Annotated in this window: 56 protein-coding genes and 1 riboswitch (2 of these 57 cut by a window edge); of the genes, 25 read left to right on the top strand and 31 right to left on the bottom strand. The window is 41.0% G+C overall.

Annotated elements, in window-relative coordinates; all coding sequences use genetic code 11:
- Positions 1 to 1775, top strand: the 3' portion of a protein-coding gene (locus tag C0V77_RS18665) for a zinc-dependent metalloprotease (RefSeq protein WP_101727875.1). It extends 790 nt beyond the left edge of the window; the window shows 1775 of its 2565 coding nt (coding positions 791–2565); the start codon falls outside the window, past its left edge; the stop codon is at positions 1773 to 1775.
- A gap of 268 nt (positions 1776 to 2043) precedes the next feature.
- On the opposite strand, the gene C0V77_RS18660 is transcribed toward C0V77_RS18665, so the two are convergent.
- From C0V77_RS18660 to C0V77_RS18650, 3 genes are read right to left on the bottom strand one after another with little or no spacing between them, the layout of a single operon-like run.
- The gene (locus tag C0V77_RS18660) at positions 2044 to 2496 is read right to left on the bottom strand and encodes a GNAT family N-acetyltransferase (RefSeq protein WP_101727874.1); all 453 of its coding nucleotides are present in this window, start codon (positions 2494 to 2496) and stop codon (positions 2044 to 2046) included.
- Positions 2496 to 2960, bottom strand: coding sequence for a GNAT family N-acetyltransferase (locus C0V77_RS18655; protein ID WP_101727873.1), 465 nt, complete (start codon positions 2958 to 2960; stop codon positions 2496 to 2498). Before C0V77_RS18655 ends, C0V77_RS18660 begins: the two co-directional genes overlap by 1 nt.
- A 3-nt stretch (positions 2961 to 2963) precedes the next feature.
- Positions 2964 to 3389, bottom strand: a complete 426-nt coding sequence (locus C0V77_RS18650) for a DUF1801 domain-containing protein (protein ID WP_101727872.1) — start codon at positions 3387 to 3389, stop codon at positions 2964 to 2966.
- A gap of 80 nt (positions 3390 to 3469) precedes the next feature.
- Between C0V77_RS18650 and C0V77_RS18645 the strand changes: the two genes are divergently transcribed.
- On the top strand, positions 3470 to 4258 hold the full coding sequence (locus tag C0V77_RS18645; protein WP_101727871.1) for an HAD family hydrolase: 789 nt from the start codon (positions 3470 to 3472) through the stop codon (positions 4256 to 4258).
- Between the two features lie 68 nt (positions 4259 to 4326).
- On the opposite strand, the gene C0V77_RS18640 is transcribed toward C0V77_RS18645, so the two are convergent.
- From C0V77_RS18640 to C0V77_RS18605, 8 genes are all read right to left on the bottom strand, one after another.
- Positions 4327 to 5247, bottom strand: coding sequence for a hydroxypyruvate isomerase family protein (locus tag C0V77_RS18640; RefSeq protein WP_101727870.1), 921 nt, complete (start codon positions 5245 to 5247; stop codon positions 4327 to 4329).
- A 71-nt stretch (positions 5248 to 5318) separates the two neighbouring features.
- The gene (locus C0V77_RS18635; RefSeq protein ID WP_101727869.1) at positions 5319 to 6587 is read right to left on the bottom strand and encodes a hypothetical protein; all 1269 of its coding nucleotides are present in this window, start codon (positions 6585 to 6587) and stop codon (positions 5319 to 5321) included.
- Positions 6588 to 6645: 58 nt separating this feature from the next.
- The gene (locus C0V77_RS18630; protein WP_101727868.1) at positions 6646 to 6963 is read right to left on the bottom strand and encodes a Dabb family protein; all 318 of its coding nucleotides are present in this window, start codon (positions 6961 to 6963) and stop codon (positions 6646 to 6648) included.
- Between the two features lie 27 nt (positions 6964 to 6990).
- Complete coding sequence (locus C0V77_RS18625) at positions 6991 to 8181, bottom strand: S9 family peptidase (protein ID WP_101727867.1); 1191 nt, start codon at positions 8179 to 8181, stop codon at positions 6991 to 6993.
- A 223-nt stretch (positions 8182 to 8404) separates the two neighbouring features.
- The gene (locus tag C0V77_RS18620) at positions 8405 to 9310 is read right to left on the bottom strand and encodes an SDR family oxidoreductase (protein ID WP_101727866.1); all 906 of its coding nucleotides are present in this window, start codon (positions 9308 to 9310) and stop codon (positions 8405 to 8407) included.
- A 146-nt stretch (positions 9311 to 9456) separates the two neighbouring features.
- Complete coding sequence (locus C0V77_RS18615; RefSeq protein ID WP_101727865.1) at positions 9457 to 10068, bottom strand: YceI family protein; 612 nt, start codon at positions 10066 to 10068, stop codon at positions 9457 to 9459.
- Positions 10069 to 10178: 110 nt separating this feature from the next.
- Positions 10179 to 10637 (bottom strand): MarR family winged helix-turn-helix transcriptional regulator, encoded by a 459-nt coding sequence (locus C0V77_RS18610; RefSeq protein ID WP_101727864.1) that lies wholly within the window; start codon positions 10635 to 10637, stop codon positions 10179 to 10181.
- A 98-nt stretch (positions 10638 to 10735) separates the two neighbouring features.
- Positions 10736 to 12619: a hypothetical protein gene (locus tag C0V77_RS18605; protein WP_229236321.1), complete on the bottom strand. Its 1884-nt coding sequence runs from the start codon at positions 12617 to 12619 to the stop codon at positions 10736 to 10738.
- 283 nt (positions 12620 to 12902) lie between these two features.
- Between C0V77_RS18605 and C0V77_RS18600 the strand changes: the two genes are divergently transcribed.
- Genes C0V77_RS18600 through C0V77_RS18590 form a run of 3 tightly spaced genes read left to right on the top strand, consistent with a single transcriptional unit; the run spans position 12903 to position 15477 of the window.
- Entirely contained in the window at positions 12903 to 13478 is a 576-nt protein-coding gene (locus C0V77_RS18600) for a Maf family nucleotide pyrophosphatase (RefSeq protein ID WP_101727863.1), read from the top strand.
- Between the two features lie 26 nt (positions 13479 to 13504).
- Positions 13505 to 15232: an alpha-amylase family glycosyl hydrolase gene (locus C0V77_RS18595; RefSeq protein ID WP_101727862.1), complete on the top strand. Its 1728-nt coding sequence runs from the start codon at positions 13505 to 13507 to the stop codon at positions 15230 to 15232.
- A 2-nt stretch (positions 15233 to 15234) separates the two neighbouring features.
- The gene (locus tag C0V77_RS18590; RefSeq protein ID WP_101727861.1) at positions 15235 to 15477 is read left to right on the top strand and encodes a T9SS type A sorting domain-containing protein; all 243 of its coding nucleotides are present in this window, start codon (positions 15235 to 15237) and stop codon (positions 15475 to 15477) included.
- A 3-nt stretch (positions 15478 to 15480) separates the two neighbouring features.
- On the opposite strand, the gene rho is transcribed toward C0V77_RS18590, so the two are convergent.
- Positions 15481 to 17208: a transcription termination factor Rho gene (gene rho, locus C0V77_RS18585; RefSeq protein WP_101727860.1), complete on the bottom strand. Its 1728-nt coding sequence runs from the start codon at positions 17206 to 17208 to the stop codon at positions 15481 to 15483.
- Between the two features lie 476 nt (positions 17209 to 17684).
- On the bottom strand, positions 17685 to 18614 hold the full coding sequence (locus C0V77_RS18580; RefSeq protein ID WP_101727965.1) for a homoserine kinase: 930 nt from the start codon (positions 18612 to 18614) through the stop codon (positions 17685 to 17687).
- Between the two features lie 365 nt (positions 18615 to 18979).
- Between C0V77_RS18580 and C0V77_RS18575 the strand changes: the two genes are divergently transcribed.
- From C0V77_RS18575 to metX, 7 genes are all read left to right on the top strand, one after another.
- Entirely contained in the window at positions 18980 to 19510 is a 531-nt protein-coding gene (locus C0V77_RS18575; protein ID WP_101727859.1) for a hypothetical protein, read from the top strand.
- Between the two features lie 285 nt (positions 19511 to 19795).
- On the top strand, positions 19796 to 20362 hold the full coding sequence (gene purN, locus C0V77_RS18570) for a phosphoribosylglycinamide formyltransferase (protein ID WP_101727858.1): 567 nt from the start codon (positions 19796 to 19798) through the stop codon (positions 20360 to 20362).
- A gap of 14 nt (positions 20363 to 20376) precedes the next feature.
- Positions 20377 to 21321, top strand: a complete 945-nt coding sequence (gene corA / locus C0V77_RS18565; protein ID WP_101727857.1) for a magnesium/cobalt transporter CorA — start codon at positions 20377 to 20379, stop codon at positions 21319 to 21321.
- Between the two features lie 69 nt (positions 21322 to 21390).
- Complete coding sequence (locus C0V77_RS18560) at positions 21391 to 22383, top strand: YheT family hydrolase (protein WP_101727856.1); 993 nt, start codon at positions 21391 to 21393, stop codon at positions 22381 to 22383.
- 29 nt (positions 22384 to 22412) lie between these two features.
- Positions 22413 to 23531, top strand: coding sequence for a mechanosensitive ion channel family protein (locus C0V77_RS18555; RefSeq protein WP_101727855.1), 1119 nt, complete (start codon positions 22413 to 22415; stop codon positions 23529 to 23531).
- An 18-nt stretch (positions 23532 to 23549) separates the two neighbouring features.
- Positions 23550 to 24302, top strand: coding sequence for an SDR family NAD(P)-dependent oxidoreductase (locus tag C0V77_RS18550; RefSeq protein ID WP_101727854.1), 753 nt, complete (start codon positions 23550 to 23552; stop codon positions 24300 to 24302).
- A 219-nt stretch (positions 24303 to 24521) separates the two neighbouring features.
- A riboswitch (SAM riboswitch) is annotated at positions 24522 to 24641 on the top strand.
- Between the two features lie 120 nt (positions 24642 to 24761).
- The gene (gene metX, locus C0V77_RS18545; protein WP_101727964.1) at positions 24762 to 25796 is read left to right on the top strand and encodes a homoserine O-acetyltransferase; all 1035 of its coding nucleotides are present in this window, start codon (positions 24762 to 24764) and stop codon (positions 25794 to 25796) included.
- A gap of 80 nt (positions 25797 to 25876) precedes the next feature.
- On the opposite strand, the gene C0V77_RS18540 is transcribed toward metX, so the two are convergent.
- Positions 25877 to 26464, bottom strand: a complete 588-nt coding sequence (locus C0V77_RS18540; RefSeq protein WP_101727853.1) for a hypothetical protein — start codon at positions 26462 to 26464, stop codon at positions 25877 to 25879.
- 77 nt (positions 26465 to 26541) lie between these two features.
- Positions 26542 to 27144, bottom strand: a complete 603-nt coding sequence (locus tag C0V77_RS18535) for a DUF502 domain-containing protein (protein WP_101727852.1) — start codon at positions 27142 to 27144, stop codon at positions 26542 to 26544.
- A gap of 342 nt (positions 27145 to 27486) precedes the next feature.
- Here C0V77_RS18535 and C0V77_RS18530 point away from each other — a divergent pair, with 342 nt between their 5' ends.
- Positions 27487 to 30288, top strand: coding sequence for a pitrilysin family protein (locus C0V77_RS18530; RefSeq protein WP_101727851.1), 2802 nt, complete (start codon positions 27487 to 27489; stop codon positions 30286 to 30288).
- A gap of 175 nt (positions 30289 to 30463) precedes the next feature.
- Here C0V77_RS18530 and C0V77_RS18525 read toward each other — a convergent pair whose 3' ends face one another.
- The 5 genes from C0V77_RS18525 to C0V77_RS18505 form a co-directional block, all read right to left on the bottom strand.
- Entirely contained in the window at positions 30464 to 31639 is a 1176-nt protein-coding gene (locus tag C0V77_RS18525) for a DUF4105 domain-containing protein (protein ID WP_101727850.1), read from the bottom strand.
- 85 nt (positions 31640 to 31724) lie between these two features.
- Positions 31725 to 32729, bottom strand: a complete 1005-nt coding sequence (locus tag C0V77_RS18520; protein WP_101727849.1) for a LiaI-LiaF-like domain-containing protein — start codon at positions 32727 to 32729, stop codon at positions 31725 to 31727.
- 106 nt (positions 32730 to 32835) lie between these two features.
- Positions 32836 to 33309: a PspC domain-containing protein gene (locus C0V77_RS18515; RefSeq protein ID WP_101727848.1), complete on the bottom strand. Its 474-nt coding sequence runs from the start codon at positions 33307 to 33309 to the stop codon at positions 32836 to 32838.
- A gap of 60 nt (positions 33310 to 33369) precedes the next feature.
- Positions 33370 to 33591, bottom strand: coding sequence for a PspC domain-containing protein (locus C0V77_RS18510; RefSeq protein WP_101727847.1), 222 nt, complete (start codon positions 33589 to 33591; stop codon positions 33370 to 33372).
- Between the two features lie 291 nt (positions 33592 to 33882).
- Positions 33883 to 34485 (bottom strand): N-(5'-phosphoribosyl)anthranilate isomerase, encoded by a 603-nt coding sequence (locus C0V77_RS18505; RefSeq protein WP_101727846.1) that lies wholly within the window; start codon positions 34483 to 34485, stop codon positions 33883 to 33885.
- Between the two features lie 125 nt (positions 34486 to 34610).
- Between C0V77_RS18505 and mnmA the strand changes: the two genes are divergently transcribed.
- Together mnmA and C0V77_RS18495 are read left to right on the top strand one after the other, a co-directional pair.
- A complete protein-coding gene (gene mnmA, locus C0V77_RS18500) occupies positions 34611 to 35714 on the top strand; it encodes a tRNA 2-thiouridine(34) synthase MnmA (RefSeq protein ID WP_101727845.1) in 1104 nt (367 codons plus the stop codon).
- Between the two features lie 168 nt (positions 35715 to 35882).
- Positions 35883 to 37517, top strand: a complete 1635-nt coding sequence (locus tag C0V77_RS18495) for a S8 family serine peptidase (protein WP_101727844.1) — start codon at positions 35883 to 35885, stop codon at positions 37515 to 37517.
- 65 nt (positions 37518 to 37582) lie between these two features.
- On the opposite strand, the gene C0V77_RS18490 is transcribed toward C0V77_RS18495, so the two are convergent.
- Together C0V77_RS18490 and C0V77_RS18485 are read right to left on the bottom strand one after the other, a co-directional pair.
- A complete protein-coding gene (locus C0V77_RS18490) occupies positions 37583 to 38455 on the bottom strand; it encodes a glycosyl transferase (RefSeq protein WP_101727843.1) in 873 nt (290 codons plus the stop codon).
- Entirely contained in the window at positions 38452 to 38994 is a 543-nt protein-coding gene (locus C0V77_RS18485) for an NUDIX hydrolase (RefSeq protein WP_101727842.1), read from the bottom strand. The genes C0V77_RS18490 and C0V77_RS18485 overlap by 4 nt, the downstream gene beginning before the upstream one ends.
- A gap of 65 nt (positions 38995 to 39059) precedes the next feature.
- Between C0V77_RS18485 and C0V77_RS18480 the strand changes: the two genes are divergently transcribed.
- Positions 39060 to 39941, top strand: a complete 882-nt coding sequence (locus C0V77_RS18480) for a DUF2911 domain-containing protein (protein ID WP_101727841.1) — start codon at positions 39060 to 39062, stop codon at positions 39939 to 39941.
- Positions 39942 to 40174: 233 nt separating this feature from the next.
- The gene (locus C0V77_RS18475; RefSeq protein ID WP_101727840.1) at positions 40175 to 40960 is read left to right on the top strand and encodes a queuosine precursor transporter; all 786 of its coding nucleotides are present in this window, start codon (positions 40175 to 40177) and stop codon (positions 40958 to 40960) included.
- Between the two features lie 67 nt (positions 40961 to 41027).
- Here the strand turns inward: C0V77_RS18475 and C0V77_RS23490 are convergent, their stop codons facing one another.
- The 3 genes from C0V77_RS23490 to C0V77_RS18460 are packed head-to-tail and all read right to left on the bottom strand — an operon-like array spanning position 41028 to position 42542.
- Complete coding sequence (locus C0V77_RS23490) at positions 41028 to 41189, bottom strand: FeoB-associated Cys-rich membrane protein (protein ID WP_255408978.1); 162 nt, start codon at positions 41187 to 41189, stop codon at positions 41028 to 41030.
- Entirely contained in the window at positions 41186 to 41713 is a 528-nt protein-coding gene (locus C0V77_RS18465) for a YfiT family bacillithiol transferase (RefSeq protein ID WP_101727962.1), read from the bottom strand. Before C0V77_RS18465 ends, C0V77_RS23490 begins: the two co-directional genes overlap by 4 nt.
- Positions 41714 to 41735: 22 nt before the next feature.
- Complete coding sequence (locus C0V77_RS18460; RefSeq protein ID WP_101727839.1) at positions 41736 to 42542, bottom strand: inositol monophosphatase family protein; 807 nt, start codon at positions 42540 to 42542, stop codon at positions 41736 to 41738.
- Between the two features lie 261 nt (positions 42543 to 42803).
- Between C0V77_RS18460 and C0V77_RS18455 the strand changes: the two genes are divergently transcribed.
- The 3 genes from C0V77_RS18455 (at position 42804) to C0V77_RS18445 (ending at position 46828) form a co-directional block, all read left to right on the top strand.
- The gene (locus C0V77_RS18455) at positions 42804 to 43877 is read left to right on the top strand and encodes an Ldh family oxidoreductase (RefSeq protein ID WP_101727838.1); all 1074 of its coding nucleotides are present in this window, start codon (positions 42804 to 42806) and stop codon (positions 43875 to 43877) included.
- A gap of 130 nt (positions 43878 to 44007) precedes the next feature.
- A complete protein-coding gene (locus tag C0V77_RS18450; protein WP_101727837.1) occupies positions 44008 to 44874 on the top strand; it encodes a carbon-nitrogen hydrolase in 867 nt (288 codons plus the stop codon).
- Between the two features lie 49 nt (positions 44875 to 44923).
- Positions 44924 to 46828, top strand: a complete 1905-nt coding sequence (locus C0V77_RS18445; RefSeq protein ID WP_101727836.1) for an ABC-F family ATP-binding cassette domain-containing protein — start codon at positions 44924 to 44926, stop codon at positions 46826 to 46828.
- A gap of 142 nt (positions 46829 to 46970) precedes the next feature.
- On the opposite strand, the gene lepB is transcribed toward C0V77_RS18445, so the two are convergent.
- The 5 genes from lepB to C0V77_RS18420 all read right to left on the bottom strand — a co-directional run bounded on the left by lepB (position 46971) and on the right by C0V77_RS18420 (position 51498).
- A complete protein-coding gene (lepB, locus tag C0V77_RS18440) occupies positions 46971 to 48116 on the bottom strand; it encodes a signal peptidase I (RefSeq protein WP_101727835.1) in 1146 nt (381 codons plus the stop codon).
- A 60-nt stretch (positions 48117 to 48176) separates the two neighbouring features.
- The gene (gene dapB / locus C0V77_RS18435; protein ID WP_101727834.1) at positions 48177 to 48896 is read right to left on the bottom strand and encodes a 4-hydroxy-tetrahydrodipicolinate reductase; all 720 of its coding nucleotides are present in this window, start codon (positions 48894 to 48896) and stop codon (positions 48177 to 48179) included.
- 18 nt (positions 48897 to 48914) lie between these two features.
- Positions 48915 to 49622, bottom strand: coding sequence for a DUF5683 domain-containing protein (locus C0V77_RS18430; protein WP_143706128.1), 708 nt, complete (start codon positions 49620 to 49622; stop codon positions 48915 to 48917).
- 97 nt (positions 49623 to 49719) lie between these two features.
- Positions 49720 to 50643, bottom strand: coding sequence for a ParB/RepB/Spo0J family partition protein (locus tag C0V77_RS18425; protein WP_101727832.1), 924 nt, complete (start codon positions 50641 to 50643; stop codon positions 49720 to 49722).
- A gap of 72 nt (positions 50644 to 50715) precedes the next feature.
- Complete coding sequence (locus C0V77_RS18420) at positions 50716 to 51498, bottom strand: ParA family protein (protein WP_101727831.1); 783 nt, start codon at positions 51496 to 51498, stop codon at positions 50716 to 50718.
- 212 nt (positions 51499 to 51710) lie between these two features.
- Here C0V77_RS18420 and truA point away from each other — a divergent pair, with 212 nt between their 5' ends.
- Genes truA through C0V77_RS18405 form a run of 3 tightly spaced genes read left to right on the top strand, consistent with a single transcriptional unit; the run spans position 51711 to position 53890 of the window.
- Positions 51711 to 52457 (top strand): tRNA pseudouridine(38-40) synthase TruA, encoded by a 747-nt coding sequence (gene truA / locus C0V77_RS18415; RefSeq protein WP_101727830.1) that lies wholly within the window; start codon positions 51711 to 51713, stop codon positions 52455 to 52457.
- A 6-nt stretch (positions 52458 to 52463) separates the two neighbouring features.
- The gene (locus C0V77_RS18410; RefSeq protein ID WP_101727829.1) at positions 52464 to 52934 is read left to right on the top strand and encodes a GNAT family N-acetyltransferase; all 471 of its coding nucleotides are present in this window, start codon (positions 52464 to 52466) and stop codon (positions 52932 to 52934) included.
- On the top strand, positions 52934 to 53890 hold the full coding sequence (locus C0V77_RS18405) for an L-threonylcarbamoyladenylate synthase (RefSeq protein ID WP_101727828.1): 957 nt from the start codon (positions 52934 to 52936) through the stop codon (positions 53888 to 53890). Before C0V77_RS18410 ends, C0V77_RS18405 begins: the two co-directional genes overlap by 1 nt.
- 3 nt (positions 53891 to 53893) lie before the next feature.
- On the opposite strand, the gene C0V77_RS18400 is transcribed toward C0V77_RS18405, so the two are convergent.
- The gene (locus C0V77_RS18400; protein ID WP_101727827.1) at positions 53894 to 56164 is read right to left on the bottom strand and encodes an OmpA family protein; all 2271 of its coding nucleotides are present in this window, start codon (positions 56162 to 56164) and stop codon (positions 53894 to 53896) included.
- 105 nt (positions 56165 to 56269) lie between these two features.
- On the opposite strand from C0V77_RS18400, the gene C0V77_RS18395 reads away from it, so the two are divergent.
- Together C0V77_RS18395 and C0V77_RS18390 are read left to right on the top strand one after the other, a co-directional pair.
- Positions 56270 to 56911, top strand: coding sequence for a WbqC family protein (locus tag C0V77_RS18395; RefSeq protein ID WP_101727826.1), 642 nt, complete (start codon positions 56270 to 56272; stop codon positions 56909 to 56911).
- Between the two features lie 153 nt (positions 56912 to 57064).
- On the top strand, positions 57065 to 57671 hold the start of the coding sequence (locus C0V77_RS18390; protein WP_101727825.1) for an ATP-dependent Clp protease ATP-binding subunit. The gene runs 1931 nt beyond the window's last position; the window shows 607 of its 2538 coding nt (coding positions 1–607); it begins with the start codon at positions 57065 to 57067; its stop codon lies off the right edge, out of view.

The raw sequence follows: 57671 nt of genomic DNA, 5'->3' as shown, positions 1-57671 counted from the left end.
AGTTTAATACCTCTATGATATTGCTGCCTAAAGTGCCAATGCGTAAACGATTTTTCGACCAACGTGTAGGGTACTTTGCCAACCAGTACTCTGTATTTGGTGAAGAGTCTCAGAAATCAGACAACGAAGTGTTTGCTGTTAGATGGAGACTAGAGCCAAAAAGCAAAGAAGATGCCGAACGCCAGAAACGTGGTGAGGCAATTGAGCCTAAAAAGCCAATTATTTATTATATAGACCCTGCTACACCTAAAAAGTGGCAAAAATACCTGAAAGCCGGTGTTGATGACTGGCAAAAAGCTTTTGAGAAAGCAGGTTGGAAAAACGCTATCCGTGGCGAATACCTTGACCCAAAAGACAGCCTGAGCCTGGAAGATGCCCGTTATTCGGTTATCCGTTATTTTGCGGCTGATATTCAAAATGCTTACGGACCAAACGTGCATGACCCACGCAGCGGCGAAATTCTTGAAAGCCACATAGGCTGGTATCATAACGTAATGCGTTTATTGCGCAACTGGTATATGATTCAGACAGCCGCCGTTGACCCACGTGCCAGAACCAAAAACTTCAGCGATGAGCTGATGGGAGAGTTGGTACGTTTTGTGTCGTCGCACGAAGTAGGCCACACCTTGGGTCTTCGTCATAACATGGGTGCCAGCTCGGCTACGCCGGTTGAAAAGCTACGTGACAAAAACTGGGTGGCTAAAAACGGACATACGTCTTCTATTATGGACTACGCCCGTTTTAACTACGTTGCACAGCCGGAAGATGGCGTAACTGATTTGTTTCCGCGTATCGGTGATTATGACGACTGGGCTATCAAATGGGGTTACGGATACTTTGCTGATGCCAAAGACGCCAAAGAAGAGAAAAAAATGCTTAACGAGTTAACAAAAGAGGCAACCAAAGACCCTCGCAAGAGATTCGGTACTGAAATAAGCCCTTATGACCCTCGTTACCAGACTGAAGACCTGAGCGACAATGCCATGAAAGCTTCTGATTATGGTATCAAGAATCTTCAGAGAATATTGCCCAATCTTACAGAATGGAGTAAGGAAGACGGAGAGTTCTATAAAGAATTATCGGAGTTATATGGCAACGTGGTTGGTCAGTACCGCCGTTATATTGGCCATGTTACCAAAAATGTAGGGGGTGTTTATGATACACCAAAAACCTATGACATGGAGGGTAACGTTTATGAAGTAGTGCCAAAAGCAACTCAGAAAGAAGCTGTAGCATTCCTGAACCGTCAGGTTTTTGCCACGCCAACGTGGTTAATTAACCCTGCCATTCTAAATAAAATCAATATTGAAACAGGTGTTGAAGCCATCAAGTCAATTCAGGAGAGTACCTTGAACAACCTTTTGGCCGGTGACCGTGCCGCAAGGTTGATGGAAACAGGCTCAACAAACTCTGCTAATTATAATCTTGATGAATTGATGACCGACCTGCGCGGTGGCATCTGGGCTGAGTTAAAAACCCGCAAAGCGATTGATGTGTATCGTCGTAACCTTCAAAAAGTTTATGTTGAGAAGGTAATTTCATTGCTGAACCCAACTTCAACAATGTTGATGACGGTACCTCCGGGGGTAACTTACGGTTATGAAACCCGCATCGTGGATTTGAAAAAGACCGACTTGCCGTCAATTGCGCGAGCAAATCTTGAATCATTGAAAGCAGAAATAAAAGCAGCTTTGCCTTTAACAACCGACAAAATGAGTAAATACCATTTACAGGATGTGCTAAGCCGAATTGAGAAAGCTTTAGACCCTAAATAATGCGTTATTTAGTTATAAAACATAAAAGCGAAGGGGCAAACCTTCGCTTTTATGTTTTATAAGTATAAACTGAACTGTGTCTATTTTGAGTAATCATTTCTATTTATAACGCAAAATTAACTTTTTAAATGGTTGTAGATTGAAAATTACAATTGTTTTGCATAAAAGAGTAATGTTTTCAATTTAGCAGCTATAAGAAAAGATACTTTATTTCTAAAGCGCACACCAAAAAACAAAAAATAAGAATTTGACTCAGCAGGCGTTGACATCAACTCAATTCCAAATGCAAAATCGGAAAAGGCTTGCCCGTTCCGTCAAGTTCAGACCGGCTAATCACCTTAAATCCATGATGCAAATAAAACTGAAGGGCTTGGTTGTTTTGCTCGTTTACATCTACTTTACTTATTTTTTGTGTATTTACTGCATGGTTTAAGAGTGCTTTACCGATTCCCTTTCCAATGGCATCGGGGTGAAGAAAAAGCATTTCGAGGCTATCGTCTATGGCGCCTGAAAAACCAAGAATTTTTCCTCCTTCGTTTCTGATACAATTAAGCTCAACCATTTCGAAATAGTTATGTTCATAAATGGTTTGTTTGAAAAACAAGATGTTCTCTTCTTTCAGAAAATGATGGGTGGCTCTTACAGATGCTTCCCATAAGTCAAGTAGTTCGTCGTATTCTTCGGGTAAAACTCTTGTAATGGTATAACTTAGGTCAGTCATTATTTTAGTGTGGTGCTTAGCATAATCATGTGTTTACACTGAACGCCGTTTTCAATGATGGGTTCGGTATAATTGTCAATAAAGAAATTGAATTTTATATCAGAGAGTTCAAAACCCATCTTTTGATACAAGTATAATTGCCCGACACTGGCATTGCTTGTGCCAATCAACAATTTTTTAAAGCCCTGTTCTGTGGCAAGTCTGATAGCGTGTTTCAAAAGTAAAGTACCTATGCCTTGTCTTTGGTGTGCTTCATCAACGGCTATATTTTTAATTTCAGCCTCTTGGGCGTTGATACTAAAAAGCACATATACACCAATAACGTTGCCTGTGGTTTCAGCTATATATACTTTTGAATTGGGCAGATAGACCTGAATTGCATCTACTGATGGATCAGCAGATAATAACAATTCTAACGGCAGGCTTTCTTCTGCCCTCAAAAGCCTGATATGGAAATCGGCCATAAGTTAGCTATTAGAAATGTCTTTTAATCGGCTTATTCTTACGGATTCATCAATCATTTCTCTTAACACGTCCATACTAATATCTGCCATGTTTTTTATATAAATACAGCCTTTGCCTGTTTTATGCTTGCCTAATTTTTGCAGAAGTGCCTCTCTTTTGTCGGGGGCCAGATACGTATAAAGACTGATGGCATCTTTTCGCGGCGAAAATGCAACCAATGGCGCGTCACCTTCATGGCCGCTATCATATTTGTAATGATAACTGCCAAAGCCTATAATTGATGGCCCCCACATTCTGGCTTCCAGGCCGGTTTGCTGAGACATGATTTGAAGTAGCTGAAAACCGTCCGTTTTTCTTTTCTCTTCAGTAATCTGGTTCAGAAAGTCTTCTACTTTTATTGCTGTTTCGCTGGTTTTATTCTTTGCCATAAGTTTAAGAGCATTGGTTGAATTGAAACAAATATAACATATTTGTACTTACCTTTGTATGTTAAACTTATAACCGAAGAATGATAAAATTAATAGTGAGCGATATGGATGGCACATTGCTCGACGACCACAAACAGCTGAATGAAGAATTTTGGGAAATTGAACAGAAGCTCACCGACAAGGGAATAATATTTGCTATTGCCAGTGGTAGACAATATTATAACCTGGCCGAAAAATTTGCAAAAATAAAAGATAAGTTGATTTTTCTGGCTGATAACGGGTCGTATGTTGTGTATCAGGATGAGCAGATACATATTGACTCGCTTGACAAGGACGCAGCCAACAGGTTTATTGAAATAGGCAGAAAGGTAGAGCAGGGCTATGTAATTGTAAGTGGCAAAAACTCTGCTTATGTTGAAAGTACCGATGAGCGTTTTCTGAGCGAAGCCGGAAATTATTTTAAGCGGATAAAAGTGGTGGAAGACCTGACTAATTTAGAAGACACGATTCTGAAAGTAACTATCTGCGATTTTAATAACTCTGAAACCAACAGTTATCTGCATTTTAAGGCCTTTGAAAACGAATATAAAGTGGCCATTGCCGGGAAAATCTGGTTGGATATAAGCGATTGGGGAGCGAACAAAGGCACAGCGATAAGGAAGATTCAGGAGAAGTTAGGTATTTCTTTTGAAGAAACGATGGTGTTTGGCGATTACCTGAATGATATGGAAATGATGACAGCAGGTAAATACAGCTATGCCATGAAAAACGCCCACCCGAAAATTCTGGAAGCGGCTGGTTTTGTAACCCGCTACACTAATAATGAAAATGGCGTTTTGCAAACCATAAAAGAAATGGGTTTGGTATAACACCCAAGCTGAATATCAATAAAGAGCAGATGAATAATTGTTTCAATCTGCCCTTTATTGTTAATGAATCAGATTTCAAAACTGTCAGATTCCAGATACGCTTTTATGAGCGCCTGTTCTCCTTCTTTTCCGGGTTTTGAATTGCCATGCTCCATACCAAAAATAAAGGTTTTGTTTTCGGCCTTGCTTTTGTTATATACATGCTTGAAAATGTTTTTGTAGTTAATCTCGCCTGTTGTGGGTTCTTTTCTTCCCGGGTTATCGCCAATCTGGAAATAGGCAATTTCACTCCAGGTCCAGTCAATATGCGGAATAATGTGGCCTTCATTTTTTTGCATGTGGTAGATATCAAACAATATCTTACATGACGGACTGTTGACACCCCTGCATATTTCATAGGTTTGGTCTGAGGTACGCAGAAATAAATTCGGCGAGTCGCTCAACGGTTCAAGAACCATTACAATGCCGTGTGGTTCAAGAATCTCAGCTCCACGGCGCAGGGCATCAATAACGTTTCCTGTTTGCACACCAATGGGCAGGTTACGCTCAAAGTCGCCCGGAACAACCGTAACAAATTTGGCATTGCAACGTTTGGCTACATCAACTGCACGTTTGCAGCCGTTCAGAAAAATATCAATATATTCCTTTTTACCAGCGGCCAAAGTATTGGCGCCATTGCCACCTTTATCTACTACAAAAACGCCCATTTGCATACCCAGTTTGGCCATTGTTTCGCCAATTTTGGTTTGCATTTCCGGGGTGCGCCCCATCATTCCGTTATCTTCAAGTGCCGTGAAGCCTACATCGGCCATAAATTTAAGCTGGTCTATCAAGTCTTCTCCTGCCGAATGCCTGAACATACCAAAGTGTGGTGCATACTTTATCTTGAAATTATGTTGCCCAGCCAAGAAGTTAATTTTGTCAGTAAATGGAACGGCCGAAACCCCTGCTACTGAAAATGTGTTTTTAATAAAATTTCTACGTTTCATTGTTATAGTGTTGAATTAAGATGCTTTTAAAAGAGTTCAATAGAAATTACAATTTGCCAGGCGCCATGTACTTACCATATGGCTTGTATATCATGGCAGCCTCTGGGCATAAAAAGTTTGAAATCCTGTTTTTGTAATGTGGGCTTGTCTCCGTTTTTTACCCGCCAGAATTCAACAGCGCCAAAATGTTTTGCATATACAAAATAATCAAATACGGTAACAGCCAGATTTTTTCCGCTTTTATCAAAACAGATACTTTTGGGCAGTATTCCGTCAAATTCATAGTTGCTGATGTGGGTTAACCGGCCATCTGAAGTCAACTTCAAAAGGCTTAAAGAGGCCTTTTTGGTTAGTTCAGCACTTTGCCAAGGGTAATGGGTTTGTCTGGCATTGGCAACCACAACCAGGCTGCCATCTGGGCTTAGTGCCAGGCCTTCGGGGTTCTGGCCTACTTTTATCCGTGCTAAAGGCGTATGGTCTGCCTGACCCTCCAAACTAAAACGGATAATAAAAACTTCTCCGTCTGCGCCATGCTCGTCTTTTTTGGTGTCAACAAGCAAAAAAAACTTTCCATCAGTAGTAAACTGCCCAACACCGGGAAAAGAACCAACCTTGAGCGATTTACCTTGTAATTCCAAACGGATAATTTTATTACTGGGTCCATCGCGCGTGGTTTTTACCAGAGCAATTTCGCTCTTGCCGGCCAGAGTAATAGCAATGTAATTACCCCCGGGATGCCAATTAACATCTGTCATTTTACCTGAAGGCAAGCCCTGCGGTTTATGGATTATCCTGACGGGCTTCCCGTTCTGGTCTAGCTCCAGAACCTGAAGCTCTTTTCCTTCTTCTTCTGAACAGATGGCAAGGTAGTCGCCCTGAGGGCTCATTGAAATTCCGGATGGGTTTCTGCCCGTAGGGAATTTATATAATACTTTCGGATTACCGATATCTGCAATATCTATTACTGAGATAAATCCACCGGGTGGCAGGTCTTCCTGTATATTTTTTATTTCATTAACATTATCGGCAAGCATGCCCCGGCTTTCCAAAATATAAGCAAGACGATGCCTCTGCGACACCACCATACTTTTTGAACGGTTGACTACCGAAGTAGAAACCATAAAGTTGCGGGCGTCATCATAAGACATACCTAACGGAAGCCGAATGGACACAAAAGCGTCTTTTGCTCCTTTTTCCTTATATAATTTGCCATCAAAAATTGCAGAGGCTGCCTGGTCTGCATCTGAAACAGCAATTAACCCTTTGGCCTCAAACTCTAAACTCTGCGAAAAAGAAGTAATACTAACAAACAGAAATACATAGGGTAGGAGGTTCTTCATAATTAGTATAACTTTGGTTTAATGCAATAACAAAGGTTATGGTTAGCAAAAGACCCTGTTAACTTTCTGCATCATAAACCACTACTTTCTCCCACAGGTGCGAGCATTTTTCAACAAAAGCAAGGTGGTCGGGGTCGGTCTGATACGCCGCCTGTTGCTCCGGGGTATCGAACACAAATGTGATTGAAAACTGATAAGAAGAGTCAATAACAGCGCGGTTGGTATCTGCTGGCAAACCTACGTAGGCAGTCTGAATTAAATCAATTTTTGATAGTTCAAGCAAACCTGCGTGCAATGCTTTGTGGTCTGCCTCATTAGTCTTGTCTTTTAACCAGAAAAATACAGTGTGTACGAATCCTTTTTTCAGATTAGCCATGTCAAAAAAGTGTTTTTTATTGTTTAATTATTGATAGGATGCAAAAAATGAAATGGTGCTGGTAAGAAAAGACTCAACAGATGAACTGTGCGTACCATTATTTATGCCTATGAGCTTAACGTTGGTGGCTCCTTTTTTCAACATGGCGTCATAAGCGGTTTGCGAATTGAAAAAAGGTACATAAGTATCAGCGGTGCCGTGTACCAGTTGTGTTGGGGTTTTGGGTTTCCAGTCAAAAATATCATTATCTTTTACCGCATTCATTAATGCGGTGTCAGAACCGTTTGCAAGACTTTGTTTCAGGGCATCAGTCAGAATGGTATTAAAACTTACCGATATGTTTGCGTTTTGCTTGTCTTTCTGAATCTGGCTGGCGTAAGGTTCAATAAAATAGCTTGTTAAAGGCCGGTTAAGTTTATAGATGCGGTCGTAGGTAAGTAATACCCAGATGTACGAAGCATTATAGCCCGGGTTACCGTCTGTAGTAGTTGAGGCAATGGTTTTAAAACTAAGTGTTTTGTTGTATGCGCCTGCTCCACAGCTTGACGCCTTCAGATTAAATTCGTTTGTGGTTTCTTCTTCTATTTTTTTCTGTAATGCCAAAGTAGCAAAACCACCCTCTGAGTATCCGCCTAAGAAAAGATTGTTGTTCCAGTTTATTTTTTCTTTGGCTATAAACTCTTTGGCAGCGCGTAGCATGTCCAGGCTGGCAGTGGCCAGCCCTTCGCGGTGTTCGTATGGATGAGGCAAATTATTGCTTGCGCCATAGCCTATGTAATCCGGGGCGGCTACAATATAACCCAGAGTAGCTACCAGAGAAACCAGAGAGCCTTCGCCATCGCTTGTAAAGTAAGAGGGGGCGTCTTTGTCGTTAAATATAGTGCCATGCTGGTAGCTTACCAACGGATACGCCGCCGTACGATTGGATATTACCGGCACAACCAGTGCACCGGAGGCCTGGATCTCGGTACCATCGGTATTTTTGGTTTTATATACCAGCTTGTATTGCTTTACGCCACCTTGTATAAATAAGGCAAACGCCTGGCCCTGAGCGCCAAGCGAGGCAATAAGCTGGTCTTTTGAATATTCTTTAACTAAGGCAGAACTAACAAGTGTAACAGCCTGCGGTGTGGGTTCTGAGGTTGTTTTTTCGCATGACCACGTAAAAACAGCAAGTGTGATGGATACAAAGAAATACTTTAAGAATCTGTTTTTCATGTTGTTAGAGATTGTCAAGACAAAGTTATTAAATTAATTGGATAAGGCTCAGCCGTACACCCGCTTTTTTGAGCCTTGATTGGTATTTTAGGTTTGCGTTTTTCTTTTGCCGGCTGGCCTGTCAATGTTGTATCATTATTGTGTTAATGTGGTTTAGAACAAAAAAAGCTGAAATGCAATGGCATTTCAGCTTGTAAGCTCAGGGCAAAAGGTTTGGTTGCCTTTACTCGTCTTTTTTGCTTTTGGTGTTCGACTTGATTGCCGCCTGAATGATATCCCACATTTCGTTAGGTATAGCTCCCAGATGGTTAAACTGTCCGGCGCCGTTCAGCCATTCGCCACCGTCTATGGTTACCACTTCTCCGTTTATGTAGGAAGAAAAATCTGATAGCAGATAAGCAGCCAGATTGGCCAGTTCCTGATGTTCGCCAACGCGCTTAAGAGGCACATTGCCAAAGTCTGAAAATCTTTCTCTGAGATGCTCAGGGAATGCATCTACTGGAAACAGCCTGTCCCATGCACCTTTGGTCGGAAATGGCCCCGGTGCAATGGCATTAAACCTGATTCCATATTTTGCCCATTCAACCGCCAGGCTTCTTGTCATTGATAACACGCCAGCCTTTGCCATGGCTGATGGCACAACAAATGCAGAGCCTGTCCAGCTATAGGTGGTTATAATGCTTAATACATTAGCCTTTTGTTGGGTTTCAATCCAGTGCTTGCCAAAGGCAAGTGTACAGTAATAAGTTCCTTTTAACACAATGTCTACCACGGTGTCAATGGCGCGGTGCGATAGCCGCTCGGTAGGTGATATAAAGTTGCCCGCCGCATTGTTCAGTAAACCGTCTACTTTGCCAAATTCGGCAATGGCTTTGTCTTTCATGGCTTCAATGGCGCCGTAGTCGCGCACATCGCAGGCTATAGGCAATATTTTGCCACCAGTTTCGCTGGCCAGCTCATGCGCGGTTTCTTCCAGTACATTCAGCTTCCGGCTGGTTATTACTACATTTGCACCCAACTGCAGAAAGTATTTTGTCATTGATTTGCCCAGACCTGTGCCACCACCTGTTACCACAAAGGTTTTACCTTCTAGTGCGCCGTCTCTCAGCATTGGTTCGTTATAAGCCATTTTAGGTATCGTTTTTAATTGTTGATTTGTATTATTTCAAGAAAAACTTAGGCGAAATAATTTTTGTAAAGCTAAAATAAAAAAGCCACAGATGAAACATTCATCTGCGGCTTTTTCGAAACGAATACTCTAAAATCTGCTAACAATTATTTAGCAGCTACCAACTTCACATCAACTAGGAAATTATCGTGGATAGCTTTGTCGCCAATGGCATCAAAGAATGATTTTGAAGCATATTTGCTGCCGAATTTGGTGCGGTCAACCTCAAATTTGGCTGTAGCAGAAGCAGAACCTTTTTTATCTACACTTACAGTAGCAGGAAAGGTGATAGCCTGGGTAACACCATTGATAGTAAGGTTACCTGCAATATCATAGTTAGTGCCGCCTTTAGGTGTAGCTTTAGTAATCTTAAAGCTGGCAGTTGGGTATTTGGCTGCATCAAAGAAATCAGGGGCTTTCAGGTGGCCTGTTAGTTTAGCGTTGTACTCTGCATCTTTCAGGTCTAATACTTTAATGCTGTTGATGTCAATTACGAAATCTCCGCCTACCAGTTTGTCGCCATCAACGGCAAGGTTACCACTTTGAATGTTGATTGTACCGTTGTGTTCACCGGTAATTTTTTTGCCAATCCAGTTAAAAGAGCTGGCTTTGGTGTCTACTTTTAATGTTTGTGGGCCTTTTTTACCATTATCGGCCAGCGCTGAAAAACTTACTAAACCTGCAACTGCAACTGTAAATAAACTTCTGATAATTTTCATTGGTTTTGAAATTTAATTTTAAAAAGTAATTAATTAATTTAAATTCTTTGTAATCAATAGATTAAGTAGATTATAAAATCCCTGTTATAATACCCTATTCCTGATTAGGCTTATTGGCTGTTTCTGAGTTTATCAAGTAAATTGCTCAGGGCTTCTGCTTCTTCAGGTGTCAGGTTTGAAAATGTCGACTCCCAGCTTTCCTGAAGTACATCTATTTCTTCTAATACTTCCAGGCCTTTGTCTGTAATACGAACATCACACGCACGTCTGTCATCCTTGTTGTCGCATCGGGTAGCCAAACCCTTCAGCAGAAGTTTATCAACCAGCCTTGACGCATTAGACATCTTATCCAGCATCCGATCTATAATTCCGTTTACTGTAATCGGATTCGGATATTGCCCTCTCAAAATTCTGAGTACGTTGTATTGCTGAGCCGTCAGGTCAAACGGTTTCAGAATATTCATGTGGTCGCTGTTCATCCAGTTATTGGTAAACAGTATATTCACAACCAGTTTCTGATACGGGCTCTTAAAAGGTTTTTGTTGTTTTATGTCTTTTTCTATCGACATCTCTGTTCTCTAACCGAGTGTTATAAAGTATTTCAATTATATGTTAGTACATATATTACAAGTGTCAATGAATTTTAGTTCCTGTATCTGAAAAAAAATTATCGGAGAGGTATGATTGTGGGAGCAGAAATGTCAAAATCGCGGAGTCGAAGTGGCTGGGTGCCGTCAAAAGCCAAGCGAAGATTTGAGCTAATGGCAGGTATATTAGGATAATAGCCAAGGCGAATCTGAAATGTTTTTATAGTGAGGTTTTCATTCCTGAACCTGAGGCCTATACCGTATCCTCTATACAAAGTGCTTGAAAATAGTTTTGAATCGCTCAAGCTTACCAGGCCGAAATTGGCAAAAGTAAAATAGGCTATTCTGAAACCCAACAGACTTTTTTTAGAGAATAAGACAGATTCCAGCCCGAGCGTCAGTCTTTTGTCACCTATTAGGGCGTTACTGTTGACACCGATAATGCCGTCTTGCCCGCTTATGTTCAGATAATCAACCGGGTCGCGGTTAATGCCATAAGTAAAGCCAAGATTAATAAAATTACGCGACTGCACCTGCCCCAACCGCATCAACGGGCTGAAATAATAGCTTTGAAAGCTAAGAATCCCCTGTTGGGTGGTTTTTTTCTTGAAATAAGTACCTGCACTGGCCAGAAAATAAAGGTATCCGTGATTACGGCTCAGATACGTACCGTTAGCATACTGAAGTGCAGCGTACTGGCGTCCGCCAAATTCAGTTTCTTCACGGCCAACTGTCAGCGAGTGCAGGCTGCCGGTTGGAACGTCTTCGGTTCGTCCGAAACCATAAATAAGTACGTCTCTTTTATAATTTCTGGTTGAATAACCAATGCTGATAAGGGTTGTGTTGCGGTCCCAGTAAATTTTGTTGGTGTCTGCTCTTACCTCCGGTCTTGTTTTGTAATCGTAGCTTAAATTACGGGCCGCTATAATAAGTCTCTGATTATTATCAAAGCTTTTGAGCTTAAAGGCACGGCCATACCAAAGGTCAGAGTAATAATAGCCTGTCTGGTAAACCATTTCTTTATCTGTTGGTGAGTTTCCAAGTTTTTTATATTCTCTTAATTTGTAATAACCCAGCTCAACAGCCCCTGCGTTTTTGGTTTCTACTGTTAGAAATGGACGTGATACCCTGATTGAATACTGGCTTAAGTCTCGCTCATAAATAGCGCTCATTTGCCCCGTAACAAATGATTTGCCAATGTAAGGTATCGTATAAATGCTTCTGTAACCCAGAGGCTGGTAGGGGTCGTCTTTCCGCCAGGTGGCTCTGTTAAGAAATGAATGGCCCGTACCCAGGAAATTCCGGTCTTCAATGCCAAATCTGAGATTGTTTATGCCGCTGGCAGAGGCATCTACATTTATAGACCACACATCTTGCACCAATACCACAACTTCGACCATTTCTTCACTGCTCTCACTAAGGTTTACCAATATGCGTGCGTCATGAATACTAGGGTTAGCCCGCAAAAGGCGTTCGGTATCTTTTAAATATTGCGGCACAAGTTTATCGCCTTCGCCAAACAATAAAAAAGATCTTCTGATAATGCCTTCTCTAGTATTTCTGTGCAGATTTTTGCTAAGAAAACGTTCAACTCTGTCGCCCCGTCGGGTGGTGTCATTCACTGTAGGCCCAAAAACGTCTAACTGCCTTATGGTAATTTTCTCAATTATTTTGCCATTATAGATTTCAAACGGATTCGCTTCCAGTTTGTTAATTTCGTTTTTCAGGGCATTGGTATTATACACATCTCTAAACAAAAAGCCATAGAATTGCCTCCCTAACCGGCTTTGCTCCATTCTGGTTTTTAGCTTGGTATACATGACACTATCCTTTGCAGACTTGTCGCTGTCAAATTTTCTGTAGTCAGGGGTTTGTCCGAAAATGTAATGAGAAACCAGTAAAAATATAAAGGTCCAATTCTTCATGCTGAAAAGATTCCATTTTTTCAGTACCGATGTTAGCATCTGTTTTGGATTAGCCGGCCATATAGCAACGCAAAGGCGGCTTATTCATTGTAAGTAAATACGAATTGTAATTAAATTGTTTGAATTAATTAAAGAATTGAAATATACGGTTTAATTGCCGGGTTTCCATATTAATTTGTTTTAACGTATCCAGAGCCTAAGCTATCTGTGTAAGAGATGAGTATTGCAGAAAATAGGTTGTATAAGTGCCGAAACTTTTACAAATGCTCGTTTTTGTAGCAGGTATTTATTTATTTCGCATTTTATTACTTAGTGAAGCATTATGCAATTATCAAAACCGCTTATACTGGCTTCCAATTCTCCGCGCCGGAAAGAAATCATGCACAATGCGGGTTTCGGATTCTCAATAAAAGTAATACCAACCGATGAGGTTTTTCCTGCTGAAATGCCAGTAGCAGAAGTGCCGGTTTATCTGGCCAAAAACAAGGCCGAGTGTTTTAGAGGAACCCTGTCTGATGAGATTGTTTTATGTGCAGACACCGTTGTGATTGTTGACAACGAAATTATTAACAAACCTGCTGGCATTGATGATGCCCGAAGGATGCTCAGGCTTTTGAGTAATAAGGTACATAGGGTAATTACGGGGGTTTGTATGATGACAGCCGAAGAAACAATTACTTTCAGCGACACGACCTTTGTAACTTTTAAGCCATTGAGCGATTGGGAAATTGAGTACTACATACAAAAATGCCAGCCATTTGATAAGGCAGGAAGCTATGGCGTGCAGGATTTTATAGGTATGATAGGTATTACAAAAATAGAGGGGTCGTTCTATACCGTTATGGGTTTACCAATTCATAAGGTTTATGAGCAGCTTCAGCGTTTTATGGTTTTATAGTTTCTGCTGTTTAAAATTTAATCGGAATGATTGAGTACCTGACTGATACCAGTCTGACTTTAAGCCTGACAGCACCGTTAAAACAGACGGTTCATGTGGTGGGCGAGTTTAACGCATGGCAGGTAATGGATGAATATGAAATGCAAAAACAGCCAGATGGTGAAACTTTTGTAATCACTATCAATAATCTGAAGCCTGGCCGCGAATATGCCTATCAATTTCTGATTGACCGCAAAACTGCTATCGCAGACCCTTACACCGAGAAAATTCTGGACCCACAGTTCGACAAGCTGATTCCTGCCAATACGTATCCTAATCTGAGAAGCTACGCATTCGATAATCCATTTCGCGGCACGGTATCCGTATTACAAACCAATCCTGAAAAGTTTGATTGGCAGGTTGAGTCATTTTTGCCACCTGCCAAAGAAGAACTGGTTATCTATGAATTATTGATTAGAGATTTTGTTGAGTCGCGCAAATACCGAGATGTGGCCAACTATATTCCTTACTTTAAACAACTGGGTATTAATGCCATTGAGCTGCTACCGGTGCAGGAATTTACCGGAAATGATTCGTGGGGATACAACCCCACTTTTTATTTTGCCTCTGACAAAGCCTACGGTACCAAAAACGACCTGAAGTATCTGATAGACAAATGCCATGAAAATGGCATAGCAGTAATACTTGATGTAGTTTTTAACCATGCCGATAAGCATTTTTCTTACTACAAGGCTTATGAGAAGCCCGGCAAAGCTGATGAGGAGAATCCTTTCTTTAATGAGCAGGCTACGCATCCTTTCTCGGTGTTCTTTGATTTTAACCATGAAAGCAGGTACACGCAGGCCTTTTTTGATGAGGTATGCCATTTCTGGCTTACTGAATACAAAGTTGATGGGTTTAGGTTTGACCTCACCAAAGGTTTTACGCAGGTGCTATCATATCCTGATGTGCAGAGGTGGTCAGGCTACGATGCCAGCCGGATAAAATTGCTGAAACGATTTTATGATAAAATAAGAACTTACCATAAAAATTGTTATCTGATTCTCGAGCATCTGGCTGCTAATGACGAAGAAACTGAACTGGCCGATTATGGTTTTTTACTCTGGGGGCATCTGAATCATCAGTTCAGGAATCTGCTTAAAGGTAAAAAAGATAGTGTGTACTGGTTGAACCATCAGAACAGAGGGTGGAAATACCCACACCTGGTAGGCTATATAGAAAGCCACGACGAAGAACGCCTGGTATTTGACGGCCTCAGAAAATTAAAGGACCTACCTACAGTGCTGGCTCGCGCAAAAGCTGCTGCAGTTTTGTTTTTTATTTACCCCGGGCCAAAGTTGTTCTGGCAATTTGGCGAATTCGGGTACGACATCCCCATTGATTTTAACGGCCGCACCGGTGTAAAACCCATCAGGTGGGAATACCTTAAAAACCCTGACAGGCAAGCCTTGATGGAAGTTTACAGACAAATGATTCATTTCAGAAAAAATATTGTTGCATGGAAAGATGGAGAATTCATTGAGGATTCAGACAGTTTAGTGAAGCAAATCAGTATTAATCACCCTGAAATGAAAATCAGATTACTGGTGAATTTTAGTTTGAAAGACGCCTCGGTAAAAAGTAACCTGGAAGCCGGAATCTGGTATGATTTTTTTGGCGAGACAACCCGGGAAATTGTAGTGGGGAAACAGAAAATATTATTAAAGGCAGGCGAATACTACCTGTTTACTACAAAGAAGATAAACAAATTTTAAAAATGAGAAAAGACGACCTGGTGATATTTTATAACGAGCCCGATGAAAAAGTATATGTAAAAGTGCCACCGGGTTATGAAACGCATTACCAGCTATCTAATCTGGCCGGGAAAATCCTGCAGGAAGAAGTACATACAAAAGCCCTGCATGATTTTGATCTGGCAGGGCTTCCGGAGGGTATATATTTTGTTATCGTTAATCAGGATGATGTAATCCGTTCAAAGAAAATCATCAAAAATACCTGATTCCTAACGGTTCATGGTCATTAAAAACTCTTCGTTGGTACGTGTTCCTTTCATTTTGTCAAGCAAGAACTCCATAGTTTCCATAGGATTCATGTCTGCCATATATTTACGCAGCAACCATACTTTCTGAAGGGTTTCTTTGTCCATCAAGAGGTCTTCACGACGGGTACCTGAAGCAAGAATATCAATAGCCGGATACACACGTTTATTAGACAACTTACGGTCAAGCTGCAACTCCATATTACCCGTACCTTTAAATTCTTCAAAAATTACCTCATCCATTTTAGAGCCGGTGTCAATCAGGGCAGTAGCAATAATGGTAAGCGAGCCACCATTTTCTACATTACGGGCTGCACCAAAGAAACGTTTTGGCTTATGAAGTGCGTTGGCGTCAACACCACCGGAAAGTATTTTGCCCGACGATGGAATAACTGTGTTATAAGCGCGTGCCAGACGCGTAATAGAGTCAAGCAGGATAACCACATCGTGTCCGCATTCTACCAAACGCTTTGCTTTCTCTAATACCAGGCCGGACACTTTTACGTGGCGGTCGGCGGTTTCGTCAAACGTAGAAGATATTACTTCTGCGCGCACACTGCGCTGCATGTCGGTTACCTCTTCCGGGCGTTCGTCAATCAGTAGTATAATCAGGTATATTTCCGGATGATTACGGGTAATAGCATTTGCAATTTCTTTCAGCAATACAGTTTTACCTGTTTTAGGCTGTGCCACAATCATACCACGCTGGCCTTTACCAATAGGCGCAAACAAATCAAGCACACGCGTAGAATAAACATCTGGTTTGCTGCTTAGTTTGATATGTTCGTTAGGAAACAAAGGCGTGAGGTATTCAAACGGTATACGGTCGCGTATTTCTTCGGTAGTTTTACCGTTTACAGATAGCACCTTAAGTAAGGCAAAGTATTTTTCACCTTCTTTAGGGGGGCGAATGGCACCCTTAACGGTATCTCCGGTTTTAAGGCCAAAAAGCTTTATCTGTGACGGCGAAACGTAGATGTCGTCAGGGCTTGCCAGATAATTGTAGTCGGCAGAACGGAGGAAACCATATCCGCCTTCCTGCATTATTTCCAGCACACCTTCGTTTTCAATCAAACCGTCAAACTCTTTAATAAGATTATTGAACTGTTTCTTGATAACCTTGGTGTAGTCGTCAACAAAGCGTTTGTCTTCTTTGTGTTCAACAATATCCGGAACGATGTCGTCGGTCAGGCCTTCAAATTCGCTCATTTCTGCGTCAATTTCCGACAAGTCAAAGTCTTCTGCTTCTTCCAGATTCATAATCGGCTCAAGGTCTGGCACCAGAAGCATATCCGGCTGTGGCTGGGCATCTTCATTCACTGGCTCAGGGGCAAATGATGGGGAGAATTCAGGTGCAGGGGCTTTATCAAACAGCTTTTTGCTGCCAACTTTTTTCTGTGGCTCTTTTGGCATGGCATTCATATCAGCTGCTTTGTTGTCGGCTGTTTTATTTATTCTTGTTCGGCCTTTCTGAACTTTATTATCGTTAAAGAGGGGCTCTTCAAAGTTACTTCCGGTTGCTTCGGCAACTTCCTTGGGTAAATTAAAAGTTAATTTATGGGACTGGTGTTCCAAAATCTTTTCAATTAATTCCGGCTTCGAGGCATTGCGGACATCCTTAATGCCCACTTCAATACAAATTTTTCTTAACTCTGATAGAAGTTTCAGATTCAGTTCTTCTGATGTATACATACGTGAGAATCAACTATACTATTTTGCGATGGTTAGAGACTAAAATCGATGCTGAAAAAAGAAAAGGACATTATAAGTTTGTGAACAGTTGAAAGCAAATTACAAGCAGTATTTGAACACTAACGGTTAAAAAGTATTTTACTTTAACTGGAGATTAACTTTAATTTTACTTAGTATCAAAATTTAACTATAATCAGGGATTAACCCAAATTAAGAAATTAGCAAGCAATATTTGGATTGTAATTTCAGAAATTGATTGATTCAAAGAGGGTGTTTTCTTAATTCAGAAAGCCTATTGAAGTTAAACTGGGATTTGAATGCAATTATATGGCAAATATTTTAGAAAATCAAAATTTTCTTAAAATATTTTTTTATCGGTACGCTTTTTTTGTTTTAACCGTATCGGTATGTCCTAATTTTCAGCCTAATGATTTTGTAACACTAAAATGCAGGCTGAGAGTTCAATCTTTTTTAAATTAATTTAAAACTTTAGGGCCTTGTGTGTTTACACCAGAAACATAAGCATTGCAGTGTATGCTCGCTTTTTCGAAGGCTGTTTTCATAGCCATAGATACTTTCTCGGCGGTTTCCTGCCCACGGCTGAAAGCAAAAACAGATGGCCCGGCACCAGAAATACTGCACCCTAATGCACCAGCGTCAAGGGCTGCATTTTTTACCTCCCAAAATTCCGGAATCAAAATAGAACGAACAGGCTCAATTATAAAATCTACCATCGAGCGGGCAATCAAATCATAGTCAGACTGCATAAGCCCGGCAATCATACCGGCTACGTTACCCATCTGAGCAATGGTGTTTTTCATTGATACCTCATTACGTAGTATATAACGGGCATCTTTGGTGTTTACTTCAATATCGGGGTGTACTATTGTTACAAAAAGCTCTTGCGGGGTAGGCACATTAAAAAAATCAAGCGGGTTGTAACTACGTATTACCACAAATCCTCCCATTAAAGCCGGTGCTACGTTGTCGGCATGGGCTGCCCCACAGGCTATACGTTCGCCTTCCATCGCATAAGGCAGCAGGTCTTTAACAGGTACAGGCCTGCCTAGTAATTCGTTTACGGCAAATACCCCGGCCACCGAGCTTGCCGAGCTACTACCCAAACCGCTGCCCAGAGGCATTTTTTTATGCAGCTCAACATTAAAGCCTTGCGCCAGCCCCAATTTTTTAAGGTAGGTAATAACCGGAACCGTAACCGCATTTTTTTGAGGGTCAAGCGTTAGTTTGCCATCCTCACCGCTTATTTTTGTAATTACTATCTTCGAATCGTCCCTTTTAGAAATGATAACTTCGTCGCCGGGTGCGTCAACAGCAAAGCCAAAAATATCAAAACCGCAGGCAACATTGGCAACAGTGGCAGGTGCAAAAACTTTAATTGAATCCATCAGGACAAAATGAGATTTAGGTTCGCTCAAAATTAATCTTTTTGAAGCATTTACAGAAATATTTTTAAGTACGCCGTTAATTTGAGTAAGCAGGATGAACGATACCTGGTTTTTTTCTGCAAATTTTATAAAGAAATGCCACCTAAATGATTGCACTTAGGTTACTTTTTACTACTTTTCGCGCTTTAAATTGATTTGACCCGCAATGTAATTTTATACCTTTTCATTTTGTTGTTTAGAAAGTGTTTAGGTTTCCGCGGTACAAAGGCCCAAATCAATAAAATAAGGGTTTATAAACGGCATGAATATTAATTTCTAACCTAACCAAACATTAATGTTTACAACAATTAAAAGAAATTGAGACCATGGAAAATCTACGCACAATTTTTACTGATTTCCCACTGGAAGTTTTATTAATATGGTTTTTGCTAACAGGGTTTTTGTGGTGGTTTATGAACAGGGAGATTGGGAAGTGGAAGTCGAAATCTACAGAGTTATTGAATAGAATAAAATTTCTGGAAGGAGAGCTAGACGCCTGCCGTAAAACCAGAATCTCGGTATCGGTTGATTCGGCTACTTCTGCCGGGCAAACGGCGGGCATTGCAGGCAGCAGTGCAGCAAATGCTACATTGCCCCCGCCAGTAAAAGACGACCTGAAAATTGTTGAAGGCATTGGGCCTAAAATTGAAGAACTTTTCAATAAGGCAGGTATTTATACATTTGCTCAATTGGCTGATACGCCGGTTAGCAAAATGAAAGAGATTCTTGACAAAGCAGGTAGCCGGTTTCATATACATGACCCTACCACCTGGGCCGACCAGTCTTCGCTGGCACGAGACGGGAAATGGGACGAACTAAAAAAATGGCAGGACGAACTCTACAAGGGGCGGCTATGATTCTGGCTCTTTGTGTGGTGATTTAAATACTAGTTTTACGGTCTCCTGCATTATAAATGTCGGAGATTTTTATTTTTAAGGCTTAAAGGTTTATGCCTTTATATTTATAAGAAAACCTAAGCGCAATAATAATCGGCGGGTCGCTTTTTTCTGGTTGAAAATGCAAATCTTTAAAAAAAAATACCGTGATTCGCATTTTGTTTGGAAGCAGACCCAGTCTTTTTTTTTAATTCCTGAAAGCTGGTAGATGGGTGCTTCAAAGCGTTGAAAACTATTTTTTGAAAAATGAAACGACTTGCCATTTTAGCCTCGGGTTCTGGAAGTAATGCTGAAAAAATCATAAACTACTTTGCCAATAATGAGGCCGTTAGCATAGACTTATTACTTACCAATAATCCGCAGGCAGGTGTTATTGAAAGAGGCCGCAGGCTTGGGGTGCCGGTAGTGGTTTTTGATAAAAAATCATTTTCGCAAACAGACAGAGTAGTAGAGATATTAAAAAAACAAGAGATTGACTGGGTTATTCTGGCTGGCTTTTTATGGTTGGTACCTGCCAGTTTAATCAGTGCTTTCCCTGATAAAATTATCAACATTCATCCGGCACTTTTGCCGAAATACGGTGGTAAAGGTATGTGGGGGCATTATGTGCATGAAGCCGTATATGCCAACCAAGATACCGAGTCGGGCATTACTATTCATTTTGTAAATGAAAAGTATGATGAGGGCAAAATTATTTTTCAGGCAAAATGTGAACTGGCAGCGAGCGATTCGCCGGACGATATAGCTGCGAAAGTTCAGGTGCTTGAACACAAGCATTTTCCTGAAGTGATACAGGAATTGATTTCAGGCTAAAAAATCTTTGGCTTATGGTACGCATTTATTATAAAGAGGGTAAGCAGGTAAAGAAAGAAACAGATGTGCGTGAGATGGCGCATCTTAAAAACGTAATGTGGGTTGACTTGCAGTCTGCGTCTCAGGACGAAGAAGAGTGGATTGAGGCCAAAAGTGACATCAGTTTTCAGACACCGCAGGAAATAGTAGAAATTGAAAGCAGCGCCCGCTACTTTGAACAGAATAATACAATTAATGCCAACTCTAACTTTTTAAAAGCAGACCACGACGGCTATCATTTTTATCCGGTATCGTTTCTTATCCGCGACAACGTTTTGTTTACTTATCGCCATGGCGATTCCAGAACATTTGCCGATACCGTTAAAAAAATTAAGCTGGGCGAAGAGGTTTTTAAAGACGGCGTAGATATTCTTTTGCTGCTGCTTGAAACCCGTATTGAATCTGACGCTGACCTGTTGGAGAACATGACCAAAGAGGTTAAGAATATCAGTAAGGCCCTAAGCAGAGAAAAGAAGCCGAAACAGGCATCATTGCTTAAAATCAATAACCTGCAGGAGAACACGATGCTCATACGTGAAAGTATCATAGATAAGCAGAGGGTGCTCTCTCAGATACTCCGTAGTGCGTATTTTCCAGAAGACCGCAAAGAGCGGCTTCGTATTGTGTTGAAAGATATTACCTCACTACTTGAATACACCACTTTCAATTTCGAGCGTTTAGAGTATTTGCAGGATACATTTATGGGTTTGATTAACCTTGAGCAGAACGAAATTATCAAGATTTTTACGGTAGTTACCATAGCCTTTTTACCACCTACGCTTATTGCAGGCATATTTGGTATGAATTATCAGGTTATACCTTCTTCTGAGTATAAGTATGGTTTCTGGATAGCGGTGTTTCTGATGATTTGTTCATCACTGCTGTTTCTTTTCTTTTTCAAAAAGAAAAAATGGATTTAATTCCTTACGTGTAAGGCACATTGCTTTATAGTTTATTTAGTACGCTTAACAAATTAATTGTGACGGGTTATGCCAGTTTTACCAGTTAATACCGAGTATCGTCCTCCCAGATGGCAGTTCAATGCCCATATTCAGACCATTTATCCAAGTGTTTTCAGAAAAGTTGCAGTGCAATACCAGAGAGAAAGGGTAGAATTGGATGATACAGATTTTCTTGATCTGGACTGGTCTTTTGCCGGACCTAAGCCCGGCAAAAAACTGATTATTGTTACGCATGGCCTTGAGGGAGACTCCACACGCCATTATGTAACCGGAATGATAAAGAAATTTAATAGTGCCGGGTATGACGGCCTGGGTTGGAATTGCCGCAGTTGTAGTGGAGAAATGAATCGCCTGCCAAGGTTTTATCATCATGGCGATGTTGACGATATACGTTTTGTGGTAGAGTATGCCATTAAAAAGCACCAGTATGAAGAGGTAGTGCTGGTGGGTTTCAGCATGGGCGGCAGCATGACACTCCGTTTAATGGGCGATAAACCAGAAGCGCTGCCTGAGCAGATAAAATGCGGCATAGCGGTGTCGGTACCATTAGATTTGTTTACCTCTGTTTACGAGTTATACAAACCCGGCCGCCAGTTTTATATGAAGCGGTTTATAAACAAACTGGGTAAAAAAATAAAACTGAAAGCAACGCAGCACCCGGGTAATGATTTGCTTAATCATGAAGGATACGAGAAAATAAAAAACTTTGAAGACTTCGATAACCGTTACACTGCCAGGCTTTACGGCTTTAAAGATGCGCATGATTTTTATAATCAGGCAGGAGCCAAGCCTTACCTCAAAAACATTACCAGACCCACTTTGATTATTCAGGCGCAGAACGACCCATTTTTGTCGCCGGAGTGTCTTGACCTGGGCGATGCCGCCGAAAACCCGCACGTATATTTACAGATACTGCATTTTGGTGGGCACGTTGGATTTATGTTACCCAATTCCAATGAAACCTGGGTGGAAAGAAGAGTACTTGACTTTGTAAATACAGACATCAGCAAACTAAAATAGAACCTTGCGGTTGATAAAAAGTAACAGAGATGGAAAAAATGCTAAAAACCACATTCTTTTATAATACATTCGAAAACTGGCTATGGTTTTTAGGTATATTAATTATCGGGTTTCTTTTTAAGAAAATTCTATCGGTTAATTTAACCAGACTCTTTTACAGGGTTATGAAAAAAGAAACCAGGAGTATTCCGGCAACGCAATTTGTTGACCTGCTCAGAAGCCCCACAGAGTTTCTTTTATCATTGCTGATAATTTACGCTGCTTTTAATGAGATTATCTTCCCGCGTAAGTGGCGGATAATTCCGTTGGGTAAAATGCGGGTTTCTGATTTCTTTGACCGTGTGCTTGATACCCTTTTTGTGGTGGCCATTACCTGGATTCTTATCAGGCTTGTCAGATTCTTTGCTTTGGTGTATTTAAAACGAGCAGAAGAAACAGAATCAAAAAAAGATGTACAGCTGGTGCCTTTTTTCAGAGACATCATCATTGTAGTTGTTTCATTCGTTTCTTTTTTTATGTTGCTGGGTTTTGTTTTTAAACAAGATGTGGTAAGTCTTATTACCGGTTTAGGTATTGGTGGTGTGGCTTTGGCATTGGCTGCGCAGGCAACTTTACAAAACCTTTTTGCCTCTTTTACTTTGTTTACCGAACAACCCTTTATAGTGGGCGACGATATTGAGCTGGGCAACATGGTTGGCAAGATAGAAAAAGTAGGTTTCAGAAGCACCCGTATCAGAAATGTGGATGGCAGCCTGGTGGTGGTACCCAACCAGATGCTTGTGTCACAGTCTTTAAATAATATATCGCAGCGAATGGAGCGCAGACACAAGTTTTTTGTAAGGTTGCAGCTGGATACACCCATACATGAGGTGAAAAAAGTGATGGAAGATGTACAAAGCCTGCTCGATAATCATGAAAACATAAGTACCGGGGCTCATGTTAAGCTAGACACCATTGGTGAGTACTCGATAAATGTATTGGTTGTGTTTATGGCGGCAACTGCCGATTACTGGGAAAGCAAGAGTATCCGTGAAGATATCAACCTGGGTATTATGAACATACTGGATAAGCACCAGTTAGAGCTGGCCATGCCTACTACCACACTAACCAGCCCGGCTGATGAAAAAAATATTGATAACGACTATTAATAAAGCACAGAAAACAATATGGCTCGTATTGCATTAATAACCGGCGCAACTTCTGGCATTGGCAAAGCCACGGCTATTGCTTTTGCTAATAGCGGCATTGATTTAATAATTTGTGGGCGCCGGCAGGAGCGTTTAGACAGTCTGAAAGATTACCTTTCTGCCAAAGTAAAGGTAACCACTTTAAAGTTTGATGTAAGCAATAAAGTAGAGGTGGTTAATGCCATAAATTCATTGCCAGACGAATGGCGGGCAATTGATATTCTGGTTAACAATGCCGGTAATGCACATGGGTTGTCGCCCATTCAGGATGGCGATACGGACGATTGGGATGCCATGATAGACGGCAATGTTCAGGGGCTTTTATATGTTTCCAGGGCAATTATCCCCGGCATGGTAGAGCGCCAGTCAGGTCATATTATTAATCTTAGCTCAGTGGCGGGTAAGTACACCTATGCCAACGGCGCGGTTTATTGCGCTTCAAAAGCAGCTGTTGAAGCCCTCAGTGAGGGTATGAGATTAGACCTTACCCAGCATGGCATAAAAATAACCAATATTGCCCCAGGGGCAGTAGAAACAGAGTTTTCTTTAGTGAGATTCAAAGGAGACAAATTACGTGCCGAAAAGGTATATGAAGGCTTTGAACCCATACAGCCCGAAGATGTGGCCGATGCTATTTTATATGCCGTAAATACCCCGGCCAGGGTAACAATTGCCGACATAGTGCTGTATGCCAAAGCGCAGTCGGCGCCCACAGTTATACACCGAAAATAAAGTAATCTTAAACTTAATTTAATTATCAAGATGGCCTTTTCATTTGGAATGGCCATTTTTTTTGCTGTAAATGAATCCTTATGGCCAGGCTCGTTTTAAGTGCCAAATGGCTTTTTGATGGTTGTGTTTAAAAAAGAATTCAAAATCTTGTTTTCTAACAATTCAAGTCAGATATTTGCAACATCAATTCAAAAGATACTTTCTTGTAGCTCATGGATTGATTTATACAGACGAGAGGAGAGAATAGGCTCTGAGAACCTCGGGCAACCTGTCCCGCTACTTGCGATAAGGTGCCAAAACCTACCGGAAGGTTCAACCAACCATTCGGGCTTATAAACCAATCATAGACAAATCGTTTTAAAATTGGTTTTGTTTGCCGTACTGCCGTAAGGTAGGCTTTTTTTATGTACGCTGAGTTTCTGTATGTCAGAAATCAGGTTGAAGATTTTGTATAAAAAAATGGAGAACCAACAGATATTTCGCTACGAAGAACCTTTTAAACTTGAGTCAGGCCAGTGGCTGCCTGAGTTCCAGCTGGCATATACCACCTTTGGCCAACTAAATGCCGCAATGGATAATGTCATTTGGGTTTGCCATGCTTTTACGGGCAATGCCAACCCAACCGATTGGTGGAATGGCCTGATAGGCGAAAAACGATTGTATAATCCTTCCGAACATTTTATTGTTTGCGCCAATATTCTGGGGTCTCATTATGGGTCTACTAATGCACTCAGCAAAAACCCGGTAACGGGCGAGCCATATTTTCATGATTTCCCTTTTATTACCATCCGAGACGTAGTGCGGTCATTAGACCTGCTCCGCCAGCATCTGGGCATTTATAAAATCAATACCGTACTGGGTGGTTCGTTAGGTGGGCAACAGGCTTTGGAGTGGGCCATTATGCAACCAGAACTAATAGAAAACCTGATTTTGTTTTCAACCAATGCTATTCATTCGCCTTGGGGTATAGCCTTTAACGAGTCGCAAAGAATGGCAATCTCAGCAGACCCAACCTGGACAGAACGTAACTCTAAAGCCGGTATGAACGGCATGAAAGTGGCGCGTTCAATTGCTTTGTTATCTTACCGCAATTATGCTACCTATAACCGTACGCAGTCGAGGGATGAAGGGCAGGTTGACTTTTTCCGTGCCAATACCTACCAGAATTATCAGGGCGAAAAGCTAGGCAAACGTTTTAATGCTTTTTCTTACTGGACACTCTCCAAGATGTTTGATTCGCATGATGTAGGCAGAGGGCGTGGTAAAGTTGAAGAAGTGCTGGCAACAATACAATCAAAAACACTGGTGATTGGTATATCGTCTGACGTGCTTTTTCCGCCGGAAGAGCAGGAGTTCATTGCGCGTTGTATTCCGGAGGCATCTTATACTGTTATAGAATCTTTATATGGTCATGATGGCTTTCTGATAGAGTTTGAAGCCATGACAGATACAATCAGAAATTGGAGTAAAAACCTGAAATTAATTAATGAATGATTGAACAAGCAGCGATTTCGGATTGCAGACAACAAAGCAATCTATTCGCAAATCATTCATTTGCCAGTACATACCTCAATTTAAAAGCTCTGAAATACCCGTAATCGATAGTTTTCGGTTAGCTTTTTGCTTCTTAAGCTATTCTGTAAAATGGTAAATAACGGAGATACAGCCGTAAGGCCTGCCGCCAGAGGCAACTTAGGGTTAGTTATGGGGTCTACACCCCATGCAGCCCATTCAATAAGCAGGTAAGCAAAAGGCGAAAAATTGGCAATGCCAAAGTTAATGCGCTTTTTAGGATACTTGTAAATACTTTTTACTTCGCTCAGTTTTATTTCTACGTATTCATACCGGTTCATTACTTCATTGAAAGTTGTAATAACAAAAGAAGAATCTGAGATACTGAATAAATCATCTTCGTAGCTGATATTGTCTTTTGTTGTAAACCTGAACACATCTCCTTTATAGAACTTTTTACGTTTGCCTGATCTTACTTTTTCAAGCACCAGATATTTGTCTTTAGTGAACAGGCTTCTGGCCTGTGTAGGGTCTTTTTTATATAAAAGCTCTTCTACCGATTTGGCGTCCTGATGATGAATGTCCTGCGCAATGGCAGCAGCACTAAGGCACAGCAATAACAAGCAAAGTATTTTTTTTAGTTTTGGCATACAATTGTATCAGCTAATTAAGATAGAGCAAATATAGAGTATAGTTTTAGAATTCAGTAATACAGAAAACCATAGACTCACATTTTGTCGTTAACAGAAACCCCTCCTGAAACAATCAGTTTCATAATTTCTGCACTGGGCAAATCAAGCATCTGCACGTTTTCTCTGGGTACCAGTACCAGATTTCCCGAAAAGGCATAGCTATGCGGAAAATACACAGCCACTAAATCATTAACGCCCAAACTACTTAAATCATTTTGTGTTATAAAGCCAATTTTATAAATGCGTGCATCTTTGTTCATCAGCACAATGGCACCCTGATTAAACTTTCGTTTGTCGCCTACAAATGCCGATATTAAATCCTTAAATGCAAAATAAAAGATTCTTACTAACGGAAGATGTCTGATGGTGTTTTCAATAATGTTCTGAAGTGTCTGCGGAAGCAAAACAGAAAAAATAAAACCGATCAACATCGTTCCGAAGATAATAATCAAAGAGCCAAGCCCCGGAATAAACAGGTCTTCATTCGGATTGGCCGTAGGGATTCGAATCCTGATAATGTTATCTACAAAATCAAAAGCGCCCAGCAATATAAAGAAAGTAAACCCAAGCGGAGCTACGAAAAGCAGGCCACGAATAAAATAAGAAAATAAGCGACCAATAAATTTTCTGCCGGACATAGTTAAAATATTAATAATATCATGTTATAAGGTAGCTAATATTTCTAACGCTTTAACTATTTGAAAAGTTTTGAAAATACTAATTATGATTATGAGACCTGCGATTACCTAAATAAACCGCCTGCTTTGGCAGCCAATTTATAAACCGTATTATGCAAACGTAGCATCGTGCTTTTAAAATATAGTGCGGTTAATAGCGTTTTTACAATGAAAATTTATGGGTATGCTGGGCCTTAAAAACATTTTGCTAACCCAATAAAAAGTACTACTCTTGCAATCAATTAAAAAAGTATATAACCGGTATTGACAGTACCCGATTAACCATTTCAATAATTATTATTTATGAAGAAGATTCTGCATCTGTTATTGTTTTTGCTGCTGACGGCCCACACTTTTGCACAGAACCTGAATATACTCATTCAGAATGACCCAGCCGTAAAAACAGGAACCCTGAAAAACGGTTTAAAGTACTACATAATGAAAAACAGCGAGCCCAGGAATAGAATGGAGCTTCGGTTGGTTATAAATGCAGGCTCTATTCTTGAAACAGACCAGCAACGTGGTCTGGCGCATTTCATGGAACACATGAACTTCAACGGTACAAAAGAGTTTCCAAAAAATCAGTTGGTTGATTTTCTCCAGAAATCAGGTATGAAATTCGGTGCCGACCTGAATGCTGTTACCAGTTTTGATGAAACCATATACCAATTGCAGGTGCCAACAGATTCAGCCCGATTGTTTGAGCGCGCCTTTCAGATATTGGCTGACTGGTCTCATTATGCAACGCTTGACACCGCAGAGATTAACAAAGAAAGAGGCATTGTGCTGGAAGAAGAAAGAGCCAGGCTGAAAAATGCACAGGGTAGAATTCAACAACAATTATTGCCCTTGTTGTTGAACAACTCAAGATACGCAGACCGATTGCCAATTGGAAAAACGGAAGTGCTTACTACCTTTAAACCCGAACAGATTGTTAAGTTCTATCATGACTGGTACCGCCCAGACTTAATGGCCGTTGTTGCGGTGGGCGATTTTGACCCTTCAAAAGTAGAAAACCTGATTAAAGAAAAATTTGCGAATATACCTTCAGCTAAAAATGCTCCGAAAAGAGTAAAATATGATGTAGCGCCAAGCAAAGGCACACAAACCAAACTGATTGTAGACAAAGAAATGCCACAATCGGCTTTTCAGATGCTTACACGTTTTCCTAAAAAGACGATTCGTACCCAAGCCGATTTACGTGATGCCTATGTTGATATGCTGTTTAACCAGATGGTAAATACCCGCCTTCAGGAAATCACTAAAAAGCCCAATCCGCCGTTTATATTTGCCATTATGGGCTATGCTCCGTTTATGGCAGGGCTGGATGTTTTTCAGGTTATTACGGTTCCTAAAAATGCTGATGGCATGGAAACTGCCATGAAAGCAATTATGAATGAGCATGAGAGAATCAGACGTTTCGGGTTTACAGCCGGTGAAATGGAAAGCGCCAAAAAAGAAATTTGGACATCGGTAGAAAAAAGTTTCAAAGAAAAAGACAAAACGAAGTCGGCCTATTTTGTAAATCCGCTTGTTGTCAATTACCTGACAGGCGCAGCGTACCTTAGCAGCGATTTCAGATATGAGTTTGCAAAAAAATACCTGGAGGGCATTTCGCAAGCTGATATATCTGCCATGATAAACCGGATTTTTAAAGAAGATAACCGTTTGGGTGTAGTGATAGGCTCTGAACGTGACAAGGAAAAACTACCATCAGAATCTAAAATTCTTGAGCTTATCAATGAAAAAAATCCTGATCTGAAACCTTATGAAGATGAAGCTGTGGCAAAGTCTTTACTTGAAAACATACCTGCGGGTACAAAGGTAATAACAGAAAAAAAAATAGATGGGGTAGGGGTTACCGAACTTACATTTGGTAACGGAGCAAAGGTAGCTTTGAAACCAACAACCTTTAAAAACGACCAGATTCTGTTTTCGGGGGTTAGTAAAGGAGGAACTTCACTTTATAATGATGCTGATTATTTTTCAGCCGAACTGGCCGCGATGGCGGTGTCACAAGCAGGAGTCGGTAAAATGTCTGACACCCAGCTTGATAAATTTCTTGCCGGAAAAGTGGTAAATGTGTATCCTTACATTAACGAGTTAACAGAAGGGGTTTCTGGCAGCACAAGCCCTCAGGACCTTGAAACAGCGCTACAGTTAATGTATGCTTATTTGGTGCAACCACGCCGTGACGATGAAGTGGTGAAGAGTTTTCTTAAAAACCAAAAAGAACTGATTGCCAACTCATTAAAGACGCTTACGCCAGAGAAGGTTTTTAACGATACCATTAATACGGTATTGTACCAGAACAATTTCCGCAGAGCATCTATCAGACCAGAGCATATAGACAAAGTAAATCTTGACCGGGCGTACGAGATATACAAAGACCGCTTCAGCGACTTCAGCGATTTTACCTTTGTGTTTACCGGTAGTTTTGAGGTTGATAAAATAAAGCCTTTATTGGAAAAATACATTGGCGGGCTGCCTTCAACCAAACGTTCGGAAACGTATAAAGACCTGCATATTGATAAAGTAAAAGGCAAAGTAGAAAAAACCGTTTTCAAGGGTCTGGAAGAGAAGGCCTCAGTCAGTCTGCAGTTCTACGGCGATTTTGATTTCAATGAAGAATTGCAGGTAAACCTGGATGCGCTTGCTGAAGTGCTGGATATTAAGCTGACCGAGAAACTCCGTGAAGAGGCCGGTGGTGTTTACTCGCCCAGTATTGATGCTTCTTATGAAAAACTACCTACACCTACATACAGCCTTAGTATTTCGTTTGGTTGTAGCCCTGCCAATGTTGACAAGCTGGTTAAAATAGCGCTGGAAGAAATTCAGAAGATTAAAACAAATGGCCCCGAGGCAGTAGATATAGAAAAAGTGAAAGCGGAGGAAAAACGCTCAGCCGAATTGCAGGTTAAAGAGAATGGTTTCTGGGACTCTTACCTGACCGAACAATATCTCAACAGTGAAGACCTGAACTATATTAACCGATACAGCAAAGAACTGATTGATAAGTTAACTGTAGAAAGCGTGAAAAAAGCCGCAAAGCAATTAATAGGCGAGAATTTTGCCAAATTTGTATTGCTGCCAGAAAAGAAGTAAGCAACTGTAAACACAAAAAAACGGGAGCCGATTGTAAAAAATACGGCTCCCGTTTTTGTATATATGAACCAGTTTTAACCCGTAATTCAATGCAATTGTTAAGATAACCAGCCACACAGGGGCGTACCATTTAACCGACGGCAGGCGGTAAAAGTTAACATCTATTGGTGGGCAATTATTTCTTTAATCGCCACCAAACAAACAATGCACGTATGGCTAAAATCAATACTACTGGTATTAATGAATAATTGATTTGCTGTGGCAAAAATGCCCAGCTCATGAGGAGCAGAATCAGAACAATGCCATAAACCAGAAAACTTTTGACCAACCAATCAGGCGATTTGTCTTTCTTTAAAAACAAGGCTACTGGAAAAAGAAACGGGAAAGCCCAAATAATATTAAGATTGTATTCTGTAACGCCGTGATTGGTAAAGAACCACAGAAAAGCAATTATCCAACCCGCAATACCAGTTGCGGTAAAAAACACCTTATCGAACAGAAAAGTAATATTATTCTTTTTAAACTGAAAAAAGGTGCCTATACCTACCAACACAAACAAGCCCCAGAATAAAACATTAGGTGTTATTTTTTCTTTTTCAATGACCTTGCCATCAAAAATATCAGGGTTTAAATCGTATTTTCTCAATACTAAAGGTTGCCAGTTACCATTCCTTTTAATTCTGGCCTTATCAAAAGCGTCCATGAGGTTGTCTGGCAAAAACATGGCACCCGATGCCCCGGTTAATTGGTCAGCCGGTAGTCCAATGGCCAGGTCCATGCCAAAATCAGCCCATAGTTTTTCGTTTTTACGCGCATATTTATCAATCCACTGGCGGTAGGTGCTGTCGTTATGCAAAGTAGCCGAAAACTGCAAGCTGTCTCCGCAAACACTTTTCATCACGTCGCGCAGCCTGCTCGAACAGTTATCATAAAAAAACTTATAGGCATATTCCCGGTTTTCCGGCCTTAAATTATTTAACAGAAAATCATAAGTGGCCTGCTTCTGCTCTATTGATAAATTGAGCATCTGCTCAGTTACCAGGCGGCGTTCGTAGCTCCAGCCGTAAATCTCGTTATCAAAATAATCGGCGCTTATTTTATAAGGTAGTGTACCTCTCAGAAATTTAATGTAAAAACCTTCAGTGCTAAACTGAAAAGACCCATAATTGTAGACAATATCTATACCCTGCATTGGGTCTTTAACCCTGATGGCACTATGACCAAAAGTTGAATAGAGGGCGTCGCCCGGAGAGATGGTCAGTAAACTAACAGAAGCGTATGGAGAAAGCTTTTGTGCATTAGAAACAACAGACAGAAAGGCAAATATCAGAGCTAAGGTGTATTTTCTCATTCAGAATAGTGTTTTATGCAAAGTTAAAAATAAAAGCACACAGGTATCAAATACCCGTGTGCTTATTTAAAAAGGTTAACTAAAATTAATACCGGTTTATTTTAATTGAAGAAAGGCCGGCATCTGCGTCAATCTTTATTTTTTTAGAGGTGCTTTCGTAGCCCGGTGTTCTCCATAAGCCGCTTTTAACTTTTTCAAAGCCATCCAGCTTTTTAGAGTTCAGTGCGCCGTCCATGTGTAATTCACAGCCTACACCCTCTGGAACACTGATTTTTACGCTTGTAACACCAGAATTAATGTCTACCTCTACGTTATCAACTTTATCGCCCAGTTTAACATCAATGTCGGTGGCTCCGGTGTTCAGGTCTAGTCTTTTAACTTTGTAATCACTGAAATCAAAATCAAGTTCACCTGCGCCAATGCCCATTTCAATGTCCCATACAGGGGCTTTGTTCAGTTTAATAAGCACAGTATTGTTTGAATTTTTATCGCTGTCAAAATTCAGGTTAAAACCTTTTCCTTTTTTACCTTTTTGCTCAAATTCAACTGTTTTTATTCCATTATTTACTTCTTCGGTAAGGGTATATCCGGTTTTGTAACTCAGGTTGGTTTTTGCTTCAAATAGATTGGATGTTGTTTCTTCCAGGTCAAATTCTGCCGCACCACCAGCCAGTTTCAGTTTGGCTTCCATTACGTCAGTTCCCATCGGAACCGAGTAATCGTTTTTGTATCCATCATTGCTTGATGAGTCACTGTCTGCGTTATAGTTGTCATCATCATCATCGTCAATGGTTACGTGCCAGTCATTATCAAACTCGTCTTTGAAATTGCTTACGCCGTCATCGACACAGGTAAAAATGCCCAGAGGTATAGCAAAGGCAATTAACAAAGCAGATGCGGCATTAAAAGCAGTACGACTGCGATTCAGGAAAGCAAAAACCCCAGCTAAAATCAGCATTAGTGGCCAGAAGCGGGCAATCTGGCGAAACGACCAGTTGAGTTCGAACCAGTCAAGATTGGTGCCCAAAAACAGGATACCTATCACAATAAGTATGGCACCCAGAAAGATATTACTGCTTTTTCGTTCCATTGTGTTATGAGTTTAGAACCCTGTTATGTACCTGATAGGTAATAAAAACCCTTCCCCGTTTTTAAGGTGATACCCATAGCAGGAAAGGGTAAGGGAGTGTGCGTTATTAAAGGTTAATATCTGAATCTTGTTTTGGATAATTCGGAAAATTATCGTCCTTACGGTCTTTGACGATTAACCATACACCTAAACCAACCAGAATGAGCGGCCACATCTGGCCAATGTACCTCCAAAGGTTTATGTGAAACAAGGTATTAAATGAGAAAATAATCCCAAGAATGATGAGGATTGCTCCTCCTACCAAATTATTGTTTTGATTGCGACTACTCATAGTTGTATAATTTGAGGTTTCTGAATTAATAGTTCCGGTACTTGCTGGCGCTGTAAAAACATAAGGGTCTTTTACTGGTAATACAATCCATAAAATAATGTAAGTCAATACAGCTGGAAACGGAGTAAATAACAATAGTACAAAGACAACCCGAATAAGTGTTACGTCGGTATTAAAATATTCTGCTAAACCCTGAGCAACTCCGCCCAATTTTTGGTTCTGAGTTATACGATAAAGTCTGCCTTCCATTTTTTTTTATATTTATGGGGCAGGTTTTTCATCTGCCCCCTGTTAACTTTTCTGTTTCTCTCAGGAATTGATGATAATGTTGTTGTCTCTCATTATCGATTCCTTGGTTGGCATTATCATCCATAGAACAATGTATGGGATAACCGACGGGATTGGAGCAAAGAATGCTACCACAAATAATACCCGTACCAAAGTAACATCAATATCAAAATACTCAGCTAGTCCGGCAGCTACACCACCCAACATTTTGCTACTTTTAATTCTATACAATCGCTTTTCCATTTTCTTTATTTGTTTATGTTGTTTAGTTTTTCAACCACTATTGTGTGATTGATGAAACAAAGATATGGGCTAAATACGGTACTATGTATAGCAAACTACATGAATGGAAATTTTTAATGTCAAAGGGATAAATTGATGGACGATTTCACGAAACAATGCCCGGAATTCCTCAATTTTTCAATAAATATGTGTAGATGCCTTTTAACAAAAATAATAAAAAAGTAGTAGAGTAAAAATAAAATTCTGATAGTCAGACTTTTAGTTAATGTTTGGTAGTAAGCGTACCTATGGTTAGTCTATCTCCAATAATTCCAGAATTTCGCTCAGTTCATCATAATCTTTATAACCGGGCCTAATCTCGTGGGTGCCTTTCAGGGCAATGCCTTTTATAGATGTATCTGTCAGCAATTCATGAATTTTGTGGGCATCAATGCCAAAGCCCAGAATTACTGGGTACTCCTGCGCATATTCTTTCAGACGGAACAAGAAGAAATCACTCAATTCTTCACCTTCTATCAGGAAATACTCAACAAACGAGCCGTAAAGTTTAAGGTAATCTTCCAGATACGCACTTTCGGCCTGTATTTTCAGTATAATAGGTTTACCGGCATCGGCAATTCGTGGCAATAGGCCCGGGTCGGCAATTTGCAGCAGGTCAATTTCATAGTTTTGCAGCAAAGCAATAACTTCATCATAGTCGGTAGTTTCTGTCTCACCCACAATTTGCACACCGGCAACCCACGACTGAATCTCTTTCAATTTTTCAGGTGGGGTGTAATCATTAGAGAATTTATCCATCACAAAGCCAATCATTTCAACGCCCATACCTGCACAGTAACGTGCATCAGATAAATTAGTGATATTACTTACTTTAACCAGTGTTTGTAGTGCCATTGCAGAAATCTATTAAAATCAGGCTTCAAAATTAGTTCAGAACTATTCAGAATCAAATTCTGTTGAGTAATTTTGCAGATTAATTAACTAAAACGGTAGACTTTGAATCTACGACTGTTATTATTATGAGTAAACACGGACGAATTCTGGTCGCCATGAGTGGCGGCATCGACAGCTCTCTGGCAGCTGTATTGCTACATGAGCAAGGGTACGAGGTTATTGGTATGACCATGAAAACCTGGGACTACGCCTCTTCTGGCGGAACAAAAAAAGAAACTGGTTGTTGCAGTCTTGATTCAATTAATGATGCCCGTAACATTGCTGTTAGTCTGGGTTTTCCGCATTATATTCTTGATATCAGAAATGAGTTTGGCGATTATGTAATTGACCATTTTACCGGAGAGTATCTGGCTGGCAGAACCCCAAACCCATGCGTACTTTGTAACACACACATTAAATGGGATGCACTTTTGCGCCGGGCCGATAAACTTGACTGCGAGTTTATAGCCACCGGGCACTATGCCAATATCAGAGAAGAAAACAGTAGATATGTGATATCAAAGGGAGTAGATACCTGGAAAGACCAGAGTTATGTGCTTTGGGGTGTTTCGCAGGAAAGTCTGTCGCGTACTCAACTTCCACTGGGGCATCTTAAAAAAACAGAAATCAGGGAGATGGCAACCGAAAAGGGATTTTTTGATTTGGTAAACAAATCTGAATCTTATGAAATTTGTTTTGTGCCAGATAACGACTACCGTGGTTTTTTGAAACGGAGGGTTGAAGGCCTTGAAGAAAGTGTAAGAGGTGGCAACTTTGTAATGCAGGATGGCCGGGTGGTTGGTAAACATGAAGGGTATCCTTTTTATACCATAGGGCAGCGTAAGGGTCTGGGTATTGCCCTTGGCAAACCGGTTTTTGTTACTGAAATCAGAAAAGAAACAAACGAAGTTGTATTGGGAGAAGAAAAAGATCTTGAAAAAGACGGTATGATGGTTGGCAAGCTGGTAATGCAGAAATATGAAAACCTGATTGACCGTCCGCTTGAAACCATAACCAAGGTGCGTTACAAGCACGAGGGTTCGCCGGCTGAAATCATACAGGAAGGTGATAAAATGAAAGTTTTGTTTCATGAACCTGTGAATGGCATTGCACCTGGCCAGGCCGCTGTTTTCTATGAAGGAGACGATGTAGTTGGTGGAGGATGGATTCTGAAGAGTTTCAAGCAATAAGGCTTTCAGAGTTTCGTTTTATTGTTTATTTAAAGGATTTACCCTGTTATTCAGAATAGTTGAGATTAAAAGTGTGCCGGTTTCTTATAAACTGGTGCACTTTTTTTATGATGTAGTAACAAATAAGTTTACAGGTCGTTATATTTGAGATTATTAACGGCATATTCAATGAGAAAGATTTTACTATTCGTTTCAGTATTTATTTATCAGTTTTCGGCTTTGGCACAAAACCAGTATCTGGTGGTTTTTAAAGACAAAGCTAACTCCGCGTATTCCGTTAACAAGCCAAATGAGTTTCTTTCAGAGCGTTCAATACAGAGACGAGCCAAACAGAAAATAGCCATCACTGAAAGAGACCTGCCACCTAATACGGCCTATCTGGCTGAACTATCTAAAGCCGGTGCAAAAGTTTTGTTTAAATCCCGCTGGCTGAATGCAGCGTTGATAGAAACCAATAACGCCACATTAGATAAGATTCTGAAATTTTCTTTTGTGAAGGGCCTGGAGGGCGCTGGAGATATCCGCAATGCCCGTTTGAATACCGATGCCGGCTTTAAAACCAAAAAAGATAAATTTGCCGTTGAGCACATTGCCGACAATGGCTTATCGCAAACCCAGTTAGCCATGTTAGGTGCCGATAAGCTGCATCAGCGAGGTTTTAAGGGTGAAGGTATGTTGATTGCCGTGCTGGATGCCGGGTTTCTTAATGCCAATAATCTGACTTTTTTCAAAGATTTATATGCCGAAAACAGGGTGGTTGGAACCTACGACTTTGTGGCCAATGAAAAAAGCGTTTATGAAGATGATAACCACGGTACACGTGTTTTGTCTTGTATGGCTGCCTACGAAGATGGTAAAATTGTTGGTACGGCATACAAAGCTTCTTATTTACTGTTGCGCACTGAAGATACGGCATCTGAAACCAGACGCGAAGAGGCCAACTGGCTTTTTGGTGCTGAAATGGCCGATAGCGTAGGGGTAGATGTTATTAATTCTTCTTTAGGATATACCACTTTTGACGACCCAAGACAAGACTACAAGCGTGCAGATCTTAACGGAGACAGAGCCCTGGCAACCCGGGCGGCAGATTGGGCAGCACAAGCGGGTATTTTGGTAGTTACATCTGCCGGAAACGAAGGTAACGATAGCTGGAAATACATAGGCACACCTGCCGATGCTGATTCGGTGATTGCAGTGGGGGCGGTATCTGCCTCAAGAGTGATAGCTTCTTTTAGTTCTTATGGCCCTTCTGCCGACGGCCGGGTAAAACCTGAGTTGGCCGCTATGGGGCAAAGTACATTGGTAGGCGGGGCAAATAATACTATTGTAAATAGCAATGGTACTTCGTTTGCTTCTCCATTGCTGGCTGGTTTTGCAGCTTCTTTCTGGCAGGCTTATCCTGAATTTAACAATATGCAGATACGTGATTTTCTGATACGGTCTGCCAGTCAGTACGAATCACCTGACGACAGACTTGGTTATGGAATACCCAATTTTGAAAAAGCAGCGCAACTGGCAGAACTTGAACAGCTAATAGCAGTTATAAAAAAAGAAGGTAGAGACGTGGCCGTTTTCCCAAATCCGTTTAATGAAAAAACAGGAGCCGTAAAAGTGTGGATACTGAAAGATAATGCCGGCAAAAACTTTGAGTTTAATCTTGTAGACATGACCGGAAAGGTTATCTGGTCTATGGTTACTGACCAAAGATATGTAACGTTGCCATCAGACTACTGGCAGGCCAATTATATTTTAAAAGTTAAAGGAGAAAATCTTAATTTTTCTACCAGGGTCATAAGAAATTAGACGAATATCCGGCTGAAGAATAGCGCCAGCGGTAGTTAACTTTTAGGGCGCATCTGAATTTTAAATTAAATTAGCTTATAATTTTTATATTCGCCAATCCGCCAGCCTGTCAGCCGTTCAATGAAAAACAAAACCTTGTTTTTTAAAGAGTACTTTTTTTCTGCTACATTGAAATGAAAGTTCCAGTCGGCATTTTCAATTCTACTACGCATTACTTGTGGGTGTGTTCCATGAAATACACTTAACGAATCAATTTTAGAGTAATCAAATTCGGCATCTGCCAGTTGCATTTTCTCTATTTCTTCCGGTGTATGCCAAAGCGCATGAAAACTCCTGACTTTTTCGGCCATTTTCTTTGGGGGCCTTACCCAGCCGTAATGGTAAATATGCGCATCAATAGGTTTTACACACAACTTGGTATTATCTGTTTTTCTGAAACCCTGAGCATCGCGGTAAGAAACCACCTTTCCTGTATGTCTGAAAACCCTTATTTCGTTTCTATACCATTTTCTGGAGTCGGCCACATAATTAAACGATCCATAAAAGTGGGTGTACTTAAATAGTAAGCCTTCTACTTCTAAGTCAGTCGCATATTGTTTCATAGCCAGCCTGATGGCGTTATGGTATTGCTCATGCACTACCTCGTCGCACTGAATATAAAAGGCCCAGGTGGTATCTTTACTGATGGCATCAATTGCCTTATTGGTTTCTACTGCCAGTACACGTCCACCAGTTTTCAGGGTTTCGTCCCATTCGGTTTCAATAATCTTTATTTTATCCGATTTTATGGATTGAATGAGCGACAGGGTCTCGTCTTCTGATTTTCCGACGGCAACTACAAATTCATCACATAGGGGTAAAATCGAAGTGATGGCTTCCAGGGCAGGGTAATCGTATTTAATAGCGTTCCGTACTATGGTAAAACCTGTTACTTTCATAATGCCCTTAGTGTTTTTCGTACCATTCTCATCATTGATTCAGAATCATTCAGGCTTTCAACGCTGGCAAGTTCAACCCACTGCAGGCCGTTTGATTCTTCGTTTACTAATAAAGGTAGCGTTTTATCGGCGCTGAACAAAAAACGAACGTCATAATGCAAATGTGCCGGTATGCCTTTTCGTTCGGGTATAGGGTGTATATCAATGTCAAATATGTCGTTGCTTATTACATTTATGGCATTCAGGCCGGTTTCTTCTTGTGCTTCTTTCAGGGCAACGTGTAGAACGTCATTGTCACCGTCGCAATGTCCGCCGGGCTGAAACCATTTGTCCAGTTTTCTATGATGCATCAATAATACAAACTGCCCTGAATCGTCCAGAATCCACGCTGAACCCGTTACATGCCCCATAAGCAGCTCTCTGTCAAAGCATTGATCATTGTTTTGAACAAATGCTGTCATTTGTTCTTTCATGGCCGATTCACCGGCATCAGCTCCTGTATGATTGTGAAGCAATTCAAGCAATTTTTTTCGATGCATACCTCAATTTATTGTTAATTTGCATCGAAAATTAGTTTAATAAAACAACGAAACATCACAATTACATGAAAAAAATTACGACTTTTATTACAAGTTGTTTATTGTCAGCAACTTATACTTTTGCTCAGGTTGCTCCTGCTCCAAGCCCGGCTGCTACAGTGTCTCAGGTTGTTGGTACTACAAAAATTTCGGTTGATTATTCCCGCCCTGCCTTAAGAGGCCGTGAGATATTCGGTAAGTTAATTCCATTTGATAAAGTGTACCGTACAGGCGCTAATGCGGCTACAAAAATTGAAACCTCGGCAGATATAACCGTGCAAGGCAAAATGCTGAAAGCCGGTAAATATGCCATTATGTCGATACCAACTGCCAATAGCTGGACAGTTATTTTCAGCAAAGACCTGAATGTTACGGAGCAAAATTATAGTCAGTCAAACGATGTATTGCGTGTAATAGCCACCGCGCAGGTAGTACCGGCCGTAGAATCATTCACTATTGATTTTTCTGATGTAAAAGACGATGCTGCCAACCTGAATATTTCATGGGAGAAAACCAAAGTAACTCTGGCGATTGGTGTTGATAATGTAAAAGCCATGGAAGCAGCAATTGCCCTTAAAAGCAACGATGCGGCAGCGGCATTTCAACAAGCGGCAGAGTATATGTTTCAAAAAGGTCTTGATTTGAATAGCGCGTTGTCGATGGTCGATAAATCATTGGCTCTGAAAGAAAATTTTCGCAACAACTGGGTGAAAGCACAGATTCTTGATAAACAAGGTAAACCTGCTGAAGCATTGGTTTTTGCACTTAAAGCACAGACTTTAGGTAACGGCGACGGCGTTTATCCGTTCTTTAAAGACAGTATTGAAAAGGGAATCAGCGAAATAAAAGCCAAAATTTCTGTTGTTCCTGAGCCTTCCACAAATACAAAAAAGAAAAAGAAGGCCTGATTTGATTCAGAGCTTTTGAATTGTCCCGGCCATGAATCATATCTGGCCGGGATTTTTTTTGCAGCAGATTCATAAGGCAATTCAAAGAAAATCATTCTCTTATTTGATGAAATAAGATTTCCAACTAATTTTAGGTCATTAAGAAACTAAACCGGCCTCAATGTGAATTATGGTATAGAGTAAAGGCACTCAATTACTATTTTGCTTAATCACCCATTCACTCATTACCTTAAATGGCAACTGAATCAATTGCTTCAAAGAAGCAGACTCTTTATATTATCTTATGTGGCATTTTTCTCACTAATGCCATTATCGCTGAAATAATAGGTTCAAAAATTTTTTCTGTTGAACAAACCCTGGGCATTGCACCCATGCAGCTACCGCTCTTTGGTCAAAAGTTTGACTTCAATATGTCGGCGGGGGTACTTAACTGGCCTTTTGTATTTGTTACCTCTGATATTATTAATGAGTATTTTGGCAAAAAGGGGGTGAGAAAAATCTCTTATCTAACGGCCATGCTTATTGCTTACGCCTTTGTTATCATTTATATTTCTACTATTGTTACTCCGGCACAGTTCTGGGTTAACCATAACAATAAAGATTTTTCAGGCAATGCCCTGAATATTAATGATGCTTACAAAATTATTTTTCGTCAGGGGCTGGGGATTATCCTGGGTTCAATTATTGCATTTTTAGTAGGGCAAATACTTGATGCTACTGTTTTTCATTGGTTGCGTACTTATACAAATAACAAAATGATTTGGCTGAGAGCCACAGGCTCTACCTTGGTGTCGCAGTTGATTGATAGTTATGTTGTGGTATTTATTGCTTTTTATGTCTTTAATAACTGGACATTAACGGAGGTATTTACAACCGGAACGAATAACTATATCTATAAATTTGTAGTGGCGGTGTTACTGACACCAGTGATATACCTGGCACATGGTATGATAGATAAGTATCTGGGCAAAGAACACGCCCACAAAATAATTGATGAGGCTACTTTTACGCCGATGTAACACGGAGTGCCACTCCGTGGAACGTTCGGCGGAGTGATACTCCGCGGTGGGTTAAAGAGCAGCCAGATTACTGCTCTTTAACCTCAGGTAATTTAGAAAAATCTACATTACAGCTGCCGCATCCCTTAGCACAACCTGCATTTTTGGCTGTAAATTGTTTTCTGACCATGTTGCCCAAATAAGCCAGGGCACTCAGAAATATCGCTCCGATTATAATATTTTCAATCATCTTCTTCCTAATGCTTGCAAAATGTGTTGGTAATGGTGTTCAGAATGCCAGGCATATAAAGCGATAACTTCCTGAATTTCAAACGACTTCTGGTATCCGCCATGATAATAAGTTTTCTTTAAAGACGCTTCATCAAGGCTCCTGAACAAATAGACCATCCGCTGGTGTACACCATCTAAAATTTGTAATGAAGGTTTAATGGGTAAACTATGGTCTGGTAATTGCGCCCACGCACCTTCATCATAACCTTTTATTGCAGGATTTTGTTCAGTTAAAGCAAATCGAATACGGGTAAACATTTGGATATGGCTCTCGGCCATGTGGTGAACCACCTGGCGGACTGTCCAACCACCCTGCCTGTAAGGGGTATCCAGTTCTTCGTCATTCAAATTGGCCGTCAGCGCTTTTAACAGGGCCGGAAGTTCTTCCATTACTTTTATATGACCATCGGTATCGGTAAGCGTGTATTCCCTGCCATATACAAAATCGCCAATAGGGTATTTTAATTGTTCAAGAGTAAGCATAAAAAAAGAAATTGTATTAAATTCAGAACCAGTGTTTTTGAATCTCATCGAGCAGCTCATTATGAACTGCCGAACCAGCCACCACATCGCCCCTGAAAAGGTGTTCGCCCGTGCCAGAAAAATCTGATACAAACCCACCTGCCTCGGTAATTAGCAAAATTCCTGCAGCCATGTCCCACGAATTAAGGTTGTACTCATAGAAACCATCAAAATAACCACATGAAACATAGGCGAGGTCAATTGCCGCCGAGCCCATGCGGCGTAAACCATGCGTTTTTTGCATCAACGATTCCAGTATCTTCAGGTATTTGTCCTGATTATCAAACTTGTAATAAGGGAAACCCGTAGATAACAGGCTTTCTCCCAGATGTTTATTAGCCGATACGCTGATGGCCTCACCATTTCTGAAAGCACCGCCTCCTTTGGTAGCAGAGAAAACCTCGCCTGTACAAACATTATAAACCACACCTACCAGTACATCTTTACCATGCGCTAATGCCAGGCTTACCGAATAATTAGGCAAACCGTGGATAAAATTGGCTGTTCCGTCCAGCGGGTCAATAATCCAGTTTAAGCCATCAAAATCTTTGGTTTCTACAGTTCCTTCTTCTGTTATAAATCCTGCCTCGGGCAAAATAGTTTCCAGTCTCCTTACTATCATTTTTTCAGTTTCTTTATCAACGTAAGAAACTACATTATTGGTGGCCTTATATTCTACCGATGCCGTGCTGAACTTCTTGGCCTCTGAAGCAATAAATTCTCCTGCCTCCTTTGCAACCAGAATAACTTCACTGCATATTTTTTCTAAATCCGCTAAGTGATGTGACATTTTTTGCTTTTTGTGTGTTTAAAATTTATTAATCTTTCTTTGATTTAATGACCTGTTTATTTGGCTGATGCGGTTTTTTTTTGCCAACCGTTGGGTATTAAAATTTGTTGTTTGTGATGGCAATTTTAAGAAAAAATATTTGCTTTGCCGTTGTTTTATTTTGTGCGTTTGCAAAATAATTACTTAAAAGAAAAATATTAACACTTAGTTAATAGAACACCGCTGATAACCAGCGCTTTGTAGGTTTGATTTTAAAATATAATGAACATTAAAGAAAAGAGACTCAGACAATTTACCGAAAGAATATTTCAGGCACTAGGCTGTTCAACTAAGGATGCTAAACTGGCAGCAGATGTGCTGATTACTGCCGATTTAAGAGGAGTAGATTCTCATGGTACTGCCAGATTAGTTGGCTATGTGAGATTATATGATAATGGCCGCCTGAATCCTGCACCGCAAATCAGAATTATTCATGAAACACCTTCCACGGCAGTTATAGACGGCGATAAAGGCCTTGGCTTGGTAGTAGCGCCATTTGCCATGAAAGTAGCCATGAAGAAAGCCAAAAAATACGGCTCAGGATGGATTTCGGTACAGAACTCAAACCATTTCGGGATAGCCGGTTACCATTCAATGCTTGCTTTGCAGAATGATATGATCGGCTGGGCCATGACAAACGCCGCTCCGTTGGTAGTACCTACTTTTGCTACTGAAAAAATGTTGGGTACAAACCCGATTGCTGTGTCTGTTCCGGCTGGTAATCAGCCACCGTTTGTGGCCGACTTTGCAACAACCGCAGTGGCCTATGGCAAAATGGAAATTTTGCAAAGAAAAGGTCTGCCTGCTCCGATAGGATGGGTGCAGGATGCATCGGGTAAGCCGACTCATGATGCCAATGCAGTTAAAAATGGTGGAGGCTTATTGCCCTTGGGTGGTAACCGCGAGCACGGCAGCCACAAAGGCTATGGGCTGGGTGCTGTTGTAGATATTTTTTCAGGCGTTTTATCAGGTGCTAACTTTGGCCCCTGGGTTCCGCCTTTTGCAACTGCGGGTTTTCATGGTATGGCAGCCGAACAGGTGGGTAAAGGCACAGGGCATTTTCTGGGTGCCATGCGGATTGACGGTTTCAGACCCAAAGAAGAGTTTAAGGCCAGTATGGATACATGGATTGAGCGCTTCAGAGCAGCTAAGCACGTTGAAGACAACCCTGTTGTTATACCCGGAGACCCGGAACGCGAGCTGGAGAAAATCAGAAGAGCAGAAGGAATACCTTTGAATGAAAAGGTGGTTGAAGATTTGCAAACATTGGCTGAACGCTTTGGCGTGAAATTCTGAGCTGTAGAAACTTAAACTTTTTTATATTAATTATTGAATAAAAAGCGCTTAACAAAGGGCCGCAGGATTTTTCAGCTAAGAATTTATGATATTTTTTTCGTAATTTTGCAGTTCAAAGAAAGCTGAAAACATGAAGAAAATTAAAGTTGGTCTGGTACAGATGTCTTGCACGGCCGATGTTGCAGAGAATATAGATAAAGCCATTGAGGGAATTAAAAAAGCTGCCGGTAGTGGCGCCAATATCGTTTGTCTGCAGGAATTATTCACCTCGCTATATTTTTGTGATGTAGAAGACCACAGTAATTTTAATCTGGCAGAGGCTATTCCAGGGCCAACTACCATGAAGTTGTCTGAAATTGCCCGTGACCTTAATGTAGTAATAATTGCTTCATTATTTGAAAAACGGGCTGCTGGTTTATACCATAATACCACTGCCGTAATCGATGCCGACGGCACTTATCTGGGTAAATACCGCAAAATGCATATTCCTGATGACCCGGGTTATTACGAGAAATTCTATTTTACTCCCGGCGATTTAGGCTACAAGGTTTTCGATACCAAGTTTGCTAAAATAGGGGTGCTTATCTGTTGGGACCAGTGGTATCCTGAGGCTTCCCGTATTACAGCCTTAATGGGCGCTGAAGTGCTGTTTTATCCTACCGCCATCGGTTGGGACGTCAACGAGCCACAGAATGAGGCTAACATTGAACAGTATAATGCATGGCAGACCATTCAGCGTAGCCATGCTGTCGCTAATGGGGTACACGTGGTATCGGTAAACAGGGTAGGGCGAGAGGCTGAGCAGCAATTCTGGGGAGGCAGTTTTGTGGCCAATCCGTTCGGAAGCCTGTTATACCTGGCATCGCATGATAAAGAAGAAGTACACGTGCAGGAAATTGACCTGGCATTGACCGAAAAATACCGCACCACTTGGCCGTATCTTCGCGATAGAAGAATAGACAGCTATGAGCCCATCCTGAAAAGATATATAGATTAACATTATCCAAAGAAAATATCGGCCTGCCGAAGTATAATAAAACATTTAAATGCTTACCATAAACAATTTATCGTTCTACTTTGGCGGAAGAGCCATTTTTGAAGGAGCGAGTCTACAGATTAAACCAAAAGATAAAATCGGTTTAATTGGTCTGAACGGAATGGGGAAATCTACCCTTTTGAGACTGATTGTAGGCGAATACCAGCCAGATGGCGGTAATATCAGCAAAGCCGGTGACTGTACCATTGGTTTCCTGAATCAGGACTTACTTTCTTACCAGACCGAAGACTCTATATTGTCGGTAGCCATGCAGGCTTTTGAACGCGAAAACTACCTACAAATAGAAATAGACAAAGTGCTGCACGAGATGGAAGTAAATTACCGCGATGAACTGGTTGACAAGCTGGGGCATTTGCAGGAAGAGTTTGACCATCTGGGAGGCTACACCATTCAGTCTAAAGCTGAAGAAATTCTGGAAGGGCTTGGTTTCCGTACCGAAGAGCTACATATGCCTTTAAAACAGTTTTCCGGTGGGTGGCGGATGCGTGTTATGCTGGCAAAGTTGCTTCTGCAAAAGCCTTCATTGTTATTGCTTGATGAGCCTACTAACCACCTTGACCTTCCTTCAATTCAGTGGGTTGAAAAATATATTGTGAATTACGAAAACGCAGTTGTGGTGGTTTCTCACGATAGAGAGTTTCTGGATAACGTCTGTAACATGACTGTAGAAGTTACCCAGAACAAACTTTGGCCTTATGCAGGTAATTACTCATTCTTTGTAGAAGAAAAAGCCCTTAGAAACGAGATTCAGAAAAGTGCTTTTGAAAACCAGCAGGCGCAGATACGCCAGACTGAACGTTTTATTGAACGTTTTAAAGCCAAAGCGTCTAAGTCTCGTCAGGTGCAGTCTCGTGTGAAAGCCCTGAATAAACTGGAACTAATTGATGATGTAATTGATGCCTCGGCACGTGTAGCATTTAAATTTAAATTCAGTGTTAATCCGGGTAGGCATGTGATGGCTCTTGAGCATATCAATAAGGCTTATGGAGAAAAAGTAATTCTGAAAGACTCAACCATAAATATAGAGCGTGGCGACAAAATTGCCCTGATAGGCGCCAATGGAAAGGGGAAATCAACATTGCTCAGAATTGTGGCAGGTAGCGAACCTGTGGATGGTGTAAGAAAACTGGGCCATAATGTAAATTTCTCTTTCTTTGCCCAGCACCAATTGGAATCTTTGCATTTGGATGAATCTATTCTGGAAGAATTAAAATATGCCGATTCAGCCAAAACAGAAGCTGAATTACGTTTGATTCTGGGCTGTTTCCTATTTAAAGGAGAAGATGTATTCAAGAAAATTAAGGTGTTATCAGGTGGTGAGAAATCACGTGTGGCTTTAGCCAAGGTATTGATATCTGAGGCTAATTTCCTGCTACTTGATGAGCCCACCAACCACTTGGATATGCAGTCGGTGAATATCCTTATTCAGGCTCTGGATCAATATGAAGGTACGTACGTGGTGGTTTCTCACGACAGACACTTTGTGAGCCAGGTTGCAAATAAAATATGGTACATTGAAGACCACCAGATAAAAGAATACCCGGGCACTTACGACGAGTATGAAACCTGGGTTGAAGATAACAAGGCTAACCGTCCGTCAAGTGTTCCGGTTCCGGCTCCAGCAAAAAAAGAAGAGAAACAAGCTCCGGTTGTTGACGCGCCAGGCAAAAACAAAAATGAGATCAAGAAGCTGGAACGCGAGATTGAAGAAATAGAAGCAAAAATAACCGAGCAGGAAAAGAAAAAAACGCTTCTGGAAGAAAAACTGGCTGACCCGAAGATTTTTAATGATGCTGCCGCATTGCAAAAAGCAAACACCGAATACGAACAAGCCAAAGCTGAATTGAAAAAGCTGAACGAGGTTTGGGAAAACAAAATGTTGGAGATTGCCTAACAAAAAGTACTGATAATATTTATTATAACAGCATCACATAAACGGGTGCTGTTTTCTTTTGTAGATGCTTGTAAACAAAAGCAGCTCATCTGATGGCCAAATGAGCTGCTTTTCTAATATTAATTGAAACGTATTTCTGAAATTATCTGATAATGCTGAATAATCTGCTCCAACGAATTTTGTTCAGGAAGTTTCCGTCTTTATTAATTGACATCCAGATGAAAACTGCTTTACCAACAATGTGGTCTTCCGGCACAAATCCCCAAAAACGTGAGTCGTCAGACCCATGTCGGTTATCGCCCATCATAAAATAATAGTCCTGCTTAAATGTGTATGATGTAATTGGCTTGCCATCCAGAATAATCTGCCCGTTTACATATCTGGCATCTTTGTTCCCGTCAAAGGTGGTAATGATTCCTTTGTAAAGCGCCAGATTTTTTTCGTCAAGCTGTATAGTTACTCCCTTTTTAGGTACAGTTACCGGCCCAAAATTGTCTCTGTTGAAAGGAAACAGCCTTGAGTTATACGGAAAAGTATTGATTCCGTATTCGGTTGTGTCTCCTTTGGTTGCAATAATGGGGGTAATGCTCTTTACAAAGTCAAGCGCCTTAATATCTTTTATTGCCTGGTCGGTGGCTTTTACATAATAGACCGTTTTATCTGTCTGATGTAAATCTTCTTCGTATTCGGTAATGTCTAATTTCTGAAAAATTTTCTCGTTTACCTGGGTAGTGGCTTCAATGGCATACTCGTTCTGCAAACCCGGAGGATTCGGAAAAACTTTGTTATTCACATACGCCTGACCAGCCCTTACCTCCACTACATCTCCCGGAATCCCGATGCAACGTTTAATGTAATTGGTTCGTAAATCAACCGGATATTTGTCGTATCCGCCAAATTCATCAGGTCTTTCAGGGCAACCAGGGTAGTTGAAAACCACTACATCACCGTTTTTTACATGTGTAAAGCCCGGTAATCGGTATTGAGGAAGCTGAATGGCATCAGAATACGAAGGTATATCTGTAAACCAGATTTTCTGGTGCGTAAGCGGCACCTGAAGTATAGTTTTAGGCGTACGGGTGCCGTAATGCAATTTACTTACAAAAAGGAAGTCGTTGATTAACAGGCTCTTTTCCATAGACCCCGTAGGAATGGTATATGCTTCCAGAAATAACCACCGGATCAGCGTTGCTGCTACCACGGCGAATAATACTGAGTCTACCCATTCTCTTAGCGCCGACTTCTTTTTTGCTGGTTTATTTCCGGCCGTTGATTGAACTTCTGCCATAAGGACTTGCTCCTGATAGGAGATTTAATGGTTTAGTGATATCGGTTAAAAAATAAATGATTAAAAGCCTAACAAATCGTTCATCCCAAAAATACCGGTTTTGTCGCGCAGCCACTCGGCGGCTATTACAGCGCCTAAAGCAAAGCCATTCCGGCTGTGGGCAATATGTTTTATTTCAAGCTGGTCAACATCAGATATATACTTTATCTCGTGGGTTCCGGGAACTTTACCCTCTCTCGACGACCAGATTGGAACCTCGTTTTCCTGTGCTATCTGATTATTTACCCAGGTAGTTTTGCTGTTAAGATTTTCGATCAGCCCCTGTGCTAATGTAATGGCAGTGCCACTGGGAGAATCTTTTTTTTCAGTATGATGTATCTCGTTGGTAGAGACCTTGTATTCGCCCATGTAAGGGTTCATCAGGCGGGCAAGTGCCTTGTTGATTTCAAAGAAAAGGTTTACCCCTATGCTGTAGTTAGATGCATAAAAAAAGGCGCCGCTATTTTCCTGGCACAGTTTTTCAATCTCGGGCTTGTGCTGAAGCCAACCGGTTGTTCCGCAAACGGCCGGCAAGCCAAACTCCATACAATATTTTAGGTTGCCATAGGCAGATTCAGGCGAACTGAATTCAATAACCACATCGGTGTTTTCGGGGATAACAGACAGAAGCTCGGTACGGTTACCGATATCTATTCTTGCAGAAATCTCATGTCCTCTTTGTAAAGCAATCTGCTCAATTACTTTACCCATTTTTCCATAACCTAAAAGGGCAATACGCATATATTTCTATGTCAGATTCTATTTGAATTTAAAAACTAAACTGGCACCCACCGCACTGCCCATAAAAGTAGGCTGAACGCTGGGTTGGAACTTGATTGATATGTCGTCGCTCATATCAAAGTTTTTGAGGTGGGCAGACACATTAGCCTGCACTGCCTGAAGTGCCCAGCCAACTGCAAAAACAATAACGGTCAGGTCTCTGTACCGGCGGTAAGTATTTACTACGGGCTCAACCTGAGCTTTGGTAAATGGGCCTATCTGCTTATCAGACTGTTTTATGCCTATACCTACATAGTTGTTAAGCATTACTTCGGTAGCTCCGCCAACAACTAGCTCTGTCAATTTGCCTTTATAGTATTGATACCTGTGGTTATTAACATAAAACGAGAAAATGCCTCCGGCTGCTGCACCGTAAACAATTGGCATAACCCAGTATTCTTTGTTGGTGGCTTGCCCCCAACCGGGTAGTATCAATGAGCGAATGAGCGCCTTTCGTGCAGGATTTGCTTTTTTTGCTGAATCTGCCTTGAATATTCTGCTTATAAAACGGACTCTTCCGGCCGAATCTGCTTTAACAAGCCTTTTACCTAAACCCGCAATTCTGGAAGAGTCAATCAATATTTTTTTCGACGAATCGGTTTTGGCCGTATTACTTTTTACAGTATCTGTTTTTTGCGCAAAAGAAATATTTGTTGTCAGTAAAAGAATAACCAGCATCCGAACCATATTCCGAAAATTTAATTGCGTAATGAGAGACAAAAATAGGTTCTCATCTTTCTTTTTACAATCATTTAACAAATATTAAACTATTCTATGGCTGATTTTAATCCTGATTTACTTTTATTGCGCCTAAAATTCTGTCTAATTCATCTTTTGATGCAAACGGAATTTTGATTTCACCCTTATGATTATCGTCCGCCTTTACCTGTACTTTGGTGCCAAAGTAACCCTGAAGACGAAACTGTAACGAAGAAATCTCTTGTTTTAAGGTATTCTGGTTTTTGCCTTTTACTTCTTCAGCGCCTATGGCAGCCAGTCTTCTTACTTCTTCTTCAATTTTACGAACCGACCAGCTCTCCTCAATTACCTTAGTAAAGAGTTTAATCTGGGTTTCGTTATTGTCTATATTTATCAGTGCCCGGGCATGGCCCATTGTAATTTCGTTGTCGCGCACGGCTGCCTGAATTACATCAGGTAATTTTAGTAAGCGCAGATAGTTGTTAACAGTAGTACGGTTTTTACCTACTCTGTCGCCCAGTTCTTCCTGTTTCAATTGAAACTCACTAAGGAGGCGATGGTAACTCAGGGCAATTTCTATGGCGTTCAGGTTTTCACGCTGAATATTTTCAATCAATGCCATTTCCAGCATTTGCTGGTCGTCGGCAGTACGCACATAAGCAGGTATTTTGGTAAGGCCTGCCAGTTTAGATGCCTGCAAGCGGCGTTCGCCCGATATCAGAATGTATCTGCCCGGGGTTTCTTCCTTAACTGTAATCGGCTGAATTATACCCAGTATCTTGATAGATTCTGACAATTCCTGAAGCGCCTCCTGGTCAAAGTGGGTTCGTGGCTGATACGGATTGGTTACAATAGAGCTAATCAGTATCTCGTTCATTGAACCCGGAGATTCTGCTTTACGTGGTATAACGTTCTCATTGTCAGTACTTCCGGAGTCTGACAACAATGCACCCAGCCCACGCCCAAGCCCGGTCATACCTTTTTTTGTATTGAATGTTTTAGCTTCCATAGGTTTTCATGATAAATGGGTCTTGCTTTCAGGTTCCCAAATACATTTGGTTTAATTCATCTCCAACACTTATCAGTTTTCGGTTACAAGCTTTCCGTTCTTGATTAATATCTCACGTGCCAGATTCAGATAGCTGATAGCCCCTTTACTGTCGGCATCCTGAGCCAGCGCAGGTACACCATAACTCGGCGATTCAGATAACCGGATATTTCGAGGTATGAGAGTCTGAAAAACCATGTTCTTGAAGTGCGTGGTTACTTCATGCACCACCTGGTTTGACAGCCTCACGCGCAGGTCATACATGGTTAGTAAGATACCTTCAATTGTTAGAGCCGGATTGAGACGCTGCTGTATAATCTTGATGGTGTTCAGCAATTTACCCAGCCCTTCCAGGGCAAAGTACTCGCATTGCACCGGAATAATCACCGAATCGGCAGCAGTAAGGCTGTTAATAACAATTAAACCTAAAGAAGGAGAACAATCAATGATGATAAAGTCATACATATCTTTCACATCATTCAAAGACTCTTTCATCTTTTCTTCTCGCTTAGGAAGGTTAATCATCTCAATTTCAGCACCCACCAGATCAATGTGTGAGGGCAGCAAATCAAGATTCGGGAAGTCGGTCTGAATGATAATGTCTCTGGGACGAATATCATTCACCATACATTCATAAATGCTGTTTTCTACTTCCTTGGGGTTCAGGCCAAGCCCGGATGTAGTATTTGCCTGAGGGTCTGCATCTATGATAAGCGTACGGAACTCAAGGGCAGCCAGACTGGCCGCCAGATTGATTGATGTGGTTGTTTTACCTACGCCGCCCTTCTGGTTGGCTATTGCTATTATTTTTCCCATTTTTAGTGGTTCGAGAAAATTTCGGATTCAAATATCCGACTTTTAATGTTAAGAAACAATTAAATGTTCCACGACGTGGATAAAACGTTCCACGATGTGGATAACATCTGACAGGGTCTTCCGGCGCATTTTTTCTATCCAATTTTAACCCTGAATAGCGAAATTTTTTCGTTTGTTGTCTTTATTGCTTTCTGTAGTATTATCTTTGCCCCATGCGTTACTTAATTGAATGTTCTTACCAAGGTACATCATTTCATGGCTGGCAGGTGCAGGAAAACGCCGCCACCGTGCAAGGGCATATTGAGCAGGCTTTATCTACCGTTCTGAGAGTGCCAACCCAGATAGTTGGCAGCAGCCGTACTGATGCAGGCGTGCATGCCTGTCAGCAGTTTGCCCATTTTGATTCAGAAACGCCGCTGAACCAGATAGACAAGCTGGTTTATGCTGTGAACGGCATCTTGCCCAAAGACATAGCCGTAAATAAAATAGCTGAGGTAAATGACAATTTCCACTCCAGGTTTGATGCCACCTACCGGCGTTATCTTTATAGAATAGCACTTCAAAAAACACCATTCTGGCAGGATTTTTCTTATTTTTACCGGGCACCGCTTGATATTAAAGCAATGAACGCGGCAGGAGAGCTGATGAAAAATCATATTGATTTTCAGTGTTTCAGTAAAGTGCATACAGATGTAGCCACATTTAATTGTAAAATTGAATTTGCCCGCTGGGAACAGCAGGACCAGTTTTTGCTGTTTCATATCAAGGCCGACCGTTTCTTGAGAGGTATGGTAAGGGCCATTGTGGGTACCATGCTTGAAGTTGGTATTGGAAAAATGAGCCTGAATGCGTTTGAGCAGGTTATTTTATCAAAAAACAGGCAGAAAGCCGGAAGAGCCGTACCGGCCGAAGGGCTCACATTGGTAGAAGTGGGCTACCCAAACGGATTAATTACCTGACAAATCATGAAAATAAGCGTTGAAAAAATTTCTACACCCGAAGACCTTGAAGCAATTAAGGGTCTGTTCCGGGAATATGAGAAGTTGCTGGGTGTAAGTCTTTGCTTTCAGAATTTTGAGGAAGAACTGGCCTTGCTGCCTGCCAAATATGCCGAGCCGGAGGGTTCTATATTTCTGGCTCTTGTAAATGGCAACCCCGCAGGTTGTGTGGCATTATGGAAACTGGAAGAGGGTGTTTGTGAAATGAAAAGATTGTATGTGAGGCCGGTTTATCAGGGTATCGGGCTGGGAAAAAAGCTTGCCCTGACGGTTTTAGATGAGGCAGCAAAAAAGGGCTACCGTAAAATGAAGCTCGACACGCTGAAAAGGCTGGCGGCCGCCAATAAACTGTATCATGCTTTACAGTTTACTGAAACCCAACCATATAACTACAATCCTGAAGGCGACGTAGCCTATTTTGAAAAAGATTTAGCATAATGGCCTTAATAAGCAAAGATATTGAACTGGCAGTGAAGCTGTTGAATGCCGGTGAGGTGCTTGGGATTCCGACCGAGACAGTGTATGGGTTGGCAGGCAACGCCTTGAACACTGATGCAGTAGCCCGGATATTTGAAGTAAAAAACCGACCAACTTTTGACCCGCTTATTGTGCACACCCACAGCATTGAGCAGTTTGAACAATACGTAAATGTAACCGATGAAAGGGTTTATGCCTTAGCAGAAAAATTTATGCCCGGGCCGCTGACTCTCTTATTACCAAGAAAAGAAATAATTCCTGATTTGGTTACATCAGGCCTGGACACCGTAGCCATTAGAATACCCAGTCATCCGTTAACATTGCAGTTATTGCGTCAATTGGATTTTCCATTGGCAGCGCCGAGCGCCAATCCGTTTGGTTATATTTCTCCAACAAGCGCGCTGCATGTGAATCATCAGTTAGGCGAGCAGATAAATCTGATTCTTGATGGGGGAGAGTGCCAGATAGGCATTGAATCAACTATTGTTGGTTTTGCAGGAAATGAAACAATTGTTTACAGAAAAGGTGGTTTATCTATTGAAGAAATGGAAGACGTGGTAGGTAAAGTGCAAATAATTGAGCATTCGTCTTCCAATCCGCAGGCGCCCGGTATGCTTAAAAGCCATTATGCACCAAGAAAACCCCTGCATTTAATAGGTGATGATTCAGAAATCGTTTCGAGTAACAAAAAAGTTGCTTACCTGGGCTTTAACGAATTAAGAGCCGAAATACCTGCTGAGAATCAACTGCTTTTGTCGCCTTCAGGTAATTTCAAAGAAGCGGCTAGAAATCTGTTTGCTTACCTGCGTGAGTTAGACAACAGAAATGTTGAGGTTATATACACCAGCCTACTGCCGGAAAAAGACCTTGGCAGAGCCATAAATGACCGTATCAGACGCGCTACCGTAAAAGATTGAAAATCAATTAGATATTACCTTAAATTCAACCCTTCGGTTCTTCTGGCGCGTTTCTTCGGTGTCATTTGGTGCCACTGGCTGTTGCTGTCCTTTACCCGACGATGTCATGCGAGATGCGGAGACCCCCTTGTTGAACAGGTAATTTGAAACAGCCTTTGCCCGCAACTCAGACAAGTATAGATTCAGCCGAGGGTCACCCACGTTATCGGTATGGCCAATAATCTCTATATTCACTTTCGGATTCTCTTTCAGCATTTGAACCAGTTTATCTAATTCAGTATATGATTGCGGTTTGATAATTGGCTGACTCTGGTCAAAAAATACATTTTCCAGTTTTATAGGTTTACCTATTTCAATACTTTTAAAGTAATTGTCGGTAAAGGCTGCTGCCGGGGCAATAATTGTTTGTTTTGGTGGTGTAACTGGCTCAGGTACCTTGTCAATATTTGGTTGCACTGTTTTCTCTTCATTTTTTACTATCACCGGCGCATCGTTCTTGGGTTTGTTTTCAACCGGCTGGGGTGCCTTTTTTATCTCTACTTTTTCAAGCAGCACGTCAAAAGAGAAATTTCCAGAGGCCAGATTCAACAAATTAATGTCAGCTGTGTACAGCTTATAATCATAAGCATGTACAAGTAATGTGTATTTCTTTCCGAAATCTGCCGGAGCTATTGGCGTTGTGGTTCTGCTGTTTTCCATTAAGGCCAGTTTATCATTATCAGATGCCACAAAAGATACCCTTGCATGAGGGATAGGCGCACGGGTTTTAAAATCGAGGGTGTTGAAGGTAAAGATATACCCGTTCTTTTTCAGGGCAATCATCAGCACATTGTCAACCAGCTGGCTTGGGTTTACAGTTGTTTTTGATGCCTGGTATCCGGGGGCAGATATTTCAATTTCGTAGATTTTATCGGCACTCAATGAAGCCTTGTATCTGTTTTTCTCTGCATCTAAAATCCCTTTAACTGGTGTTAAATCGGTTGATAACTTAAAACCGGCTGGTACTACACTTTTTGTGTAAAAGTCTGTTGCAATAAAATAGGTTTCTTTAAAAGGTACCCTGGCTAATTTCAGGTACAAGGTTTGGCTATCTTTCACCAGCGGTGCGTTGTAGGTAATATATCCCTTACTTTTAACCTCGGCGGTATAGTTTTCAGCTATCTTGAGTATGGCTTGCCATTCCGACTGCACATTGGTAGTCTGCAAAGGAACTACTTCATTTGTTGCATTGAAGATGTTTAAGCTGGCCCCGGGTATGTTTCGTTTAGTTTCTTCGTCTACTACTATTAATCTGTATCGGTTTGAGGTCTTCTTTTCAAGTATAATATCCTGCGCAAATTGCCTGCGTGAAATCAGTTCTTTTAAATCAACGTTTTGGTTGGTCTGGGTATATCCTTCCGACTCCACTTCAACTGAGTACTCGGCATCCGGTGATAAATTGGCCGAAAAACCATCCTTCTCAATGCGTGCCGCAATAGACTGCCTGGTTTTCAGATTGATTATCCTCATCCGGGTATTGATAATAAATTCCTTCGTGTCTTTATCTACTATCCTGAATAAAAAGTTATAGTTTTCTCTTTTCAGCGGAAAACGTTTCATTGTAATGTTGGCCCCGGGATACTCAGTTCTGATGCTTTCAAAAGAAAGTTGTTCTGTATAGGGTTTATAGCCTTCTGCAGTTATTTCAATGGTAAACTTTTTTTTAGGGGCAATTTCAATTTTGTATGGATTTTCTTTGTCTGATTTACCTGTAAGTGTGGTTTCTTCTGGGCGAATAACCCTGAATGAGGCAGGAATTGTCTCTAACGTGATGGCATCAATGGCGCTCAATGCTAAAGGAGCCGAGTCATTTTTTTTAAGACTCAGACTAATAAATCTGTCGATTGGCCGCACAATTTTTTTTTGGTCAACTGCATCTATTTCAATCTCTGAGCGATCATAGCCCTGAGCTTCAATAGTAACAAAATAGCTCTTGGTTTTATCAAGTTTGGCTTTCCATTCGCCAGTTTTAGAGTTGAGTACTACCTCTATATCCTGGTTATTTTTATCTTTTATTTTTAACAGCGTGTTGGTTATGATTTGTTTATCTCTGGCGTCGGTAATAAGAAAAACGTATTCGTCAATAACCGGAACCGACTGGAAAAAGCCGGCCTCATTGCAGATAGGATTAATCAGGTAATCAGCATCAGGTTCAGAAACTGATTTATTGTTAGCAAAAGCCGTACAAATGCATTGAAATGTAAAAACAGCAGTAAGTAAAACTGAAATTCTCATAGAAATCGGCGAATATATCTGATGTCGCTTATTTAATCATATCTCATTAGAACGAAGAATTCGAAATGAATTGTAAGTTTTTATGAAATTATGTTGTTTTGTTAAATGGAAGAAAATGCAAAAAAAACAGTTTTAATTGATTTACACTATCTACCCTGTACTCAATTTTTTTCTGCGGTGCTGGAGGCTGATGAGCTGATGCTGGAAAGCCACGAACACTACATCAAGCAAAGCTACCGTAACAGATGCTATTTATTGGGTGCCAACCAGGTTGAAATGTTGATTGTACCTGTGGTTGACGGCAACAAAAAAATTCTGGTAAAAGATATCCGGATAGATTACCAGCAAAGATGGTTTGATATCCACTGGCGTACAATCAGGGCGGCGTATGGTAAATCGCCTTTTTTTGAGTTCTTTGGCGATTACTTTCAGAACACCATACAAAAGAAACCAACTTTTTTATGGGACCTGAATTTTGAATTGCTGACAATTTGTCTGAAATTATTAGAAATTAACAAGACAATAAGTCTGACTGAAAATTATGAAAAACAACCGGGTTCTTCTATTTATGACCTTCGGGGGCTAATATCACCTAAAAAAGCCTCTGAAAACGCAATTCCGTTTCATCCGGTGGCATATCAGCAAAACTTTGGCAGTGAATTTGTACCTAACCTTAGTGTTATTGACTTGCTGTTTTGCAGAGGCAATCAATCTTTAGGAATTTTAAAGAAATCTGCCCAAAATTGAACAGAGTTTGTTAATAAATCGTTATATTGCAAATGCAAATGTTTTGCTTAAACCAAATATTTGAGTACTAAAGCAATATTGACCATTACAAAATTTTGAATTATGGAAAAATCGAATCAGCTGATTTTTTCATCTAATCTATCGTAAAATTAAATGGAGCCTAAATTTTCACAAAAAGTCAAAGACATCATTACCCTTGCCCGTGAAGAAGCACTTAGGCTTGGTCATGATTACATCGGAACAGAACATTTGATTCTGGGGATGATCCGCGATGGAGAAGGTATTGCTTTAAATCTACTGAAAGGGGCTGGTGTATCGCTTGAGGAGTTGCGAATTACAATTGAACAAGCCACCAAAGGAACTGCGACCAATAACATTAAAAATTTGGCAAACATTCCGTTAACGCGCCAATCTGAAAAAGTTTTAAAGATTACTCATTTGGAGGCCAAAATCTTCAAATCTCAACTCATAGGAACCGAGCATCTTTTATTAGCGATTCTGCGCGATGGCGATAACCTCGGTGGACAGATTTTACAGAAATTCCACCTCAACTACGAGCAGGCCAAAGAAATGTTAGACTACCAGCTAACCGGCCAGAAACCTGTAATGGAACGCCCTGAAACAGATGACGATGATGAAAGATTCTTAGGTGGTGGTGCCGGAGGTTACTCTCAGCAAAGAAATGACCCTAAGAATCCGGAAAAATCGAAAACGCCAGTACTGGATAATTTCGGTCGTGATTTGACCAAACTTGCCGAAG

The organism is Emticicia sp. TH156, from assembly GCF_002855535.1.
GTDB lineage: Bacteria > Bacteroidota > Bacteroidia > Cytophagales > Spirosomataceae > Emticicia > Emticicia fluvialis.
This window is presented reverse-complemented; position numbering and strand designations above follow the sequence as displayed.

Coding starts and splice junctions, on each gene's coding strand:
- C0V77_RS18660 (WP_101727874.1), bottom strand. CDS start 2,496: ATGACTGACCTAAGTTATACCATTACAAGAGTTTTACCCGAAGAATAC.
- C0V77_RS18655 (WP_101727873.1), bottom strand. CDS start 2,960: ATGGCCGATTTCCATATCAGGCTTTTGAGGGCAGAAGAAAGCCTGCCG.
- C0V77_RS18650 (WP_101727872.1), bottom strand. CDS start 3,389: ATGGCAAAGAATAAAACCAGCGAAACAGCAATAAAAGTAGAAGACTTT.
- C0V77_RS18645 (WP_101727871.1), top strand. CDS start 3,470: ATGATAAAATTAATAGTGAGCGATATGGATGGCACATTGCTCGACGAC.
- C0V77_RS18640 (WP_101727870.1), bottom strand. CDS start 5,247: ATGAAACGTAGAAATTTTATTAAAAACACATTTTCAGTAGCAGGGGTT.
- C0V77_RS18635 (WP_101727869.1), bottom strand. CDS start 6,587: ATGAAGAACCTCCTACCCTATGTATTTCTGTTTGTTAGTATTACTTCT.
- C0V77_RS18630 (WP_101727868.1), bottom strand. CDS start 6,963: ATGGCTAATCTGAAAAAAGGATTCGTACACACTGTATTTTTCTGGTTA.
- C0V77_RS18625 (WP_101727867.1), bottom strand. CDS start 8,181: ATGAAAAACAGATTCTTAAAGTATTTCTTTGTATCCATCACACTTGCT.
- C0V77_RS18620 (WP_101727866.1), bottom strand. CDS start 9,310: ATGGCTTATAACGAACCAATGCTGAGAGACGGCGCACTAGAAGGTAAA.
- C0V77_RS18615 (WP_101727865.1), bottom strand. CDS start 10,068: ATGAAAATTATCAGAAGTTTATTTACAGTTGCAGTTGCAGGTTTAGTA.
- C0V77_RS18610 (WP_101727864.1), bottom strand. CDS start 10,637: ATGTCGATAGAAAAAGACATAAAACAACAAAAACCTTTTAAGAGCCCG.
- C0V77_RS18605 (WP_229236321.1), bottom strand. CDS start 12,619: ATGCTAACATCGGTACTGAAAAAATGGAATCTTTTCAGCATGAAGAAT.
- C0V77_RS18600 (WP_101727863.1), top strand. CDS start 12,903: ATGCAATTATCAAAACCGCTTATACTGGCTTCCAATTCTCCGCGCCGG.
- C0V77_RS18595 (WP_101727862.1), top strand. CDS start 13,505: ATGATTGAGTACCTGACTGATACCAGTCTGACTTTAAGCCTGACAGCA.
- C0V77_RS18590 (WP_101727861.1), top strand. CDS start 15,235: ATGAGAAAAGACGACCTGGTGATATTTTATAACGAGCCCGATGAAAAA.
- rho (WP_101727860.1), bottom strand. CDS start 17,208: ATGTATACATCAGAAGAACTGAATCTGAAACTTCTATCAGAGTTAAGA.
- C0V77_RS18580 (WP_101727965.1), bottom strand. CDS start 18,614: ATGGATTCAATTAAAGTTTTTGCACCTGCCACTGTTGCCAATGTTGCC.
- C0V77_RS18575 (WP_101727859.1), top strand. CDS start 18,980: ATGGAAAATCTACGCACAATTTTTACTGATTTCCCACTGGAAGTTTTA.
- purN (WP_101727858.1), top strand. CDS start 19,796: ATGAAACGACTTGCCATTTTAGCCTCGGGTTCTGGAAGTAATGCTGAA.
- corA (WP_101727857.1), top strand. CDS start 20,377: ATGGTACGCATTTATTATAAAGAGGGTAAGCAGGTAAAGAAAGAAACA.
- C0V77_RS18560 (WP_101727856.1), top strand. CDS start 21,391: ATGCCAGTTTTACCAGTTAATACCGAGTATCGTCCTCCCAGATGGCAG.
- C0V77_RS18555 (WP_101727855.1), top strand. CDS start 22,413: ATGGAAAAAATGCTAAAAACCACATTCTTTTATAATACATTCGAAAAC.
- C0V77_RS18550 (WP_101727854.1), top strand. CDS start 23,550: ATGGCTCGTATTGCATTAATAACCGGCGCAACTTCTGGCATTGGCAAA.
- metX (WP_101727964.1), top strand. CDS start 24,762: ATGGAGAACCAACAGATATTTCGCTACGAAGAACCTTTTAAACTTGAG.
- C0V77_RS18540 (WP_101727853.1), bottom strand. CDS start 26,464: ATGCCAAAACTAAAAAAAATACTTTGCTTGTTATTGCTGTGCCTTAGT.
- C0V77_RS18535 (WP_101727852.1), bottom strand. CDS start 27,144: ATGTCCGGCAGAAAATTTATTGGTCGCTTATTTTCTTATTTTATTCGT.
- C0V77_RS18530 (WP_101727851.1), top strand. CDS start 27,487: ATGAAGAAGATTCTGCATCTGTTATTGTTTTTGCTGCTGACGGCCCAC.
- C0V77_RS18525 (WP_101727850.1), bottom strand. CDS start 31,639: ATGAGAAAATACACCTTAGCTCTGATATTTGCCTTTCTGTCTGTTGTT.
- C0V77_RS18520 (WP_101727849.1), bottom strand. CDS start 32,729: ATGGAACGAAAAAGCAGTAATATCTTTCTGGGTGCCATACTTATTGTG.
- C0V77_RS18515 (WP_101727848.1), bottom strand. CDS start 33,309: ATGGAAGGCAGACTTTATCGTATAACTCAGAACCAAAAATTGGGCGGA.
- C0V77_RS18510 (WP_101727847.1), bottom strand. CDS start 33,591: ATGGAAAAGCGATTGTATAGAATTAAAAGTAGCAAAATGTTGGGTGGT.
- C0V77_RS18505 (WP_101727846.1), bottom strand. CDS start 34,485: ATGGCACTACAAACACTGGTTAAAGTAAGTAATATCACTAATTTATCT.
- mnmA (WP_101727845.1), top strand. CDS start 34,611: ATGAGTAAACACGGACGAATTCTGGTCGCCATGAGTGGCGGCATCGAC.
- C0V77_RS18495 (WP_101727844.1), top strand. CDS start 35,883: ATGAGAAAGATTTTACTATTCGTTTCAGTATTTATTTATCAGTTTTCG.
- C0V77_RS18490 (WP_101727843.1), bottom strand. CDS start 38,455: ATGAAAGTAACAGGTTTTACCATAGTACGGAACGCTATTAAATACGAT.
- C0V77_RS18485 (WP_101727842.1), bottom strand. CDS start 38,994: ATGCATCGAAAAAAATTGCTTGAATTGCTTCACAATCATACAGGAGCT.
- C0V77_RS18480 (WP_101727841.1), top strand. CDS start 39,060: ATGAAAAAAATTACGACTTTTATTACAAGTTGTTTATTGTCAGCAACT.
- C0V77_RS18475 (WP_101727840.1), top strand. CDS start 40,175: ATGGCAACTGAATCAATTGCTTCAAAGAAGCAGACTCTTTATATTATC.
- C0V77_RS23490 (WP_255408978.1), bottom strand. CDS start 41,189: ATGATTGAAAATATTATAATCGGAGCGATATTTCTGAGTGCCCTGGCT.
- C0V77_RS18465 (WP_101727962.1), bottom strand. CDS start 41,713: ATGCTTACTCTTGAACAATTAAAATACCCTATTGGCGATTTTGTATAT.
- C0V77_RS18460 (WP_101727839.1), bottom strand. CDS start 42,542: ATGTCACATCACTTAGCGGATTTAGAAAAAATATGCAGTGAAGTTATT.
- C0V77_RS18455 (WP_101727838.1), top strand. CDS start 42,804: ATGAACATTAAAGAAAAGAGACTCAGACAATTTACCGAAAGAATATTT.
- C0V77_RS18450 (WP_101727837.1), top strand. CDS start 44,008: ATGAAGAAAATTAAAGTTGGTCTGGTACAGATGTCTTGCACGGCCGAT.
- C0V77_RS18445 (WP_101727836.1), top strand. CDS start 44,924: ATGCTTACCATAAACAATTTATCGTTCTACTTTGGCGGAAGAGCCATT.
- lepB (WP_101727835.1), bottom strand. CDS start 48,116: ATGGCAGAAGTTCAATCAACGGCCGGAAATAAACCAGCAAAAAAGAAG.
- dapB (WP_101727834.1), bottom strand. CDS start 48,896: ATGCGTATTGCCCTTTTAGGTTATGGAAAAATGGGTAAAGTAATTGAG.
- C0V77_RS18430 (WP_143706128.1), bottom strand. CDS start 49,622: ATGGTTCGGATGCTGGTTATTCTTTTACTGACAACAAATATTTCTTTT.
- C0V77_RS18425 (WP_101727832.1), bottom strand. CDS start 50,643: ATGGAAGCTAAAACATTCAATACAAAAAAAGGTATGACCGGGCTTGGG.
- C0V77_RS18420 (WP_101727831.1), bottom strand. CDS start 51,498: ATGGGAAAAATAATAGCAATAGCCAACCAGAAGGGCGGCGTAGGTAAA.
- truA (WP_101727830.1), top strand. CDS start 51,711: ATGCGTTACTTAATTGAATGTTCTTACCAAGGTACATCATTTCATGGC.
- C0V77_RS18410 (WP_101727829.1), top strand. CDS start 52,464: ATGAAAATAAGCGTTGAAAAAATTTCTACACCCGAAGACCTTGAAGCA.
- C0V77_RS18405 (WP_101727828.1), top strand. CDS start 52,934: ATGGCCTTAATAAGCAAAGATATTGAACTGGCAGTGAAGCTGTTGAAT.
- C0V77_RS18400 (WP_101727827.1), bottom strand. CDS start 56,164: ATGAGAATTTCAGTTTTACTTACTGCTGTTTTTACATTTCAATGCATT.
- C0V77_RS18395 (WP_101727826.1), top strand. CDS start 56,270: ATGGAAGAAAATGCAAAAAAAACAGTTTTAATTGATTTACACTATCTA.